Here is a 57,671-nt window from a genome sequence, read left to right as displayed (position 1 = left end):
GCCGGCTTCCGCTTCCAGGAAAGCCGCCTGACCGACCAGCAGGCCAAGGACTGGCGCACGAACGACTGGGTGGCTTTCCTCGGCGCGTCCTACTTCCGCGCCATCGGCGACCTCTATCAATATGGCCTGTCGGCACGCGGCATTGCCATCGACGTCGCACAAGCCGACCGCCCCGAGGAATTCCCCGATTTCACGCAATTCTTCTTCGAGCCACCTGTACCGGGCAGCGATACCGTCGTGGTCTATGCCCTGCTGGATGGCCCCAGCATCACCGGCGCCTATCGCTTCACTCTGCAGCGCGGTGCCGGCGTAACCATGGAGGTGGACAAGGCACTGTTCCTGCGCCGCGACGTCGCGCGCCTGGGCCTGGCACCGCTGACCTCGATGTACTGGTTCTCCGAAACCGTGAAGGGTAGCGGCGTGGACTGGCGACCTGAGGTGCATGACTCGGACGGCCTGGCGATCTGGACCGGTGCCGGCGAACACCTCTGGCGGCCCCTGAACAATCCGCCCCGCACCAGCGCCTCGGCCTTCGCCGACCAGCAGCTGCGCGGCTTCGGTCTGTTGCAGCGCGACCGCAATGTCGACCATTACCTGGACGGCGTGCATTACGAGCGCCGCCCCAGCCTGTGGGTGGAACCGCAAGGGGACTGGGGCCAGGGCGAGGTACAACTGATCGAACTGCGCACCGATGACGAAATCCACGACAACATCGTCGCCATGTGGGTGCCGAAAACTCCTGCGCGGGCCGGCGCCAGCTATCGGCTGCGTTACCGCCTCCACTGGCAGCAGGAAGAGCCCTTCCCGACGGCGCTGGCGCGCTGCGTGGCGACCCGCCTGGGACGCGGCGGCCAGCCCGGCCAGGCACGCCCGGCGCAGGTCCGCAAGTTCATGGTCGAGTTCAAGGGCAAGCCGCTGGAAGGCCTGCCCTTCGGCGTGAAACCGGAAGCCGTCATCACCGCCTCCAGAGGCAACATTTCCTATGTCTACACCGAGGCCCTGCCCAACGACGTACCCGGCCACTGGCGCGCCCAGTTCGACCTGACGGCAGCGGGCGAGGAACCGGTCGAACTGCGTCTATTCCTGCGACACGACGGACAGGCACTCAGCGAGACCTGGCTGTTCCAGTACCATCCCTTCACTTCCAGGGAAGTGTATTGAGACAGTTTTTTCCTTTCCAAGAAAAAAGATTTGTACTTTTCAGAAAAGCTCCTTATAATCTCGTTCTTTCGCGGCTGTAGCTCAGCTGGATAGAGTACTTGGCTACGAACCAAGGGGTCGTGGGTTCGATTCCTGCCAGCCGCACCATATGTAGTAAAAAAAGGGTCCATCGCAAGATGGGCCCTTTTTTGTTTCTTTTATTGTTTCTCTTTTTGTTGATCCTTCCCGGGCAGCACCTCGCTGCTGCAACCTGCTGCAACCGGTCCCAGCTCAGCCACAATCTCTCCCGCTCACCGACGAGCGTTTGCGCCATCGTCCGACATGCGCGGCCCAGCCAGCTGGAGATAATCAATGCTCCGTTCATTCTCTGGAGGAGCCGCCGTGAAAAAGACTTCCCTGTTCATGCTCGCTGCAGGTTCGCTGGCCATGCTGGCCTGCGCCAAGCCGGTAAAGCGCCAGTTCGACGAAATCAACCGACGCCGGATGGCCGAGGCCGAAGGAAAAAGCGAGACCGAATCCGGCATGCCCAGCGTCATGGGTGAGCAGGACATGCAACCCGTCGCGCAAGAAAGCAGCATGGTGGCGGATGGCACGCAACAGCATGTCCCTGCGCCCGTCAGCACCACATCGGTTCAGCCGCTGGAGCAGCCGCCACGCAAGGATGGGGATTTCGCGCCGCCGGTGGGTGCCTGAGCGTTTCCGTTTCTCGCGGCGCACCTCGCCGCCTTCCATGGATGTATCACCACGGAAGAAAGCGGCCGAACATGCTGCACGACTTCAGTGCTCTCCGCGCGCCCGCCTCTCTCTCTGAGTCTGCCCCAGCACCAGCACAAAGAACACCGGCACGAACAACACCGCCAGCACCGTGGCAGTGACCATGCCGCCGAATACGCCGGTGCCGATCGCGCGTTGGGTCTCCGCACTGGCGCCTGAGGCCAGCATCAGCGGTACCACACCCAGCGCAAAGGCCAGCGAGGTCATCAGGATGGGACGCAAACGCAGCACGGCCGCCCGGATCGCCGCGTCCGCCAGTCCCGCGCCCTCGGCCCGCAGCTGCCGCGCAAACTCCACGATGAGGATGGCATTCTTGGCAGACAGGCCGATGACGGTGATCAGACCCACCTTGAAGAAGACGTCATTGGGCATCTCCCGCAACATCACCGCCGCCACTGCACCGACCAGCCCCAGCGGCACCACCAGCATGACCGACAACGGAATACGCCAGCTCTCGTACAGGGCGGCCAGCACCAGGAACACCACCAGCATGGACAAGGCCATCAGCATCGGTGCCTGCGCCGCTGACAGACGCTCCAGCAGGGATTGGCCAGTCCACGCCACGGCGAAACCAGGCGGGAGCTGCCGGGCCAGGCGCTCCATCTCGGCCATGGCCTCGCCACTGGCCACGCCAGCTGCGGCGCTGCCGGCAATGCGTACTGCAGGAAAGCCCTGGTAGCGCTGCAGCTGCGTCGGCTGTTCTTGCCAGGATGCCTTCACGACTTCACCCAACGGCAGCATCCCGCCATTCTGGTTGCGGACGTACAGCTTCATCACGTCCTCGATCTGCATGCGCGCACCAGCCTCGGCCTGCAGGATGACCTGTTGCATGCGGCCGGCATTGGGGAAGTCATTGATGTAGAAGGAGCCCATGGCCGCCGACAGTGTATCGCTGATGCTGGCGAAGGAAACCCCGAATGCGGCCGCCTTGTGACGGTCGATATCGAGCTGCAGGCTGGCTCCCGGCGGCAATCCGTCTGAATAGACGCCGGCCAGCTTGTCGCTCCTGGCCGCCAGCGCCAGCAATTGCGCTTCGGCAGCCTTGAGGGCGGCATAACCCTGATTGGCGCGATCCTGCAGACGCATGGCGAAACCGGAGGAGTTCCCCAGCTCTTCGATGGCCGGTGGTAGCAGGCTCATCACCATGCCATCGACGCTGCGTTCCATGGCGCCCTGGGCGGCGATGGCTTCGGCGGTAGCGGTGGAACCCTTGCGTTGCTTCCAGTCCTTGAGTTCGGTAAAGGCCATGGCCGCGTTCGGGCCGGAGCCGGAAAATCCGAATCCCAGTACCGAAAGGTTGGCGCCGATATCCTCGCGGGTCTGCAGGTAACGCTCGAACTGATCGACGGCACGGCCAGTGCGCTCGCTGGTGGCATCGGCCGGCAACTGGAAGGAGGTCATGAAGTAACCCTGATCCTCTTCTGGCAGGAAAGCCGAGGGCAAGGCCCGCAAACCGAGCACCAGCAGTAGGCACAGCGCCACGTACATCAGCATCATGCGCAGCCCTCGTGCGATCAGGCGCGCCAATGCGGATTCATAGCGTGCGGTGAGACGATGGAAGGCCCGGTTGAACGCCCCAAAGAAGCCGCGCTTTTCATGATGCCCCGGTGCCACCGGCTTGAGCAGGGTGGCGCACAAGGCAGGCGTCAGGCTCAGCGCCAGCAAGGCCGAGAACAGGATGGACACGGCCATGGCCAGCGCGAACTGGCGATAGATCACGCCCACCGAGCCCCCTGCCAGCGCCATCGGAATGAAGACTGCGGTCAGTACCAGCGTGATGCCGACGATGGCCCCGGTAATCTCGCGCATGGCCTTGATGGTGGCCTCGCGTGGCGCCAGACCTTCCTGCGCCATGATGCGCTCCACATTTTCCACCACCACGATGGCGTCATCGACAATGATGCCGATGGCCAGCACCATCCCGAACATGGTGAGCACATTGACCGAATAGCCGGCCACCAGCATCACCGCCAGCGTACCCAAAAGCGCAATGGGCGCGACGATGGCCGGGATGACGGTATAGCGCACGTTCTGCAGGAACAGGTACATCACAAGGAACACCAGCACCATGGCCTCGATCAGGGTCTGCACCACCTTCTGGATGGAGACCTTGACGAAGGGCGCGGTGTTATAGGGCAGAGAGAACGCCATACCTGCCGGCAGGCTGGGGCGCAGTTCTTCCATGCGTGCCTGGATGGCGGCCGCGGTGCGCACCGCATTGGCACCCGGAGCGAGCTGCACCGCCGCCACGCCGGCAGGCTTGCCGTCTTCGCGATTGGAGAAGGCGTAGGATTGCGCCCCCAGTTCCACCCGCGCCACATCCCCCAGCAACACGCGCGAACCATCGGTCTTTGCCTTGAGCACGATGGCGGCAAACTGCGCCGGCGACTGCAATTGCCCCTGTACCGTGAGCGGCACGGCGATCTGCTGGCCCGGCACGGCAGGCGAATCCCCCAGGCGACCGGGTGCGATCTGTGCATTCTGCTGGCTCACTGCAGTACTGATGTCGGTAACGGTCAGGCCGAAGGCATTGAGCTTGAAGGGATCGATCCAGATGCGCATGGCCTGCTCGGCACCGAACAGCTGGACACGTCCGACGCCTTCCACGCGGCGCAATTCCTCCACGATATTGCGTGCCAGATAGTCGCTCAGTCGGACTTCGTCGTAGCGGCCATCGGTCGAGGTCAGGCTTACCATCAGGAGGAAGCCCGAAGCCGCAGATTCCACCGTCACGCCATTCTGGCGCACGGTCTGCGGCAGCCGCGCTTCGATGGCCTTGAGCTTGTTCTGCACATCCACCTGGGCCAGTTCCGGATCGGTACCGGGCTTGAAGGTAACGCTGATCTGGGCGCTGCCCGAGGTATCGGCGGAGGACTCGAAATAGAGCAGGTTCTTGACGCCCGACAGTTCGCGTTCGATCAGGCTGATCACGCCATCGTTCATGGTCTGAGGCGTTGCACCCGGATAGGTGGCGTTGATCGAGACCGTGGGCGGCGCCACCGAGGGATAGCGCGCAATGGGCAACTGGCTCATGGCAATCACGCCAAACAGCACGATGAACAGGGCGACCACCCAGGCGAAGATGGGACGGTCGATAAAGAAGCGGGGCATGCAAGAACTCCATCAGTCTGGCTCGGTAGCTGACGGCAGGCTTAACGACAACGGCATTTTTGCCGTGCCACGCCAGCCGACAGTACAATCGCGAGCGAAGGCGGAGTCTGGGCGATGAGCGTGAGGATTGCGCGATACAACGATGGAGTTTCGATGGAGAAGGAAAGATGCCGACAGCACCGCATAGCGTGAGCGAACCGGGCCTGGCGCCCGCGGCGCCGGCCACCGGCGCGCTGGTACTGATCGCCGAGGACGCGCCCGAGATCGCTGACATCCTGGCCGCCTACCTGGCCCGCAGCGGCATACGCAGCGTGCATGCGGGCGACGGCGTACGGGCGCTGGAGCTGCATCTCGCCCACAAACCGGATCTGGTGCTGCTGGACATCCAGATGCCGCAGCTCAATGGCTGGCAGGTGCTGGCGCAGATTCGCCAGCGTGACCAGACTCCAGTCATCATGCTCACCGCCCTGGACCAGGACGTGGACAAGCTCACCGGCCTGCGCATCGGCGCAGACGACTACGTGGTCAAGCCCTTCAATCCGGCCGAGGTGGTGGCCCGGGTCGAGGCAGTCCTGCGCCGCAGCCAGCCACGTGATGAGCGCGATGACCGGCGCATCCTGCGGGTCCCGCCCTTCGTGATCGACTTCGAGCAGCACGAGGCCGTGGCCGAGATTGACGGGACTTCGCATGCGCTGGTGCTCACGCTCACCGAATTCAAGCTGCTGGCGCAACTGGCGCGCTCGCCACGGCGCGTGTTCAGTCGCGCCGAACTGCTGGCCTCCTGCCTGCCGGAGGGCGATACGCTGGAGCGCACCGTCGACAGCCATGTCAGCAAACTGCGCAAGAAACTGGAAGACCTGGGCATCGCCGGTATCCCGGTCAGCATTCGCGGGGTGGGTTATCGTTTCCAGCAAGGTAGCTGATACCGTGGAGGCGCACTCGTGAAGCCCGGCGTCGATCTACTGGCACTATGGCGCGGCAAGGGCCTGGCACGGCAGATCATCAGTTCGGTGGCGATCCTGGCGCTGACCATCATGCTGATGGTCTTGCTGGGCTCGTATGCCTTCTATTCGACCATGTTCATCTTCCTGCCCAGCGCCCTGTCGGCGCCGGACAGCTGGTTGCCCTCGCCGGCCGAGTGGGGCTGGATCGCCGGTACCACGCTGCTGGGCCTGGGAATTGCGATCTGGGTGGCCATGCGCCTGGCGCGCCGTATTCTGACGCCGCTCAATTCAGTGGCCACCAGCCTGCGCCGCGTGGCACAGGGCGATCTGGCGGCCCGGGCGGGAGCGCAACGACAGCCGCTGGATGAAGCCTCGCAGCTGATCAGCGACTTCAATGCCATGGCCGAGCGGCTGGAGCGGGTACAGCAGGAACGCATCTTCTGGAACGCCGCGATCGCCCACGAACTGCGCACGCCGGTGACCATCCTGCGCGGTCGATTGCAGGGTCTTTCCGATGGCGTGTTCCCGCCTGAACCGGCGCTCTTTTCCAGCCTGCTGGTGCAAGTCGAGGGACTGGCGCGGTTGATCGAGGACTTGCGCATCGTCGGCCTGGCCGAAAGTGGACACCTGCGCATACAGCTGCAGCAGGTGGACCTGCAACAGGAAATCGGCACCGTGCTGACGGCCTGCGAATCGGCGCTACAGGACAAGGGATTCGCCGTCACGCTCGAAATCGCACTGCAGCGCACGGTCTGCGATCCGGTGCGCATCCGCCAGGCACTGCTGGCGTTGCTGGAGAATGTCCTGCAGCACGCCGCGCCCGGCCGCTTGCGCATCAGCACCGCGAGCAGCGCGGACCAACATTGCCTGCGCGTGGAGGACTGCGGCCCGGGCCTGGCGGCTACCGATGCGGCGATGATCTTCGACGCCTTTCAGCGTGGCCCGCGCAGCGACGACGCCCAGCACCGTGGCAGCGGCCTGGGGCTGGCAGTGGTCAGGGCTATTGCCAGCGCGCATCACGGTACCGCCGACTGCCGGCCCTCGCCACTGGGCGGCACCTGCTTTGAAGTCCGCTGGCCTCATTGAGCATTGATGTGTATATTTTCCCCAGCAGGACGCATGAAGCGAAGTTCACAATAAATTCAGCGGACCACGGGGGGACCCCATGCGCAGACCGAACTCGATGTCGATACTCGCCATCAGCTTGCTGCTTTGCTCGCTGGCGGCATCGGCGTGGTCGGAGACCCTGACGACCATCACGCTGGGCTTCACCGGCCGCCTTTCCGAACCGATTACGCAGAGCGCCCTGCAGGGTGCGCAACTGGCCATCGACGACGCCAACGCGATGGCCATTCGGCGTCGCTCGCCACTGCGCTTGCAACTGCTGCCGCAGGATGACCACGGCAACGAAAATTTCGCCATCAACATCGCCCGTTATTACATCAAGGAAAACGTGGCCGGCGTCGTCGGCCCGTGGAGCAGCGATGCTGCATTGGCCACCGCCGCAATCTACGAAAACGCAGGCATCCCGCAGATCGGATTTACCGCCACCAGCAGCCAGTGGACCAGCATGGGCCACCGCATGCCGTTCCGGGTGGTCGGTGGCACGCGGGAACTGTCCTCCGCATTGGCCGAGGTTGCCAGCCGCTCGCTGGCGGGGCAGCGGGTCTTCGTGATCCAGAACGATTCGGCCTACAGCAATGCCTTGGCCGATGCAGTGATGGAAAGGCTGGCCGCGACGGCGCCAGGCATCGCGCTGGGGCGCATCCAGGTCGCGCGTCGGACCACCGACTTCCATGTGGCGATGCAGGCGGCGATGCAGCATGACGCTGATGTGATCGTGTTCCTGGCCCTCTACCCGCAGGCGCGCGCATTCATCGATGCCGCCCGCCGTTCGGGATCAAAAGCACGCATTCTGCTCACGGGAGGTGCCAGCAACCTGGAGCTGGCATCGCAGCCCGAACCACGGCTGCATGTGCTGGAATTCGAAATCGCACGGGACTATTGTCCGCAATGGAAAAAGGTCGCCCAAGCCTATCGCAGCAAATTCGATGCCGCGCCGACCACCTACTCCTTCTATGCCTATGATGCGGCCAGCGTACTTGGTGCGGCCATCCTGCAGACCGGCAGCGGCGATGGCCGCAGGATCGCGGTGGCGTTACACCAGTTGCGTCATCCCGGACTGCATGGACTGATCAGCTTTGCCCCCAACGGAGCAAGGGCCAATCCGCGCTATACCCTGTTCCGGCATGACGGCCGCTGGCAACCGGTGGAATTCTTCCCGGCTGGCAGCGGCCGTCATGAGCCTTGCGTGTGATGCCTGCCATCACGCACCCAGCAGGCGCGACATGGTTTCCGAAGGCCGACAGCGCGTGTCAGGACGGCTGGACAAGACCTCAAAATCTAATCCGGCGCCCGATGAATGAGCCTTTCCGATGCTGCCATACGTCGCTTGAGGAAGGCCCATAACAGTAACAATAGTGACACACCTATGAGAGTCATTATCCGGGCAGGCCACAGATGTGGTGCGGTGAATTGTTCCTCCATTCGGTAATTACCCGCAGGCAGTTGCCACGCTCTAAATCCGCCCGCCTCCAGGGCCGTCAATTGAATCGGCTTATCCGCAGATTGGCAATCGATGCACTGTAGCGTGGCGGCCCAACCGTCCCAGAAAATTTCGTTTTCGACCACAAGAGCTGGCTCTGCCAGACTAAAGTGGAACTCTTCACTAGAAGTGCCGCTTTTAATGCAGGTAGCGTCGACGCGGACGGCGCTGCTCAGGTCCAGCGTTCCAGCTTGTGAAGATGGGCGGCCCGGCAATGCCATCATCGTCCACTCTTTTTGCGCAAAATTGCGGCTAACGTCCGACTTGAGTATGGCCACGTGTCGAGCGAGCTTAAGGGGTCCCGAATAGTCACGCATGAAATACTGACCGGTGTAATAGCCGTTCCACGGGAATACTTCTTCGTTATGGGAAACCTCCCTGCGCGCCGTTCGGCATTGTTCCGAACGGAGGGCAGCCATCAGCTGCGACCTCGTTTCCGAGAACTTTCCTGCATGGGCTTCGACCCATGGAACACCATCATTCGGGTGCGCCAGGAAATAACGCTGGTCCCAATGCACCCCGCTCCAATTGAACACGCTGGCTGCTGCCATCAGGACAGGTAGCAGCCAGCGCCCAGGCCCCGGCAAGAGCCACAGCGCTACCGCAGCCAAACCGAACGGCAAGGATAGTGCCACCAGAACCGGTAACTGACCGTGCGCCGGTACGGTATAGAGATACCAGACGTATCTGGCGCCTAGCAGCAGCAATCCCAGGCCCGCCAAGTGCGGAAGAAACACGCGAATGCGGGCGCTGAGAGGGGCAAGAATCAAAAGTGCGATGACGAGCAACAGCAAACTTCTTGTGGACAATAGCACCACGCCGAACAGATAGTTCAGCGCCAGAAGAAATAAGGCCCCCACCGCGACCAGGCCGGACACGAACATCCACTGTCCGGGCCAGGAGGGAATACACCTGACCAACATCAGCAAAGATATTGCAGCGATGGCACAAATCGCTTGAACGACATATTCCATATGCCATAGGGTCCAGTCGGCAATGGCAAGCTCGTCGAAGAAATAGGTCCCGCCAATCAAGAGGAGTGCCACGGGCAGCAGTGGCAGCATTCGACGTGCCTGCGCTCGGGTATCCTGCAACGCGGCGCATGCCACCAGAACGATCGCTAAACCGATGATGCCGCGATAATCGGCCATCACGAAGCGGCTGACCCCCAGCGGCGGAATCAGTCTGGCCAGCAATGGATGTAGCAAACCACTGGCGATCAGAATGGCTAGCACCATCGACACCACTGGCCACTTCATCATGGGTCGCCAGCGCAATAGACCTAGCAGAAAAAGAGTTATCGCGGGAATCCCTACAAATACCGAACGCATCGATTGATCATGGTGCAACAAGCGATCATTGGTAATTGGGAAGATCAGCGATAGCATATCGCTCGTCACCAGATAGTCGTACTGCATGCTACCGACCTCGACGGATCGCGCGATTTCCCGTGCATCCAGAAAGGCCGGGAGTAGCGTCAACCCGGAAAGCAAGGTACCAACCAGCATGGCCGACCCGATGAGAAGCCCGACAGTACCTACCTCCTTTTCAAGGAGCGTCCTGACCAGGGTGACACTACCAAGCACGAAAAAGACCGCTAGCGTCGCGCCAGGATAAGCGCCTGTCCATTGCATGAATATCCAGAGCGGCAGCAGCACTATTGCTATCCAGTTTAGCCTGGACATGGCACGCCAGTTCATGAACACAGGCATGCACAACCATGGCAGAAAAGCGAAAGAACGGATGATGTCAGGGTGCTGCGCATTGGAGTAGAAACCGCCAAATCCCTGATAGAACACACCCGCGAGGATGGCCTGCCACCACTTCATTCCGCAAGTCGGTGCACAAACGGCAGCACCTACCGCACCCAGATATACATGGGCAATCTGCAGCAGCTTCGCCACTTCGAAGCTATAGGCCACGCCTAACCAAGAGAGCAAGCGGATGGGCAGATAGTCAAACCCGCTTTGCAGGTTCATGTAAGTAGGGTAGCCCATGCCCTGGAAAGGAATCCAGGAGGTATCCTTACCCACCCTTGCGACCTCGACCAGGTAATAAGGTACTGCCTGGTAAGTCAGCAGAAAATCGTTAGGAAAAATGCCGTTAGCGGAAAAGTGACGCCAGAAGTACAAGCCATTCTGTAACGCTAGGATCACCAGCATCAGCAACCATGGCAACACCACTCTTGCCGTCCGCCCGCTACCCGCCCGCCGCAATGCCTCACGAATCCTGATAAGGTGGTGATGGGCATTGATCAGCATGAGGACGATAGAGAAGGTAGTGATTGGAACAAGCAGTCATCCCATCCGGAGCAGGCCGGGATCACCCACCGGCATTCGCCTTGTGTAACAAGATGAGCTTGGAAAGAAGATATGTCATCGGCAGCACGGCTGCGGTGACCAACAAAGGCGCCCAGTTGCTTGAGATACCCAATGATTCCACCAGTACGTGGAGAAGTAGTGCACTGGCGATGTACTGGGCACCGTATACCAGCGGAAAGGCGAGAAAACGTCGCCAGGAAAGTGGTACGCGGAATACCAGTAGCGAATTGAGAAGATAGGAAAACACCACACCGGCTACATAAGCGAGCAAATATGCTTGCTGGTACGGGAGAAGCAGCTTCAGCACGAGATAAGTCGCATAGCTGAATCCGGTATTGATCAGGCCACCGATTAAGAACTTGATCCAGTATTTGCCACGTGGGATCAAGATATCTCGTCCTTCGGTGAGACCGTCTGCAAAAAACTCTCATAATCGCGAATGTAATCCTGGGCATCGTAGCTATCGGACGCGAACACCAGCAAGACTGCATCGCTGGAATACTTGTACTGGGTTCCCCAGGTCAGGGGCGGCAAATAAATGCCCAGATCCGGCGAATCTAGCAGCACCTCGATGCGGGAGCGGCCATCGTCAGCCACCACCGAACAGCTACCTTTCACGCAGATCAGGAACTGGCGGCACTTATGATGGGCGTGCTCGCCCCGAGTCTTTTCACTCGGGACGTTGTAAACCAGAAAATAGCGGCTGGGAACGAAGGGAATGTCCACCGGGAACTCGCCCACTGACAAGTCACCACGAATGTCTGAAACCTGTTTAAGCCGGTGAAGCGTCACACCCTTGACGTCTAGCGCGACAACTCGGTCCCTCTCTGAAGGCATCTCGACCCGGTCTTCCTCGCGGGGTTGCTCGCCAGCATCGACATAGCCGGTGATACGCGCCGGGCAGCCAGTAACGACAGCATAAGGCGGGACCGACTTGGTGACTACCGCACCTGCCCCGACCAGGGCGCCACGACCGATATGCACGCCTGGCAGGATCGTGGCACCGCCACCGATGGAGGCGCCGCGTTCCAGCGTGGTTTCGACAAAGCGCTCGGGATAGACTTTGGAGCGCGGGAACTTGTCGTTGGTGAAAGTTACGTTGGGGCCGATAAACACATCGTCCTCGACCCGGATGCCGTCCCATAAGTAAACGCCAGACTTAATTGTGACGCGATCTCCAATGGTGACATCGTTTTCGATGAAACAATGGGCGTTGATGTTCACGTCCCTGCCGATCCTGGCTCCTGCAAGGATTACCACATATTGCCATATGGTGGTATCTGTACCGATTTGGCTTGTCTGTACATCGGCGCTGGGATGGATTTTCATTTGGCATCCTGGTCTTGGGAGGCGTGCGGCGAAACGAGATGGCGCGCTATGATAGCCAGGGGACGCTTCTTGGTGTTTTCATAAGCGCGCCAAGCATAGGTGCCAACAATGCCTATTCCCAGAGTATTGAGCGCGCCGAAGAACAGCACGGCGATGATAATGGTGGCGTAGCCGGGAACTGTGATGCTCCCCAGCAGGTGACCAACCATCACCATCAAGGCCAGCAACACAGAAAAAATACAGCCAGTGAGGCCGAGCCGAACCAGCAAACGCACCGGATAGTCAGTGAAGGCAAAGATGCTGTCGAGCATGTAATCGACCTTCTTCTTGAAAGTCCAGCCGGACACTCCTTCTTGCCTTTCAAGTCGTTTGTACTCGAAAAGTTTCCGACGAAAACCCAGCCAGAAAATCAGCGCCACCAAGGACGACCTCGACTCTTCCAATCGCAGCAACTGGTCGCGGAAGACGCGATTGCATCCGAAGATGTCCACGCCACCCGGCGGCATCTCCGGCAACACCAGCTTGCGATACAAAGACCAGAAAACGTGAGAGGGAATGCGCGAGGACAGGGGATCCTCACGTGCAGCCCTGTTACCGAGGGCAACGTCGCACTCATCGGTGGCCAGTGAGGCGAAGAAGGACAACAGCAACTCGGGGGGCTCTTGCAGATCGGCGGCCATAACTGCGAAGAACTCCCCTTTGGCGATGCTCAAACCACTGCGAATTGCGGCAAACGAACCAAAATTACGGGAGTGCCCCACCAGTTGCGCGCTGAAAGGTAGCTCGGGCAATCGCTGTTCCAGCAACATGAATGAGCGATCAGGACTGCCATCGACTACGAACACGACCTCGAGACTATGCTCAAGCTGAGTATCGAGATCAGCCAGTGCGGTCAGCAAACGAGGAATGGATTCCTCGTTTTTATAGACCGGAATGATGACGGAGTACTTCAGGCTACCCATGCGTTGATTCCATCAATCACGAGGTCCACCTGTTCATCGGTCATCTCCGGATAGCAGGGCAAGGTCAGGATATCGGTGGCCAATTGCTCCGTATCAGGCAAGGAAACTTCCGAATAGGTCGCACCAAAGACTGGCTGACGATGGTCCGGCAGGGGGTAGTGGATCTCGGCGGCAATGTCCAGTCCGCGCAAATGGGCGCGCAGAGCATCGCGTTCGGGGCAGCGGACGACAAAAAGGTGCGCAACGTAATCTTCGCCAGTCCACGACGGCAGGCTGACCCTGGGATGCTTGATAGCATCGGAGTAGCGCTGTGCAATGTGGCGGCGACGCGCATTGGTGGCATCTAGCAAAGGGAGGAATTCCGACAACACAGCCGCTTGCATCTCGTCAAGCCGACTATTGCGAGCGTGGGCACGGCTGACCTGATATTTCTGAGCCCAACCGTATTGACGCAGACTGCGGGCAACAGCGGCAACTTCGTCCGACGCTGTGGCGATGGCACCACCATCTCCAAGAGCACCGAGATTTTTGGTAGGGTAAAAACTGAAACTGGAGGCAGCACCGAAGCTTCCGACCTTGCGCCCGTTGATTCTGGCGCCATGCGCCTGAGCACAGTCTTCGAAGAGACGCACCCCGGCGGCGTTACACAGACGTGCGACTTCTTCAATATCGGCCACAGCACGCCCGTAGAGATGGGTGACTATTACCGCGTCTATTCCGAGCGCAATGACTCGTTCAACTTCCTCCAGGGCTACATTATGGGTATCCGGAGCGACATCCATAAAGCAAGGTTCAGCACCGATCGCCAGAATTGCCGTCGTGCTATACATGCCGGCATTGGCCACAGTTGCAATTTTGCTTCCCTTTTTCATACCGATGGCACGCAGGCCAAGTTCGATGGCGTCGGTGCCGTTGGCCACCGTAACGCAATGCGACAGCCCAAGGTAGGCAGAAAAAGCCTGCTCGAATTGCGCCACCTCAGGCCCTAGAACGAACCATCCTCGCGCGACCACGCGCTGCAAGGCCGCATTAATAAGCGCTTCATGAGCGCGAGTTCGCGCCAACAGGTCGTTGATGAGCATAGTGAGCCATGAAGAAAGACAATCCGGCAACTGAAGTCGAAATTCTTCCCCGACTGTAAAGTTTGCTTACAAATTGCCTACGAATTTAAACATTGGACTATATCACTGAGGCCTTGACAGAGAAAGTGGTCGCTAGTCCCTCCTGCAGCAATCCAGCGGCAGTCCCCGGAGTCCTCGTTGGCTGGCAGCGGCTTACGGCACCTTGACATTTGACCCGAGCATCACGCTCCGAGCAGACGCGACATGGTTTCAGCGAAAACGACGATGAGTCCGACGAGCATGGTGTTCTCCTTGTAGTAGTGGGCGATCAGCCGCCGAAGAGGCGGGACATGGTGTCAGCGAAAACGACGATCAGTCCGATGAGCATGGTGTTCTCCTTGTAGTAGTGGGCGATCAGCCGCCGAAGAGGCGGGACATGGTGTCAGCGAAGACGACGATGAGTCCGACGAGCATGGTGTTCTCCTTGTAGTAGTGGGCAATCAGCCGCCGAAGAGGCGGGACATGGTGTCAGCGAAAACGACGATGAGTCCGACGAGCATGGTGTTCTCCTTGTAGTAGCGGCCAATCAGCCGCCGAAGATGTGGGACATGGTTTCAGCGAAGGCGATGATGAGTCCGATAAGCATGGTGTTCTCCTTGATCTGGTGGGTTGGGGCCGATGCTGTTTGCTTCGGCTTGTTGTCATCATCGCGTTGAGCGGTTACCGCCACATTGCAGGTTTGCCCGTCCAGGTTTCAGTTGAAATCTGGGCCCATGAAAAAACCCCTCGCTGCGTAGGCAGACGAGGGGTTCGTCAGAAGAGCAAGGCCGCATTCGCAGCCTGCAGGAAACGGATCAGAAGGGAATATCGTCGTCCATGTCCGAGAAGTTCGGCGCCGGGCGCTGGGCCGGCTGCTGGCGCGGGGCGCCACCACCGCCACCACCCGCATTGCCGCCAGCGCTCTGGCGAGGTGCGCCGCCGCCGTAGCTGCCTGCACCGCCACCACCGCCGCCGTAGCCGCCTTCATCCATGCCACCACCACCGCCCGCGCCCTGGCGACCGCCCAGCATCTGCATGGTATCGGCGATGATTTCAGTGGTGTAGCGCTCCACGCCTTCCTTGTCCTGCCACTTGCGCGTCTGCAGGCGGCCTTCGACGTAGATCTGCGAGCCCTTCTTCAGGTACTGGCCGGCGATTTCAGCCAGCTTGCGATAGAAGGTGATGCGGTGCCACTCGGTGAGCTCCTTCTTTTCGCCGGAATTCTTGTCCTTCCAGCTCTCGGTCGTGGCGACGGCGATGTTGGTGACGGCTTCGCCGTTGGGCATGTAGCGTGTTTCCGGGTCGCGCCCCAGGTTGCCGACGATGATGACTTTATTGACCGATGCCATTGTTTCTCCTGAATACGTTTAGGCTGTTGCACCCGCCGCCGGCGCTGAACGGCGCGGCAGGTTTTTCATGTTAGCCGCGATTATAAGCCAGGTCAGGGTGAGCACAGCAGACAAGAGGAACACCGCGGAATTCCCCACATTTTGTTTAAGCCAGCCACCCAGGGCGCCGCCGCAGGACAAACCCAGCGCCTGCAGGGTGTTGTAGACGCCCAGCGCCGCGCCCTTGGCCGCTGGCGGGGCAATACGGGACACCAGCGAGGGCTGGGCGGCTTCCAGGATGTTGAAGGCGACGAAGAACAGGAACAGCAGGGTCACCAGCATCCAGAGACTTCCCAGCGGTTGGGACAACACCAGCCAGAAGCCCACCTGCACCAGCAGCATCAGGCTGATGGCGCCGACGAAGACCGGTTTCATGCACCCGTACTTCTCGGCCACGATGATCGGCGGCAGCATCAGCACGAAGGAGGCCAGAACCACCGGCAGATAGATCTTCCAGTGTTCGCCCAGTGGCAGGCCGGCCGATTGCACGAGCGCTGCCGGCACCACCAGGAACATGGCAACCTGGGTCAGGTGCAGCGTGAATACGCCCCAGTTCAGGCGCAGAAGTTCGGTCTGGCGCAGTACCTCGGCCAGCGACACCCGCCTGGCCTGTACCATCGGCGCCGCCGGTACCACCCATAGCACCACCGCGATGGCCAACAGGGAGAGCACGCCGGTCAGGCCGAAGATGCCACCCATGCCAATCGACTCGTAGAGCAGTGGTGAAGCCACCATCGAGACCGCGAAGGTTACCCCGATGGAGGCGCCCACCATGGCCATGGCCTTGGTGCGATGTTCCTCGCGGGTGGAATCGGCGATGAAGGCGGTGATGGCGGCAGAGATCGCGCCCGAACCCTGCAGCGCTCGTCCCACCAGCAGCCACATCACGCTCTGGGCACCGGCGGCCACGAAGGAGCCCAGCGCAAACAGCAACAGGCCGATGACGATGATGCGCTTGCGGCCATAGCGGTCGGAGGCAATCCCGTAGGGAATCTGTCCACAGGCCTGCGCCAGTCCATAGATGCCCAGGGCGATGCCGACCAGGGTATCGCTGTCGCCCCCGGGCAGGCTGTGGGCGTGCACGGCAAACACCGGCAACACCAGGAACAGGCCCAGCATGCGCAGGGAAAAGATCGAGGCCAGGGAAACGCTGGCACGCACCTCGGCGCGCGACATGCCGGTTTTCTCAGGCTGTGCGGATGAACTTGTGTCGTGGGACATACGTGTGACGTGTAGGGGCTGGCGTTGGCGGCTGCCCGGCCTTTCGTGAAACCGGGCTGTAGGACAAAGGCAGTATGGTAACAGCATAGTCCGGCGCCTCGGGAGCCCGCCTGACGAGCTCTGTACCGATCCAACGGGTTTAGCGCGCTTCCATGTGCTGCATCAATCCAACAATGCGCGGTCAGCAAACGGCGGAATGTAGCAAATCTTCACACCTTTCCTGACAAATACGTCATTTAGTTCAATGCTTATGCCAAAATGTCGACTTGCTCATTTTTTCTGCAGTGTCCTATAACAGCCGCCGACTTCCATTACCGGAAGATTTTCGCCAGGCAATAATCCTCGCCAAGAAAAATAAAGCAAGCACGCATCAAGGGGGGAGAAAACCCGATGCAGAGGATGGCGAAGAGCACCAGGCACTGCGCCAAGGCGCGTCGAGGATCACGTTTGTTGCCGCTCTGCTCCCAGGTTTTCTGTTTTTGAATTTTTCGCGGGCAGCGCAGGCGGCTCGCATCCGTATTCAGCATGTTCCTATTCGATTCGGTCTCTGAACGCAAGCCAGGGCCATCTCTTTCGACGACATCGGCACCGGTCTTGGGTCAGCACGCCCTGTCCTCGCGCATGGCCTGGCTGCTGCTGGTCCTGGCCGGCGCAGCCTGGCTGCTGCCGGGCATCTTCGGCCATGGGCCGTGGAAGCAGGACGAAACCTATTCCTTCGGCATGATCCATCACATGCTGACTTCGGGTGAGTATCTGGTGCCGACCAATGCCGGCCGGCCGTTCATGGAAAAGCCGCCGCTGTACTACTGGACGGCCGTGTTCCTGGCCAAGCTGCTGCATCCGCTGCTGCCGTACCACGAGGGTGCGCGCCTGGCCAGCGTGCTCTACAACCTGGTGACGCTGGTCTTCGTGGCGCGCATCGCCCAGATGGTGTGGAACCAGCGCAGCCTGATGAGCCTGCCGGTACTGGCGACGCTGGCGCTGTTCGCCGGTTCCCCCGGCATGGTCAAGCATGCCCATGACATGTTCACTGACGTGGCGCTGGTTACCGGCACCACCATGGCTACCTATGGCCTGCTGGCCATCGCCCTGAACCAGGAACGCCGTACGCCATCGTGGACCGCTGCGTTCTGGTTCGGCCTGGGTGTGGGAATCACCGAGATGAGCAAGGGCCTGTTCGTACCGCTGACCTTCGCGGCCACGGCACTGGTGCTGGGCTTGCTGGTGCAGTCGTGCCGTCACCGCACTTACTGGAAGATGGTGGGTCTGGCGGTGCTGGTATCACTGCCTTTCTTCGTGATCTGGCCGGCCCTGCTGGCGCAGCACTCGGTGCCACTGTTCATGGAATGGTTCTGGGATAACAACGTCGGCCGCTTCTTCGGCTTTTCGGTGAAGAAACTGGGCTCGGACAATGATCACACCGTGATCCTGCGGGCACTGGCCGGTTTCGCCCTGCCCGGCTCGCTACTGGCCTTGCTGGGCCTGGCCAGCGGCGACTGGCGCCAGGCCCGCAGTTCACGGGTCGCCATGCCGCTGGTCTTCGCTGCGATCAGCCTGGCCGTGCTGCAAAGCTCGGCCACGGCCCGCCAGTTGTATCTGCTGCCGGTGCTGCTGCCGCTGGCGATGCTGGGCGCGCGCGCCATCCCGCGTCTGCCGGACGCATTCAATATGGGTTGGGACTGGCTGGCGCGTGTGGCCTTCGGCCTGATGGCCGTGGGCATCTGGGCCATCTATGTCATCTCGACCTTGCCGGTCGAACATCATCACTGGATCGGGTTCATGGGCAAGTGGCTGCCGCTGGAATATGTCACTCCGATCCAGCCGCTGGCCTTGCTGGCGGCCGGCGCCATGAGCATCCTGTGGATCGCCTCGCTGGGTCTCTTGCAGCTGGCCGGCCAATGGCGTGGCGCGTTTTCCTGGTTTGGCGGCATCACGCTGATGTGGGGCCTGGCCTTCACGCTGCTGCTGCCGTGGGCCGACTACGGGAAAAGTTATGAGTTCGTCTACGCCGACCTGAATACCCGGCTCGCGCCCGCCTGGCATGCCGACGACTGCATGGCCAGCCAGAACCTGGGCGAATCGGAAGCACCGATGCTGTACTACTACACGGGCGTCCTGCACCAGCCCATCGACGCTACCGGAAGGACCGAATGCCGCTGGGTGATCCAGCAAACCCCTGGTGTCACCCACCGTCCCAAAGGTCACTGGACGCTGTTCTGGGAAGGGCGCCGCGATGGCGATGACGGACAGCTCTTCAAGGTCTGGCAGCGCGCCGGTTAAACATCGGTCGCTGTCCATCGGGCCCATCGCCCTGGGAATACGAGCCGGCCACGCGCCGGCTTTTTGCTGGCCGACGCATTCTGCAGAATGCCGGCGCCGACGATTTCCTGCGTCATTTGCGCTCCATCCGGGGCGCTTTTCCTACTGCCGCGCTTTCATTTCCCGGATGTGTTCCCACATGGGTCATCTGGCGCCGCCGGCCTGCCTGCCGGCCGTTCGCAGTCCTGTTATAGTTACATGTTGTCCCACCGCTGCTCCGCGCAAGGCGTCATTCCACGCGGCGGCAGGAAACCCCTAGCTGAAGGCATCCATGGAAGAAATTCGCATTCGCGGCGCGCGCACGCACAACCTCAAGAATATCAACCTAGACCTCCCCCGCAACAAGCTCATCGTCATCACCGGGCTGTCCGGTTCGGGCAAGTCCTCGCTGGCCTTCGATACCTTGTATGCAGAGGGCCAGCGCCGCTACGTGGAGTCGCTGTCGGCCTATGCGCGCCAGTTCCTGCAACTGATGGAAAAGCCGGACGTGGACATGATCGAGGGCCTGTCTCCCGCGATCTCCATCGAGCAGAAGGCTACTTCGCACAACCCGCGCTCCACGGTCGGCACCGTCACCGAGATTCACGACTACCTGCGCCTGCTGTACGCCCGCGTCGGCACGCCCTACTGCCCCGATCACCCCGAACATCCGCTGGAGGCCCAATCGGTCTCGCAGATGGTCGATGCGGTGCTGGCACTGCCGGAAGATACCAAGCTGATGATCATGGCGCCGGTGGTGGCCAACCGCAAGGGCGAGCATGCCGACCTGTTCGAGGAGATGCAGGCCCAGGGCTTCGTGCGCTTTCGCATCCAGAGCGGCACCGGCACGGCCAAGGTCTACGAGGTCGATGACCTGCCCAAGTTGAAGAAGACCGAGAAGCACACCATCGATGTCGTCATCGACCGCGTCAAGGTCAAGGCCGACATCAAGCAACGCCTGGCCGAGAGCTTCGAAACCGCGCTGCGCCTGGCCGATGGCCGTGCCATCGCGCTCGAAATGGATGGCGGCAAGGAACACCTGTACTCCAACAAGTTCGCCTGCCCCATCTGCGGCTATTCGCTGCAGGAGCTGGAGCCGCGGCTGTTCTCCTTCAACAACCCGATGGGGGCCTGCCCGGAATGCGATGGCCTGGGCCACATCGAATTCTTCGATCCCAAGCGCATCGTCGCCTTCCCCAACCTGTCGCTGGCTTCGGGCGCGATCAAGGGCTGGGACCGTCGCAACCAGTTCTATTTCCAGATGCTCACCAGCATCGCGGCCTTCTACGACTTCGACCTCGACGTTCCCTTTGAACAGCTCGACGACAAGGCCCAGCAGGTGGTGCTGTACGGTTCCGGCCGCCAGGCCATCCCCTTCGCCTACGTCAACGAGCGCGGCCGTACCGTGGTCAAGGAGCACACCTTCGAAGGCGTGGTCAACAACCTGCAGCGCCGCTACCGCGAAACCGATTCGATGGCAGTCAAGGAAGAGCTGGCCAAGTTCATTAACGAGAAGCAATGCCCTTCCTGCCATGGCGCGCGCCTGCGGGTGGAAGCACGCTATGTGAAGGTGGGCAGCGGCAAACAGCAACGCGCCATCTATGAAGTGGCCGCTACGCCCCTGCGCGAGACCCTGTCCTTCTTCGAGACCCTGAAGCTGACCGGCGCCAAGAAGGAAATTGCCGACCGCATCATCAAGGAAATCGTTTCGCGCCTGACCTTCCTCAACAACGTCGGGCTGGACTACCTGTCCCTGGAACGCAGCGCCGACACGCTCTCCGGCGGCGAAGCCCAGCGCATCCGCCTGGCCTCGCAGATCGGCTCGGGCCTGACCGGCGTGATGTATGTGCTGGACGAACCCTCCATCGGCCTGCACCAGCGCGACAACGACCGCTTGATCGACACCCTGCGCCACCTGCGCGACATCGGCAACACCGTGCTGGTGGTGGAACACGATGAAGACGCCATCCGCACCGCCGACTACATCGTCGACATGGGCATCGGAGCGGGCGTGCACGGCGGTGATGTGATCGCCCACGGCTCGCTGCCGGAAATCCTGAAGAACAAGAAGTCGCTGACCGCCAAGTACCTCAACGGCTCGCTGGAAATCTCGGTCCCCAAGAAGCGCACGCCCTGCGACGAGTCGCGCATGCTGACCATTACCGGCGCCTCCGGCAACAACCTCAAGAACGTTGACCTGGAGTTGCCGGTGGGCCTGCTGACCTGCGTGACCGGCGTCTCCGGTTCGGGCAAGTCGACCCTGGTCAATGACACGCTCTACCTGTCGGCAGCGCGCCACCTGTATGGCTCGCAGACCGAGCCGGCGGAGCACGAAGCCATCGGCGGCCTGGAGCATTTCGACAAGGTGATCGCGGTGGACCAGGCTCCCATCGGCCGTACCCCGCGCTCCAACCCGGCCACCTATACGGGCCTGTTCACGCCGATCCGCGACCTGTTCGCCACGGTGCCGATGGCCAAGGAGCGTGGTTACAGTGCCGGTCGTTTCTCCTTCAACGTCAAGGGCGGGCGCTGCGAAGCGTGCCAGGGCGATGGCGTGATCAAGGTGGAAATGCACTTCCTGCCGGACGTGTACGTGCCTTGCGACGTCTGCCACGGCAAGCGCTACAACCGCGAAACACTGGAAGTCCAGTACAAGGGCAAGAACATCACCGAGATCCTCGACATGACGGTGGAAGATGCCCATGAGTTCTTCAAGCCGGTACCGCTGATCGCCCGCAAGCTGCAGACGCTGCTGGACGTGGGCCTGGGCTACATCAAGCTGGGCCAGAGCGCCACCACCCTCTCGGGTGGCGAGGCGCAACGTGTGAAGCTGTCGCTGGAACTGTCCAAGCGCGATACCGGCCGCACGCTCTACATCCTGGATGAGCCGACCACCGGCCTGCACTTCCATGACATCGACCTGCTGCTCAAGGTGATCCACCGCCTGCGCGACCAGGGCAATACGGTGACCATCATCGAGCACAACCTGGACGTCATCAAGACTGCCGACTGGATCATCGATCTGGGGCCCGAAGGGGGCGCGGGCGGCGGCAAGATCGTCGCGGCCGGCACGCCGGAGGACGTGGCGAAGAACCCGGCCAGCGTCACCGGCAAGTACCTGGCACCCTTGCTGAAGAAGAAAGCGAAGTAAAAAAGAAGTGCGGACTTGCGCGCGCGCAAACGATACAGAATCCGGTCGCATCTGTATCTTGCGCGCCGCCGGCCTTGGCATACAGTCATGCTCTTGGCCGCCATCCGGCGCACAATGAAGGCAGGCATTCCCGCAGGCATGCCGCCGTGCAACCCCGAAAGACCCACATGTCGAACCCGCTGTCACCCGCCCAGGTCGCCTTTTTCCGCGAGCAAGGCTATCTGCTGTTGAAGGGCATGGTCCCTGCCGATCTGCGCGAGCGCATGCTCGCCGTCACCCGCGATCACCTGCAACGCGCGGTCGCCCCGCTCGAATATGAAGCCGAGGTCGGTTATGAAGGCGCCCCGGCCTCGCTGGACGCCGAAGGTGGCCGCACGGCGCGGCGCCTGCGCGCGGCCTGGCAGCGCGACCCCGTCTACCGCGAATGGGCCGGGCACAAGCAACTGGTGGCCATGCTGCATCAACTGTTCGAAGAACCGGTCTGCCTGACCCTGGCCCATCACAACTGCGTGATGACCAAGCATCCGGCTTTCGGGACCGCCACCGGCTGGCACCGCGACATCCGCTACTGGTCCTTCCCGCGCAACGAGCTGATTTCGGTGTGGCTGGCGCTGGGCGCTGAGACGCCTGAAAACGGCGCGCTCAAGTTCATTCCCGGCTCGCACAGGTTGACGCTGCAAGCCGAGCAGATGGATGAACTGGATTTCCTGCGCCCGGAAGTGCCGGCCAACCAGGCGCTGTTTGCGCAAGGCATTGCGCTGTCACTGGAGCCGGGCGACGTGGTGCTGTTCCACAGCGGCCTCTTCCACGCGGCTGGCCGCAACGACAGCGACCAGGTCAAGTGTTCGGCCGTGTTCGCCTATCACGGCAAGAGCAATCCCCCCCTGCCTGGCACCCGCTCGGCGGCCTCCGAGGATGTGACGCTGGACGACTGAACCGCCAGCACGGTGCTGCCGCCAACACGGAATACGCTGACCGCTTCCGACAGGCGCGCCGCCTGCTCCTGCATGGCCTGAGCGGCTGCAGCGGCCTGCTCCACCAGCGCGGCATTCTGCTGGGTGGTCTCATCCATCTGCGTGATGGCGCGGTTGACTTCTTCGATGCCCTGGCTCTGTTCCTGCCCGGCTGCACTGATCTCGCTGACCACTTCGCTGACGCGCTGCACGCTCTTGACGACCTCGTCGATGGTGGCGCCGGCCTGGGCCACCAGCGTGCTGCCGCTGCCCACCCGGGTGACAGAATCATCGATGAGCACCTTGATTTCCTTGGCCGCCGCCGCCGAGCGCTGGGCCAGCGAACGCACTTCCGACGCCACGACCGCGAAGCCGCGTCCCTGCTCGCCGGCACGTGCCGCTTCCACTGCGGCGTTCAGGGCCAGGATGTTGGTCTGGAAGGCGATGCCGTCGATCACGCTGATGATGTCCACGATCTTGCTGGAGGACTGGTTGATGGAACTCATGGTATCGACCACCTGACGCACCACTTCGCCCCCTCGTACCGCCACTTCGGAAGCCGAATGCGCCAGTTGCCGCGCCTGCTGCGCATTGTCCGCGTTGGTGCGCACGGTCGAGGTCAGCTCTTCCATGGCCGAGGCGGTCTCTTCCAAGGCACCGGCCTGCTGTTCTGTACGAGAGGAAAGATCCAGGTTGCCATGAGCGATTTCGCTGGAAGCCGTGGCGATGGTATCGGTACTCAGGCGGACCTGGCCGACGATACCCTGCAGGTTGTCGTTCATCTGCTTGAGCGCCTGCATCAGCTGGCCGGTCTCGTCCTGGCTGTGCACCTCGATACGCTGGGTCAGATCACCCGCGGCCACGGCTTGCGCCAGCGCGACGGCATGTCGCAGCGGTGCCGATATGGCTTTCACCAGCAACACCCCCATCAGGAGCGCCACTGCCAGGCCGGCGGCCATGGCCACGCTCATCACGACGAGCAGGGTCTGGTAGCGCTGCTGCGCCTGTTCATACAGGTCGCGGCCGACATTGCGCTGCAGGTCCATCAATTGCCCCAGGGTGGCATGCACATCGGCATAGAGCTTGAGCATGAGGCCACCGTAGACTTCGATGGCGCCCTGGAAGTCGCGATTGTGCAGCGCCTCGACCGCGGGCTTGATGCCATCGGTGATGAATTTCTGGCGTTGCGGCAGCAGTTTGTCCAGCAGCGCCTTTTCTTCGGTGGTCAGCACGGTTTCCTGGTACTGCTTGACGACGGCGTCGTTGGCCTTGAGGGCCTTTTCCAGCTTGTCCATGTTGGTGTCGATATCGCCGGAGTCGCCCACGATCGAGGTGGAAATGCCGTTGCGCGCAGCATCCAGCGCTGCTGACATGCGTTCGAGCTGGGACAGCGCCACCAGCCTGTCCTCGTAGAGCGAGCGCATCTGCGCATTGGTCGAGCGCAGGCTGACCAGACCGAGAACGCCCGATGCCACCAGCAGCAGGGCCAGAAAACCAATGACGAAGATCAGGCGAGCCCTGATCGTGAGTGTGCTGAACATGTTCCTCCCGGACTTGCTATTGTTTTTTCAACAAGGGACTCGTTGTGCGAAGCCCTTGTCCTGACACGGTCGACGCAGGCGAATAAGCCGCGCCGCTACCATCAGGCAACACTAGCATTTCCCGTACCAGGGGAACAAGACCTCATTGTGCGGGGGTGGTCCTCATTTGCTGAGGAGGCGTTTTTCGGCGCGCAGGATGCTCTCCGAACTGCCGCGCAAGACTACGATGTCACCGGCCATGAGCACCGGCTGATCAGGCGCATCGAGACGCTGCTTGCCACGGCGCAGCATGGCGACCTCGGCGCCGCAATACGTGGGCAGGTCGATCTCGGCGAGGGTGTGACCGACCGCACTGGCGCCGTCGATCAGGGTGACCGACTGCAGGCGTACATTCATGCCCACCCCATCGGCCTCGGCGTCGGACATGCCATGGAAATAGCCGCGCAGCGAGGCATAGCGCTCATCGCGCGCATCCTGCACGCGGTGCACCACCCGGCGCAATGGCACACCCAGCATCACCAGCGCATGCGAGGCCAGCATCAGGCTGCCTTCCAGCGCTTCGGGCACAACCTCGGTAGCCCCGGCGGCGAGCAGTTTTTCGAGGTCGGCGTCGTCATGGCTGCGCACGATCACGGGCAGCTCCGGCTCCAGTTCGGCGGCGTGATGCAAGACCTTCAGCGCCGAGGGCGTACTGGCATAGGTGACCACCAGGGCGGCGGCACGGTGGATGCCGGCGGCCACAAGGCTTTCGCGCCGGGCGGCATCGCCGTAGGAGACATTGGCGCCCCCATTGCGGGCATCCTGCACCAGTTCCGGGTCCATCTCCAACGCGTGGTAGGCGATCCCCTCCTCTTCCAGCAGGCGCGCCAGGCTCTGACCGCTGCGGCCGAAACCGGCGATGATGACGTGCTTCTGCACGCCCATGGTGCGGGTGGCCAGTTGCGTGAGGGCCAGGGATTGCAGCATCCACTCGTTGGCAGAGAATCGCATGACGATGGCGTCGGACTTGGCCAGGATCAAAGGCGTAGCCAGCATCGACAGCACCATCGCTGCCAGGATCACCTGGATCAGCAAGGGATCGACCAGCTTGAGTCCGCCGGCCTGGCTCAGCAGCACGAAGCCGAATTCCCCGGCCTGCGCCAGGCCCAGGCCGACCCGCAGCGCCACGCCGGTGGACGATCCGAACAGTCTCGCCAGCCCGGCAATGAGGGCAAACTTGAGCAGCACCGGCCCGGTCAGAAGGAGCAGCACCAGGAACCAGTGATCGACCACCGTGCGCACATTGAGCAGCATGCCGATGGTGATGAAGAACAGGCCCAGCAGGACATCGCGGAAGGACTTGATGTCTTCTTCCACCTGGTGCTTGAACTCGGTCTCGGAAATGAGCATGCCGGCGATGAAGGCGCCCAGGGCCAGGGACAAGCCGGCCTTTTCGGTGATCCAGGCCGCGCCCAGGGTGATCAGCAGCAGGTTCAGCATGAACAGTTCCTGCGAGCGCCGCTTGACCACGATGCGGAACCAGCCACGCATGAGCTTGCTGCCGAAGAACAGCAGCAGCGCCAGCACCACCATCGCCTTGCCCACGGCCCAACCCAGCGTGACCATGATGTTGCCGGAATTGTTGGCCAGCGCCGGCACCACGATCAACAGCGGCACCAGGGCCAGATCCTGGAACAGCAGCACGCCCATGATGCGGCGGCCATGCTCGGTTTCCAGTTCCAGTCGTTCGGTGAGCAGCTTGGAGACGATGGCGGTGGATGACATGGTCAGGGCGCCGCCGAGCGCGAAGGCCGCCTGCCAGCTCACGTTGATGAACTGCGGCAGCACCATGGCCGAGCCCCAGGCCATCACCATGGTAGCGGCAATGGTGGTGGCCACCTGCGCCACGCCCAGCCCGAAGACGATATGGCGCATGGCCGACAGCTTGGCCAGGGAAAACTCCAGGCCGATGGAAAACATCAGGAACACCACCCCGAACTCGGCCAGGGCATGGGTGGTTTCATTGTCTTCGGCGAAGGCCAGCCCGTGCGGGCCGATGATGATGCCCACCACCAGATAGCCCAGCATGGGCGGCAACTGCATCATGCGGAAGGCGACCACGCCCAGCACCGCCGCAGCCAGAAGGAAGAGTGTCAGTTCCAGTCCGGAAAACATGGCTTGTTTGGTTTCTTATGACAATGCAGTGAATATGAGCAATTTGACAACGCACCAGAGCAAGGCAGCGCGGGAGAGTGTTCACCGCAGCTCACCGCGGCGGATAGCGAAGGCGGGCCGCAACGGTGCATCCCGGTCGGCGGAGCCGGGCTCCCTGGTTTATGCCGGCCTGATACCGGCGCGCCCCATGCTCCGTGTTCCGTGTTCTGTGCCCCGCCTCCTGCAGTGCTGCCGGAAGCGGCATAGACTCCCCCTGGCGAGCATGTTGCGGTGCGTCGCAATCCTGCACCTTATATCAAGCTCAACAGCATTCCCTTACATCTGGCAAGTTTTTTGCTTTGCTAATTCGTTTATACTTCGGTTATGAGTGTAACCGATGACAAAACCACATCTGCATCTTTTTCCGCCGAGGCTGCCCGCCGTGCCGTCGAGCTGGCGCGCCAGACCCTGCAGATCGAAGCCGATGCCATCCTGGCGCTGAAGAGCCGCCTGCGCGACGATAGCGCCGAGCCCTTGGCACAAGCCGTGCAGGCCGTGCTGCAATGCCAGGGCCGCACCGTGGTGTCGGGCATTGGCAAATCAGGCCACATCGGCCGCAAGATCGCCGCCACGCTCGCCTCCACCGGCAGCCCCTCGCTGTTCATGCATCCGGCCGAAGCCGCCCATGGCGACCTGGGCATGGTGACCCCCAAGGACGTCTTCATCGCCATTTCCAACTCTGGCGAAACCGCCGAGCTGCTGGCGATCGTCCCCATCATCAAGCGCATGGGCGCCGTGATCATCGCCATGACCGGCCATGACGATTCCAGCCTGGCCCGGATGGCGGCGGTGCACCTCAACGTCGGAGTGGCCAAGGAAGCCTGTACCCTGAACCTGGCGCCCACCGCCAGCACCACGGCCACGCTGGCCATGGGCGATGCGCTGGCGGTATCGCTGCTGGACGCCCGCGGCTTCCTCGAAGAAGATTTCGCGCGCTCCCACCCCGGTGGCGCGCTGGGCCGCCGCCTGCTGACCCACGTGCGTGACGTGATGCGCAGTGGCGAGGCCATCCCGGCGGTGCGTCCGGATGTCTCGCTGTCGGCCGCGCTGATGGAAATCACGCGCAAGGGCATGGCCATGACGGCCGTGGTGGATGAGCAGTTCCGGCCGATCGGCGTATTCACTGACGGCGACCTGCGCCGCCTGCTGGAGCGGGGCCAGGATTTCACCAGCTTCAGCATCGCCGAAGTGATGCACGCCCAGCCGCAAAGCATCAACCAGGATCGGCTGGCGGTGGACGCCGTGCAGCTGATGGAACAATTCCGTATCAACCAGTTGCTGGTCACCGATGCCGAGGGCGTCCTCACGGGCGCGCTGCACATCCATGACCTGACCCGCGCCAAGGTAATCTGATGACCGCGTCCGCCTTCACCAGCTCCCTGCCGCCGGACGCCCTCGCCAAGGCAGCCGGCGTTCGCCTGATGATCTTCGATGTCGATGGCGTCCTGACCGACGGCGGCCTGTTCTACGGCGAAGAGGGTGAGGCCTTCAAGCGCTTCAACGCCCTCGATGGCCACGGCATCAAGATGATGCAACAGTTCGGCACGGCCGCCGCCATCATTACCGCACGCCAGTCGCCCTATGTACTGCGGCGCGCGCGTGACCTCGGCATCGCCCACGTGTTCCAGGGCGTACACGACAAACGCCAGGCCTTCGAACAACTGCTGCAGCACACCCAGCTCACGGCGGCCGCGTGTGGCTACCTGGGCGACGACATCATCGACCTGCCGGTCCTGACCCGCGTCGCCTTCAAGGCGTGCGTGGCCAACGGTCACCGCGAGGTCAAGGCGCGCTGCGATTACGTAACCCAGGCCACTGGCGGCAACGGCGCGGTGCGCGAAGTCTGCGACCTGGTCCTGGCCGCGCAGGGCAACTACGAGGCGGCGCTGGCGCCGTACCTGGCATGAGCGGGCGCAGCGGAGAACGCGCCGCCGAGCGCATCCGGCTGGCGGTGATCGTGGTGATCCTGATCGGTGCGGCCCTGGGCAGCTTCTGGGTACTGCAGGCCTTGCGCGCCTCCAGCGACCAGCACGCAGTACAGCGCCCACGTGGCAAACCCGATTACTACCTGGAAAACTTCAGCTACGTGAAACTCGGTCCCACGGGACTTCCGCGCTATGACGTTTCCGGGACCAAGATGGTCCACTTCCCGCTGGACGACTCCTTCGAAATTACCAAGCCCGTGGTGCACAGCCTGGACAAGGACAAGCCTCCGATGGAACTGTATTCCGACACGGCGCGCGTGACCGACGACCAGACCCAGATCCACATGTATGGCAATGCCAACGCCATCCGCGGCGCCGCCAACGGCCGTGCGCCGATGCATCTGGTCTCGGAATACCTGCTGCTGCTACCCGATGACGAGATCGTCAAGACCGACAAACCGGTTGCAATGACGATGGGCACCACCAGATTGAATGGAGTGGGCATGCTGGCCAACAACGCCACCCAGGTCGTGCAGTTGTTCGGCAATGTGCGCGGTTATTACGAGCCCGCGCCCAAGAAACGCTAACCCGTTTGTCTCCACGATAAAAACGCCAAGAACCGACCAGACAGGAAATCCATGAAACGCTCACTCTTACTGCCGATGCTGATGCTGGCTGCCGTGTGCGGCGTGGCCCACGCCGAAAAGGCGGACTCCACCAAGCCCACCAACATCGAGGCGGACCAGATGGTCTACGACGACGTGCGCCAGGTGAAGACCTTCACCGGCAACGTCGTCATGACCCGCGGCACCCTGATCATCAAGGCAGGCCGCGTGGTGCTCACGACCGACCAGTACGGCTATGAAAATGCGGTGCTGTACGCGGCTCCTGGTGCACTGGCGAACTTCCGCCAGAAGCGCGATGGCGGCCCCAACCTGTGGATCGAGGGCCAGGCCGAACGCATCGAGTATTCCGAGCAGACCGAAATCTCCAAGTTGTTCCAGCGGGCGCACATTCAGCGCATGGATGGCAACCGCATCACTGACGAAGTCAATGGCGAATTCATCTCTTATGACAGCCGCGCCGAGTTCTACTCCGTCAACAACACCGCCAGCGGCGAAAGCAAGCCGGGGGCAGGACGCATCACTGCCGTGATCCAGCCCAAGAACCCGCCGCCGGCGGATGCCGCCCAGCCTTCCACGCCCGCCCAGCCCGCTACGCCGGCACCGGCCCAGCGCCGTCAGAACGGAAAGGACCAGTAACGATGGCAAGCTCACTGGTCGTTCGCGGCCTGAAGAAAAGCTATGGTGCGCGCCAGGTGGTGCGTGACGTCTCCATGGAAGTGCGTAGTGGCGAAGTGGTCGGCCTGCTTGGCCCCAACGGTGCCGGCAAGACAACCTCGTTCTACATGATCGTCGGCCTGGTCCCCTCGGACGGTGGCGAAATCGATCTGGACGGTTCGCCCATCTCGCGCCTGCCGATCCACAAGCGCGCCACGCTGGGGCTGTCCTACCTGCCGCAGGAAGCCTCGGTGTTCCGCAAGCTGACGGTGGAAGACAACATCCGCGCCGTGCTGGAGCTGCGCCAGGAGGACGGCAAGCCGCTCTCGCGCGATGAAATCGAGGGCCGCCTGAACAACCTGCTGCATGAACTGCAGATCGAAAAGCTGCGCGAGAGCCAGGCACTGTCGCTCTCCGGTGGCGAACGCCGCCGCGTGGAAATCGCCCGCGCACTGGCCACCGATCCGCGCTTCGTGCTGCTGGACGAACCGTTTGCCGGTATCGACCCGATTGCCGTGATCGAAATCCAGCGCATCGTGCGCTTCCTCAAGGAACGCGGCATCGGCGTGCTCATCACCGACCACAACGTGCGGGAAACCCTGGGTATCTGCGACCGCGCCTACATCATCAACCAGGGCACGGTGCTGGCCAGCGGTAACCCGGAAGAGATCATCGCCAACGAATCGGTGCGCCGCGTATACCTGGGCGAACACTTCCGCATGTAGCACCCGCCGTCCATCGGCCACACAACGGTATTGCAACCAGCGGGCCACGCCGCTCCCAGAAAGACAGATGAAACAGTCGCTCCAGTTACGTACCTCGCAGCACCTCGCATTGACGCCGCAACTGCAGCAGTCGATCAGGCTGTTGCAACTGTCGACGCTGGAACTGCACCAGGAACTGGAACAGATCCTGTCCGACAATCCCCTGCTCGAACGCCTGGACGACGCTCTCGACAATTCGGTGCGCCTGTTGGCCGATGGCGCGGTCTCTTCCGCGCCCTCCACCGGAGTGGCCGAGCCCGCTGGCGACAGCGGCAACGAAGCAGCCCCCTCCGCTACTGATGGCGAAGCCAGTTTCGACTATCAGGACAACAGCCCCGAGAGCGGTGTCAGTGGCGAATCCGACTGGAGCTTCGACGACGTGGCACGCAGTGGCAAATCGCCCGACGACGACGATGCCCGCCCGCAACTGGAAGCGCATGAGCTGACCCTGCGCGAACACCTGCTGGAACAGATACGGGTCACCGCCCGCACACACCGCGACCGTGCGCTGCTGGAACTGCTCACCGATGCGCTGGACGAAAGCGGTTACCTGGAGGAACCGCTGGAAGACATCCTGGCGCGCCTGCCGGAAGAGCTGGGCGTTGACTTGGAAGAACTGTCGATCTCGCTGAAGCTGCTGCAGAGCCTGGACCCGGCCGGGGTGGGTGCGCGTAGTGCCGGTGAATGTCTGGCACTGCAGATCCGCCGCCTGCCCAAGGTGCCCTTCGTCACCCGCAAGCTTGCCTTGAGGATTGTCGAGGATTACCTGCCGCTATTCGCACAGCGCGATTTCAACAAGATCAAGAAGGCTCTCGATTGCGATGACGAGGACCTGCGCGAAGCACAGGCGGTGATCCGTCAGTGCCGTCCGCATCCGGGTGCCGAATTCGCGCGCGATGCTTCGGACTACGTGGTGCCGGACGTGATTGTCAAACAGACAAAGAACGGCTGGCAGGTCATGCTCAACCATGAGGTCATGCCCAAGCTGCGCGTCAATGCAATGTATGCGAGTGCGCTCAAGCAGGCCAAGGGCGAAGGATCGCTGTCGTCGCAGTTGCAGGAAGCTAAGTGGCTCATCAAGAACATGCGGCAACGTTTCGATACAATTTTGCGAGTCGCGCAGGCTATTGTCGAACGTCAAAGAAACTTCTTTTCACATGGCGCAGTGGCCATGCGGCCCCTTGTGCTGCGTGAAATTGCTGATACACTGGGTCTACACGAGAGCACAATCTCTCGCGTGACAACTCAAAAATACATGCTCACGCCGCACGGCATGTTCGAGTTGAAGTACTTCTTCGGTAGCCACGTCGCGACTGAAACCGGAGGCGAAGCCTCCTCCACCGCGATACGGGCGCTGATCAAACAGTTGATAGGAGCCGAAAACCCGCAGACCCCATTATCCGATAGCAAGATTGCGGATATGCTGGCAGAACAAGGCATGGTGGTCGCGCGACGCACAGTCGCCAAATACCGCGAAGTGTTGAAGATTCCGCCAGTCAATCTCCGCAAGTCCCTCTGAGCTTTCCTCAGTTTTTCTGTAGCAGTACCGTTGCTGTGTTCAGGCAAGCATCCCTACCTGGTGCCCATGCCATCCGACACGAAGACCGTGCCCGTGGTACAGCAGCTGTAGACGATGCATCGCACGAACCTCCAGTGACCTCACGATAGGAGTCTTGTATGAATCTGACCATCAGTGGACACCACCTCGAACTGACCCCCGCCATCCGGGAATACGTGCAAAGCAAGCTGGCCCGTATCAAGCGCCATTTCGACAACGTGATCGACGTCAGCGTGATCCTGAGCGTAGATAAACTCACAGAAAAGGAAAAGCGCCAAAAAGCGGAAATCAACGTCCACATCAAGGGGAAGGATCTACATGCGGAAAGCATTGCGCACGACCTCTATGCCGCTATTGATGCCCTGATCGACAAGCTCGACCGCCAGGTCATCAAGCACAAGGACCGCTTGCAGGAGCATCACTCCATGGCCAAGCGTCTGCCCGACGATACCCCCGCTGATGCAGTGGCTGGCGCGGCATAAGACAAGGATTCAGGACCATTCCTGCCGGCGGGTGCGCAACGACAGCGTGACGCATAAGGTGGGAATCTCATGAGGAAGGGGCGCGCAAGCGCCCTTTTTCATTTTGCGGCGCCGGGGCCGGTTTCATTTCCTGTGGCAAACAGTGATCCCGCGTCCATCATCGCCGCTGTTCTCCCGAAGCGGCTCGCAATGAGACTTGAAGAGGCTCCTCCCGCCCTCATCTTGGTGGCAAGGTCCAAAGCGGAAATCGTATAAATGATTTCCACCAAGCAATGCCGGACGACACCCCAACCACGCCGCAACCCTGCCGACTTCAACGCGAGCGGCGGCTTTTCCCTATAATGTCGGCAATCCCATTTTTAAAGGCATAGCCATGAGCGACGTCCAATCCTGGATCAAAGAAACCGTGACCCAAAACCCTGTCGTGCTGTTCATGAAGGGAACCGCCCAGTTCCCGCAATGCGGCTTCTCCGGCAAGGCCATCCAGCTGCTCAAGGCCAGCGGCGCCGAGAACATCGTCACCGTCAATGTGCTGGAAAGCGCCGATGTGCGTCAGGGCATCAAGGAATATTCGAACTGGCCAACCATTCCCCAGCTGTACGTGAAGGGTGAATTCGTCGGCGGCTCGGACATCATGAGCGAAATGTACGCCTCGGGCGAACTGCAGACCCTGATCAAGGGCTAAACCCGGCGCATCGCTGCCCCGCTCCGGTTTCTCTCGTGAGTTCCACTTCCAGTCCGCCACGCCAGCGCCTGATCGTCGCCATCACCGGTGCGACCGGCGCGATCTATGGCGTGCGCCTGCTGCAGCACCTGCGCAAGCATGGTCAGGTGGAAACCCATCTGATGATTTCCGAAGCCGGCGTGCTCAATCTGCACCAGGAACTGGACATGCGGCGCAAGGACGTCGAAGCCCTGGCCGACGTGGTGCATCATGTGCGCGACGTCGGTGCCTGCATCGCCAGCGGCTCCTTCGCCTCCACCGGCATGGTGGTGGCGCCCTGTTCGATGAAAACCCTGGCCGCCGTGGCGCATGGTCTCTCCGACAACCTCATCACCCGTGCTGCCGACGTGGTCCTGAAAGAACGTCGTCGCCTGGTACTGATGGTGCGCGAAACGCCCTTCAACCTGGCCCACCTGCGCAACATGACCGCCGTGACCGAGATGGGCGGCGTGATCTTCCCGCCGCTGCCCGGTTTCTACCAGCGCCCAGCCTCGATGGAAGAAATGGTCGATCACACCCTCGGGCGCGTGCTGGACATGTTCGGGATTTCGCTGCAGCTCACCCCTGAATGGCGGGGTATGAAGGGCGAGGCAGACTGAGCGAGTGGCAGCAGAACGGTCAATAAAAAATGCGCCGCGGGTTTCCCGACGGCGCATTCTTTCTTAAGCGCTGACCGCTCAACCCCGCCCGATATAGGGCATCTTGGTCGCCATCACCGTCATGAACTGCACATTGGCATCCAGCGGCAGGCTGTCCATGTAGAGGATGGCCTTGGCCACGTGCTCGGCGTCCATGGTCGGTTCGACCTTGGTGGAGCCGTCGGCCTGCAAGGTGCCTTTCTTCATCAGCGTGGTCATGTCGGTGGAGGCATTGCCGATGTCGATCTGGCCGCAGGCGATGTCATAGGCGCGACCATCCAGCGAAGTGGCCTTGGTCAGGCCCGTGATGGCATGCTTGGTGGCCGTATAGGAGGCCGAGAACGGACGCGGCGCATGGGCCGAGATAGAGCCGTTGTTGATGATGCGGCCACCACGCGGGGATTGCTCCTTCATGACGCGGAAGGCTTCCTGGGTACACAGGAAAACACCGGTCAGGTTGATGTCCACCGCTGCCTTCCACTGCTCCACGCTCAACTCCTCCAGCGATACCGGCGGTGCGAAGATGCCGGCATTGTTGAACAGCATGTCGAGCCGGCCAAAGCGTTGCCGGGTCTGTGCGAACAGCTGCTTGACCGAGGCCGGATCGGTCACATCGGTTGCCACCACCAGCGCATTGGCACCGTGTTCGCCAGCCAGTTTGACGGTCTCTTCCAGCGCATCCTGGCGACGTCCGGCCAGGGCCACGCCATAGCCTTCGCGCAGCAGCGCCAGGGTAATCTGCCGGCCGATGCCGGAGCCTGCGCCGGTCACCAGCGCGATACGTTTGGGTGCAGCCATCGTGTTGACTCCTCAATGATCTTATGGACGGAACCTGCATCGTCGGCGGATAAAAAAACCGCCCGTGATGCACGGGCGGTTTCCACTATAACAAACACCAGCCGCGGCCAGATGAAGGATTTTCAATCCCTGGGCCTGCCTTTCATGTGTCCCGGCACTTGCTCATCAGACCGTGCTCGACAGCGGCTTGGCGGTATCGATACCCAGCGTATGCGCCGCATCCTGCAGCCGCGCACGATCCTCTCCCCAGACCTCGCACAGCGCCGTATAGGCGATCCAGCGCGCATCGATCTCGAAGAAGTCGCGCAGGTTCACCCGCGTATCGCTGCGGCCAAAGCCATCCGTTCCCAAGGTCACATACTGCGCCGGCACGAAGGCACGGATACTCTCCGGCAGGGTACGGATGTAGTCGCTCACCGCGATGACCGGTGCAGCGCTGCCCTGCAGTTGCTGCGTCACATACGGCAGCGGGCGCGCGCCCGACAGCCGCTGGCTGCGCTGCGCCGCCACGCCATCACGCGCCAGTTCGGTATAGCTGGTCACGCTCCATACCTCGACTTCGATCTGCCAGTGCTGCTGCAGCAACGCGGCGGCCGCCACTGCTTCCTTCAGGATCGGGCCGGCACCCAACAGGCGCGCCTGCGCGTTCGCCTTGCGACCCAGGCAGTACAGGCCACGCAGGATGCCTTCCTGCACGCCCGGCGGCAGGCTGGGCTGGGCCTCGTTCTCGTTGGTGACGGTGATGTAGTAAAAGACGTCCTCGCCGCGCTCCATCATGCGGCGCATGCCGTCGTCGAGGATCACCGCCAGCTCGTAGGCATAGGCCGGGTCATAGGAAACGCAGTTGGGAATCGAAGCCGCCGTCACCAGGCTATTGCCATCCTGATGCTGCAAACCCTCACCGCCCAGGGTGGTTCGCCCCGAGGTGGCGCCGATCAGGAAGCCTCGTGCGCGCTGGTCCGCCGCTGCCCAGATCAGGTCGCCGATGCGCTGGAAACCGAACATCGAGTAGTAGATGTAGAACGGCAGCATCGGTGTGCCATGCACCGAGTAAGCGGTCGCGGCGGCCGTCCAGGAAGAGATCGCGCCGGCTTCGGTGATGCCCTCTTCCAGAATCTGGCCATCCTTGGCCTCGCGATAGTAGAGGATGGAACCGATATCCTCCGGCTCATACAACTGGCCCTGCGAGGAATAGATGCCGACCTGGCGGAAAAGGTTGGCCATGCCGAAGGTACGCGCCTCGTCGGCCACGATGGGCACCACGTAGCGGCCGAACTCCGGGTCCTTCAACAGGTTGCCGAGCTGGCGCACCAGCGCCATGGTGGACGACATCTCCTTGCCATCGGCTTCCAGCGCGAACTTGCTGTGCGCTTCCAGGGCCGGCACCGCGCGGCGCGCCTGGCCGGCATCGCGGCGCGGCAGGTAGCCGCCCAGCGCAGCGCGGCGGGCATGCAGGTGCTTCATCTCGGCGCTGTCGGGCGCGGGCTTGTAGAAGGCCAGTTCGCGGCACTGTTGATCCGACAGCGGCAACTTGAAGCGATCACGGAATTGCAGCAGACTTTCCTCATCCAGCTTCTTCTGCTGGTGGGTGGTCATCTTGCCTTCACCGGCCGCGCCCATGCCGTAGCCCTTCTTAGTCTGGGCCAGGATCACCGTCGGCTGGCCGCGATGCTGGGCCGCCGCCTGGTAGGCCGAGAAGATCTTCTTCATGTCGTGCCCGCCCCGACGCAGGCGGTTGATTTCCTCATCGGTGAGCGTGGCCCCAATAGCGCGGGTGCCCGGTGTCTGGCCGAAGAAATGCTGGCGATTGAAGGCGCCATCGTTGGCGGCGAAGGTCTGCAATTGACCGTCCACCGTGCGGTTCAGGGCATCCACCAACTCACCGTCGCGGTCGCGGGCGAACAGGCCATCCCAGTCCGAGCCCCACAGCAGCTTGATGACGTTCCAGCCGGCACCGGCAAACAGGGTCTCCAGCTCATCGACGATGTGACCGTTTCCGCGCACCGGACCATCCAGGCGCTGCAGGTTGCAGTTGACCACGAAGATCAGGTTGTCCAGCTTCTCGCGCGAGGCCAGCGAGAGCGCCGCCAGCGATTCGGGCTCGTCCATCTCGCCATCGCCGAACACTCCCCACACCTTGCGGCCCTGATCCTGCAACAGGCCGCGATGTTCCATGTAACGCAGGAAGCGCGCCTGGTAGATCGCATTGATGGGACCGATGCCCATGGAGCCGGTCGGGAATTGCCAGAACTGTGGCATCAGCCAGGGATGCGGGTAGGACGACAATCCCTGGCGTCCGACGCGCTTGGCCTCGATCTCCCGGCGGTAATAGGCCAGGTCCTCTTCGCTCAAGGCGCCTTCCAGGAAAGCGCGGGCATAGATGCCGGGCGCCGAGTGCGGCTGGAAATAGACCACGTCACCGGCGAACTTGTCATCGCGGGCACGGAAGAAATGATTGAAGCCGACCTCGAACAGGTCCGCCGCCGAGGCAAAGCTGGCAATATGCCCGCCCAGCTCGCCATAGGCACGATTGGCGCGCACCACCATGGCCAGCGCATTCCAGCGCATGATGCTGGCGATGCGTTCCTCGATGGCCTGGGCGTCCGAACCACCGGGGAAAGGCGGCTCCTGCTCGGGGCGGATGGTATTCACGTAAGGGGTATTGCGCGCATCGCGCCAGTTCACGCCCCACTGCTGGGCCGCCGCCGACAGGCGCGAGAGCAGGAAGCGCGCACGCTCCGGTCCGGCCTCGGCCAGCACGCTTTGCAGCGCCTGCAGCCACTCCTGGGTTTCCTGGGCATCGAGGTCGATATCACGGGCGATATCGCTGTCACTGGGGCGGGACATGTCCACTTCCTGATCTCCTGTCTGGTCGCACGCCGAGGCTGGCGCAGCGCGGGTCGGCATAAAACCTGCTGCCGCTGCAATCGCTGCTATGCAAAGAGACGAAAAGCCGGTAAAACACAGGCCGCGCCATCGGTCTCCCCGCGCCCGACGCCTTTTCGGTCTTGTCTTGGTGGTAAGGGCTAGCTTGCGAGATGAACTACCGGACTACGATACGCCGGATGGCCCGGCATGAGTCACTTAAAACAGGAAGTTGCCGTACAATATTCAGCATCCAGTGCTGCAAAACTGAAACCGACAGAATTTAATTTCGATAATGGAACTAGATACCACCGATTTGCGCATCCTGAACATCCTTCAGGAGAACAGTTCGATCAGCAATCTGGAGCTCGCCAGCCGTATCAACCTCTCGCCATCGCCAACCCTGGCCCGTGTGAAGCGGCTGGAAACCGAAGGCATCATCTCGCGCTACGTGGCGCTGGCCGATCCGCACCTGCTGGGCCTGAAGGTCAACGTCTTCGTCAAGGTGATCCTGGAGCGCCAGGGCGCCGAAGCGCTGGCCCAGTTCGAGACGGCCGTGAGTGCCTTCGATGAGGTCATGGAAGTGTACCTGATGACCGGCGACGAGGATTACCTGCTGCGCATCGTGGTGCCCGACCTGTTGACGCTGGAACATTTTATCGTCGATCACCTGACCAAGATTCCCGGCATCAAGAATATCCGTTCCAGCTTTGCCCTCAAGCAGATCAAGTACAAGACGGCGTTGCCCACGCCCAAGATCAAGACGCGCCGCTGAACCGCCTGCGGGGCTGACGCAGCAATGAAAAAAGGGCCGCCCGGCCCTTTCGTTTTTTCCAGCGTCAGCAGCGATCTGCCGGCACTCAATGCGAGGTCTCATCCTCCGGTCTGGCCGGATCATCACGCCGCCGTGCCGGGTGCGCCTCCGCACCTCCCAGGACCGACGCCATCACCTTGGCCGGTACCGGTTCCCTCGCCGCCAGGGCATCGCACCAGCGCTCCACCATCTCCACCACGCAACGCGCATAGTGCTCGCCGTCGACCGGCTTGGGCTGGTATTGACTGGCACCGGCCGCCAGTGCCGCCTGCTCGCCCTCCATGTCCCGCGAGGGAAACACCACCACCGGCGCCTGCGCCAGATGCTTGCTGGCGCGCAACTCGCGCAGCAGCTCCAGACCGTCGTAGCAGCCCATGTCGGACTCCAGCAGGATCAGACAAGGCGCCACGCCATCGCCGCTGCGCCGCCCCTGCAGCAGGCAACGCCGGGCGCTGGCCGCATCGGGGCAACTGCGGAAGGCGCAATGCAGACCCGAGCGCCACAGCGCGAAACGGGCCAGCTCGACGGCTTCCTGGCTGGGATCGATCATCACGATACTGGGGAAATTCATTCTTGGGACATCCTGTGAAACAACTGAAGCAAGGGCAGACTGCCAGCTACCGTTGTACAGGAGCACGGCCGTCGCCGGCATCGGGAAATTCCTGACGTCCCGGCCGAAGCTGACAGCAAGCTGTCAGGATTTCCCCTATCGGCGAATCACGATGGACTGGCTAGACTGGCAACAGTTGATCCTCCACTCCAAGGAAGCCCCTGTCCATGATGCCCTTTACCAAAGTCCGTGTCCCCGTTCCCGCCGCCCTGCTAGGCATGGTCGAGTTGTACGTCAGCGGCGGCGCCCGCCTCGTCACGGCGCGCGGCGGCGCCACCCATGACTGGGCCAGCCTCAACGCCAGCCCGTGCAAGGTACTGGATTGGTTTGCCACGGCTGGCTTCGCCGCCAGCGGGGAACGTGCTGCCCTGTCCAGCTTCCGGCCCTGCGCACAGCGCCTGGCCAGCCTGGACCAGCTCAAGAATACGGTGCGCCCACCGCTGGCAGTGCCACGCTTCTGGCAGCTCGACGGCAGCAACTACGGGTTCGATGCCAGCCCGCACCTGCCCTATTGGCTGGCCATGAACGACGCCTCCTTCATCCCTCTGCTGGTGCCGGCGCACCAGGTCGCGCATTTCTCGCAGGCCCTGGTGGCGTGAAGCTCCCTGCCCTTCCTTCAGCGTTAATTCAACGTTACGTCAACGTTACTTCAGCATTCCTCCAGCACTACTTCAGCGGCAGATAGATATCGGTCAGCAGCTCGCCCGGCGGCGTATCCGGCAGCAGATTGAGGTAGTGGAAGTACAGCGGGAAATCACGCAATTCCTCCCCACTGCCGGGCAGCCACTGACGATAGAGCGGATAGATGCTCTCGGCCAGGCGTTCGTGCGCGCCCGCATGCCGCACCCGGGCGCAGCGCCCACCCGGAATCAGCTTCTCCACCAGGCCTTGCGGATTGTCCGGCAGGGCGCTCTCGATTTCTCCGCAGATATCGAAACGGAATTGCTCCGGCGGCGTGGTATCCGGATTGTCCCAGGCCAGACCAAAGGTGCGGCAGCGCTCCACTGGCGACAGGCCTGATGACTTGCGCCATTCGATGAAACGCGCCACCGTGGCGTTGAGATTGGGCACCGGACCGCGATGCTCCAGCACGGCGATGCGAACGGGTTCTACCATGACGATATCGACTTGCACGTCCACTTTCCTTTCAGGGATACGGAACACATAACGCTCGTTCCAGGCCGGCCAGTCGGGCGCACGCCGGAACTGCGAAGGCGATTGTCCGAAGGCGCTCCTGAAAGCGCGGGTAAAGGATTCCGGATTTTCAAAACCGGCCTGCAGGGCGATCTCGATGATCCTGCTCTCGTGCCGGAACGCCAGTTGCAGGCTGGCCCGTTTCAGACGCATGAGCAGGATATAGCGAGCCACCCCGACACCGACGAAGTCGGCAAACTGCCGCTGGAAATGGAACCGCGAAAAATGGGCGACGCCGGCCAGGCGATCTACATCAAGCGCATCGTCGAGATGACGTTCGATATGGTCAAGTACCCGTTCGAAACGGGCTACATAGGATTTTCTGCGGGCGTCACTCATCTTGTCCTCGGTTCACGGGACGTACTGTGCAAGAATCGGCAGGCGAAATCCTGACCGAAATTGCGCAATGTTTTCATGAAATGATGCGCCTGCGCCACTTCAAGGTCGCCCATCATGGTAAAACACCGCTCCCATCAATCCGACATCTGTCGTAGCCGCCAATGTCCGCCTTCTCGTTGCTTTCGTTGCTTTCGTTGCCCTCACAGCCATCGCTACCATCTCTCACCGCCACCCTGCTGCTGATGCTGGCCATCTGCACCGTCTGGCTTCCTGCGCTGCCCCTGCGTGGCCCGATGCGGCTGCCGCCCTGGCTGCTCTTGCTGGTGCTGGCCGTGGTCGCGGCCCTGCTCAACGGCCAGCTCACCGTGACCGGCGTGCTCGGCTTGCTGCTGCTGGGCGTGAGCGCGTGGCGAGCCGCCCATGCACGCCATGCACAACACGCATGGCCGGCCGGCATGTGGCTGATCCCGGTCATCGTGCTGAGCCTGCTATTGGCCATGCATCGCTGGCCGGGCTTTCTCAATCCGCTGGTCCTGCCGCGCCAGGCCGTCACGCAGGACGCGCTACCCTTCATGCTGTATGCGAATCTCGACAAGGGTGCTGCCGGGCTGTTGCTGCTGGCGCTGCTGGCGCCGCGTTGCCATGCATGCAAGCAATGGCAGGCCGCACTGCGCCGCGCACTGCTGCCGGGCCTGCTTACCATCGTAGTGGTCATGCTGTCGGGCTGGCTGCTCGGCATGGTGCGGCCCGAAGCCAAGTGGCCGCCCTTTGCCGCCACCTTCCTCGCCATCAACCTGTTGTTGACGGTGGTGGCGGAAGAAGCCTTCTTCCGTGGGCTGATCCAGCAGCGCCTGCAACTGGCGCTGCACACGCTGCGCGGCGGGAAATTGCTGGCCGTCGTGGTGTCGGCCGTGCTGTTCGGCGCGGCCCATCTGGGGGGAGGGATGGTCTATGCCGCACTGGCGAGCGTGGCCGGTCTCGGCTATGCCATCGTCTTCCAGCGCAGTGGTCGCATCGAAGCCGCCATCGCGGTCCACTTCGCGCTCAATGCCGTGCACTTCCTCGGCTTTACCTATCCCGCGCTGGCCTGATACGGCGTCACCCGTTCAGGGCGCGATCCATTGTCCGCGCCACGCGCCGTCGTCGCGGCGGAACACGGCGCGGCAATGCTGACCCGGCGTCAGGTCGAGGTATTCGATGGCATCCAGCACCACCTCGACCAGGGTGAAATTGTCGAAGCCGCTGTGCGCGGGCTCTGACGGAACATGGCCGTCCTCCGGCTGGGCGATGACCGTTCCCGGTGGATGCGGGGTCTGGTAGAGGATCAGCGTATGCGGCCGCGCCCCGTCCCACATGCGTCGCACACGCGCACCGTCCTGCACCGGGCGCGCCCTGCCGTTCAGGCGCAGTTGCACATGTCGATCCAAATCCAGCGACAGCATGGCCACCCGGTCATCGGCATCGATGTCGGCCAGCTTGGGAGAACGACGGTCCGTATGGAAGGCGAGCGTGCCGGTCGACTCGTCAGCCTCGCGCAAGACGATGGAGCGCAATTGGGGCGCACCGTCCAGCCCCAGGGTCGCAAGCTGCCAGATGGTAAAAGCTGATCGGGTGGGACTGGCGCCGAGGCGCAGGGCATCCCACAGATGGGTATGGAGTTCGGGCAAGTTCATGGCGGCATTGTAGAGCCTGGTTCGACGTGCTGCTTCGATCCGCCTCTGCTGGAAAATCACCCGCCCGAAAAAAACGACATCGTTATGTCAGTTCAGCGTCAGTGCATTGTCAGAGCGCTGTGCCAACATGGATGCTCAAGCATGTCCCCCATCGAAGTCCAGATTGCAGCACGTCCCTCTCCCCGCGCCACGGCGGGAAAACACGGAGCCTGGCATGAAAATCTACTGGTCGCTCAAACAGATACCCGAACTTTCCTGCCTTGACCGCCGGCAACGCCTTGCGCGCTGGCGAGGCGTCTCGCTGCGTTTGTTTCATCACTGGCAGACCTGGCTGGGCCTGTTGGCCTGCGCCTTGCTGGCGGGGCTGGGACGCAGTATCTGCATGGGCTATCCCGGCAGCATCGCCGGAGCACTTGTCGGCGCGCAGTGCTATTGGCACGCCTGCGTCTACGTTGCCCGACGCCACTATCGCCGTTTGCTTGCGCACGGTGACGAGGACGGCGCCGACACCTTGCCAGCGCCCGACCTGCGCCAATGAAAACGCCCGCTTGCGCGGGCGTCATCGTCAATGGAAGTCTTGCCCAGGTTCAGAAGGCGCCGACATAGTTTTCCGCCAACGCCGTCGACAGCGCCCGCGAATTGACCACGTTCTCCAGTTCGGCACGCTGTATCTGCCGCTGGAAGGGCGAGGCGTCCTCGAAGGTATGCAGCATGCTGGTCATCCACCATGAGAAGTACTCGGCGCGCCAGATGCGCTTGAGCGCCAGTTCGGTATAGGAAGCCAGGCCTTCCTCGCTGGATGTGCGATAGAAATCCTCGATCCCCTCGGCCAGGCGCTTGACGTCCCCTACTGCCAGGTTCAACCCCTTGGCCCCGGTCGGTGGCACGATGTGGGCCGCATCGCCGGCCAGGAACAGGCGCCCGTGCTGCATCGGCGTGGACACGAAACTGCGCATGCCGATGATGCCTTTCTGGAAGATCTTGCCCTCCTTCAGACTCCAGCCGTCGCCATTTTCCAGGCGGCAGTGGAATTCGTTCCAGATGCGGTCATCGCTCCAGTTGTCTACGCTGTCCTTGGGGTCGCACTGGAAGTAGAGCCGCTGCACGGTAGGCGAGCGCGTGCTCACCAGCACGAAACCGCGGTCATGCTGCGCATAGATCAGCTCGTCCGAGGACGGCGGCGCTTCCACCAGCACGCCGAACCAGCCGAAGGGATAGACCCGCTGATAGTCCTGGCGCTTGCTGTCCGGAATGGCCGGGCGGGAGACGCCATGGAAGCCGTCGCAGCCGGCAATGAAATCGGCCTCCAGCGTATGCTGTTCACCCGCGTGCAGGAAGCGCACGCGGGGCTTGTCGGTGTCGACACCTTCGATCGTGGTACCGCTGACCTCGAACAGCAGTTGCCCCTGTGCAGCCAGGCGCGCAGCCACCAGGTCCTTGATCACTTCATGCTGGGCATAGACGGTAATGGCCTTGCCGGTCAACTCAGTCAGGTCGATCCGGTGACGCTGCCCGCCGAAGGCCAGTTCGATGCCATGGTGCAAGGCGCCTTCGCGCTTCATGCGTTCCCCCACGCCGGTATCGGTGAGGATGTCCATGGTGCCCTGTTCCAGCACGCCGGCGCGGATGGTGGACTCGATTTCTTCGCGGCTGCGGGTTTCCAGCACGACCGATTCGATGCCTTTGAGATGCAACAGATGGGATAACAATAAACCGGCCGGGCCGGCGCCGATGATGGCGACTTGGGTACGCATGGGGGTCTCCGTAATGAAGGTTGTTTTTTGTTCTGGTATGGAGCGAATCTTAGTCGCCAGGCGGCCATATAAAAATGGATGATCCCGGCAAAAACTTGTACTATTTTTACAGAACAGAACGACAAACCCTACCCAAAGCGCGACGGACGGAGACCCCATGCCCCTGGCACGCAACAAACCCCGCACCAGCGAGGTCCCCCAGTTTTCCTTGTACGGCGAGGCTGTGCGGCCGGATGATGCCGAATCGGTCCATATCGAACTGATCGAGACGCGCAGCCGCATCCATGACTGGCATATTGCACCGCACACACATGCCGGACTTTTTCAGGTACTTTTTTTAATGTCCGGCCATGTCAGCGCGCTGATGGAGGACGAGGTATGGGACTATGACGGCCCGGTCGTCATCACCATCCATCCATCACTGGTGCATGGCTTTGACTTTTCGGAACAGGCGGTAGGTTTCGTGCTGACGGTGGACCCGCACATCGTGTTTTCAGGCGGTGGCGGCGAGGCCCATGGCGAGCTGTTTTCTCCGCTGTTCCTGCGACCGATGGCCATCGAACTGGGGCGGGTTCCGGACTTGCATGCCCGCATGGAAACCCTGCTGCGCCTGCTGATCGCCGAATCAGCCGCGCCCCGCACCGGGCACGCATTGATGCTGGAATGGCTGGCACGCAGCGTGATGTTGCTACTGGTGCGACTGGAGGCTGACCATCGCTCGGCCGAGCTCAGCGGACGCGGGGATTTCGAACTGTTCAGTCGCTTCCGCACGCTGGTGGAGCAACATTTCCGGGAACAATGGCAAGTCGCGGTGTATGCCGACAAGCTGCGCGTCACGCCCAGCCGCCTGAACCGCCTGTGCCTGAAACTGGCGGGCCATTCCGCATTCGACCTGGCGCAGCAGCGGCTGATCCTGGAAGCCTGCCGCAAGCTGACCTATGTGCCATCCGGGGTGGCGACCATCGCCTATGAGCTGGGCTTCCAGGACCCCGCCTACTTCAGCCGTCTCTTCAAACGACACATGGGCGTGACGCCCAAGCAGTACCGTCGCACGCACGTGGAGGAATGAGCTGACGGCGCCCCCCTTTCCTGCGCCTAGAGCAGCGCGCCCAATTCCACCTGTATCTTGAGCATGGCCGGCAGGCAGCGTTCGACCATGTCCTCCAGCTTCATCCGCCCCGCATGCACGCTGATGTTCATGGCCGCCACCACCTCGCCGCGGAAGTTGCGCACCGGCACGGCCATGGTGCGCAGGCCCAGTTCCAGTTCCTGATCCACCAGCGCATAACCCTGGGCGCGGGCGCGCGCGATCTCCAGGGCCAGGCGTTCAGGATCGGTGATGGTGTTGACGGTAATGGCCTCCGGTTGAGCGCGGGCCAGGATGACCTCGAGCTGCGCCTGAGGCAGATTGGCCAGCAGGATGCGGCCATTGGCAGTGCAATAGGCCGGCACCCGCGTCCCTGGCTGCAGGGTGGTCGAGACCAGTTGCCCCGCGCTCACCGCCGCTACGCACACCAGTTGATCGTGGTCCAGCACCCCGCACGAGGCCGCCTCGCCCAGCGAATAGGCCAGCCGGTACAGCAAGGGCTGCACGATGCGCGGCAGGCGTGCCGAGTGCAGGTAGGACTGGCCCAGCCGCAGCACCGTCGGCGTCAACGAAAAGGTCTTGTTGTCGTGGCGCATGTAACCCAGATGGGTCAGCGTGATGAGATACCGCCGGGCGGCGGCGCGGGTCAGTCCGGTCAAATGCGCCACCTCGGCGATGGTCAGGCGCGAGCGCTCCTGGTCGAAGGCTTCGATGACCTGCAGGCCCTTTTCCAGGCCCGCCACCAGGTCGCGCTTCAGCGGCCCCGCCTCGTCGTCCTCGGCCATGTCCTCGTCGATTCGCTCTTGCTGCATGCGTCCCCGCCCTGTGGATAAGACAAGTTGATACCGGTCACCGCAGGCTTGCTGCAGAAAATCGGCCATTTGTGCGATTCTCGCACAAAGCGGGCGAATGGCGAATATGCTGCGCTGCGTTAGCCTTGAGGCAGTCCGGGGGCTTGCCTACTATCTCCCCATACCCAAGCACGGCGCGCAAATCGCACATTCCAGCTAGCACGGCAATGTGTGCAGGCGCAGCCGCCCCTAACGACCTGAGGAGACCTCATGCAATTCGATGCCATCGAACCCGGTGTCTATCCGGAACTGATCTACCCCCCCTACAAATCCACCGCCAAGCGCGGTCCCACCCAGGCGCCCCTGCGCGTGCGCGACGAGACCGCCACCGGCACCAACCTGTTTGCCTCGCCCAGGCTGATCCTGCCGCACGATATGGACCTGACCAAGCAGGGCAAGGGCGAACCTCTGGGCGAGAAGATCGTCGTCACCGGCCGCGTGCTGGACGAAGACGGCAAGCCGGTACGCAATTCCCTGCTGGAAGTCTGGCAATGCAATGCCGCCGGCCGCTACTTCCACAAGAAGGACCAGCACGATGCGCCGCTGGACCCCAATTTCACCGGCTTCGGCAAGATGCTCACCGACGACGACGGTCGCTATCGCTTTGTCAGCATCAAGCCCGGACCCTATCCCTGGGGCAACCACCACAAGGCCTGGCGTCCGGCGCACATCCACTTCTCACTGTTCGGCAACGTCTATGCGCAGCGCCTGGTCACGCAGATGTACTTCCCCAATGACCCGCTGTTCGACTATGACCCGATCTTCCAGAGCATCCCTGACAAGGCTGCCCGCCAGCGCCTGATCTCGCGCTTTTCGCTGGAAGAGACGGTGGACGACAAGATGCTCGGCTACGAATTCGACATCGTCCTGCGCGGCCGCAACGGCACGCCCATGGGTATCTGACATACAGACTGAGCAGGAGCAGACATGAGCAATATCACCACCTCCCAAACCATCGGCCCCTTCCCTCACGAAGCCTGGGCCTGGGCCGTGGAACTGACCGCCCGCGTGGACAGCAGCGCCGCGCAGATCAAGGTTCGCGGTGCCATCTTCGACGGCGACGGCCAGCCCATCAACGACGCCTGGGCCGAGGCCTGGCTGCCCGGCAGCGCCCCGGCCGAGAGCGCCCATGCCATCCCCGGCTATCGTCGCGTACCGAGCGGCGAAGACGGCGGCTTCGCCTTCTCCATCTCGCAACCGCAGGCAGCGGCCGGCAAGCCGGTGGCCTATGTCACCGTGTTCGCCCGTGGCCTGGTCAAACACCAGTTCAGCGCGGTGTTCCTGGAAGACGACCCGGCCCTGGCACAATCGGCACTGCTGGAACAGGTACCGCCGAACCGCCGCGACACCCTCATCGCCCGCAAGCAGGCAGATGGCAGCTATCTGTGGAATATCCACATGCAGGGCGAGCACGAGACGGTATTCTTCGACTACATCTGATCTGAACTGACCGCCACCCACGGCGCCAGCAACAGGGGATCCGCAGGCTCAGGCCTGCCGGATCCCGTTTGCGTTACGGCACCATGGCGGCGGATCAACCTGGAGATTTCATGAGCGTTTCCATATTCGACAGCTTCCTCACCACGTCCGAGATGATCGCCGTCTTCGACGACCAGGCCGTGGTGCAAGCCATGCTGCGCTTCGAACAGGCGCTGGCCGAGGCCGAAGCCGCCGAAGGCGTGATTCCCGAGACCGCTGCCCGCGCCATCGCCAGTGTCTGCCGGGCGCCGCTGTACGACATCCCGGCACTGATCGTGGCCGGCCGCCGTGCCGGTGCGCTGGCCATCCCCCTGGTCAAGGAATTACAGCGCACGGTTGCGCTCTACAGCGAAGAAGCCGCGACCCATGTGCACTGGGGCAGCACCAGCCAGGATGTACTGGACACGGCCATGGTGCTGGTCACGCGCAACGCACTCGACCTGATCGACGCCGAACTGGCGACCCTGACGCAGCGACTGCTGGAACTGGCACGCAGCCATCTGGAAACACCGGTACTGGCGCGCACCCTGATGCAGCCAGCCCAGGTCACCAGCCTGGGCTTCAAATTCTGTGGCTGGGCCGCGCCGCTGCTGCGCTCGCGGGCGCAGTTGCAGAGCTTGTCCAGTCATGCCCTGCAACTGCAACTGGGCGGTGCAGTCGGCACGCTTGCGGTACTGGGTGACAAAGGACCGGCGGTCGCCGCCCGCATGGCGGCGGCACTGGAACTGGCCACGCCCGAAGCCGCCTGGCATACCCAGCGCGACCAATGGATCAGGCTGGGTACCGAGATGGCCGTACTGGCCGGCAGCCTGGGCAAAATCGCCACCGACCTGTCGCTGATGGCGCAAGGCGAGATCGCCGAACTGGCTGAGCCCTCCGGCAACGGCCGTGGCGGTTCCTCGGCCATGCCGCACAAGCGCAACCCGGTCTCCTCCATGATCGCGCTGGCCGCCGCTGCCCGCGCCCCACAGCAAGCCGCGGCGCTGCTGGCCGCCATGGGACAGCAGCACGAACGCGGCCTGGGCAACTGGCAAGCCGAACTGGCCGAGTGGCCGGCCCTGTTCCTCGGTGTACATGGCGCCCTGCGTGCGCTCAATGAAGCCTTCGCCGGCCTGCAGATCGACCAGGAGCGCATGCTGCGCAACATCGATGCCCTGCAGGGCCTGGTATTTGCCGAGTCGGCCTCCATCGCGCTGGCCACCGTGATCGGCCGCCCGCGAGCACATGCCCTGCTGGAACAACTGACGCGCAAGACCGTGGCCGAGGGCGGGCAGCTGGTGGACCTGCTGGTCGCGGCGGTGGAGTCTGACGAATCGCTGCACAAGAGTTTGGACAGCGCGCATCTGCGCGCCCTGTTCGACCCCGTCATCGCGACCCGCCCGGCACGCCGCCTGGCCGAGCAGCAGCTTGAAAGAATGCAGGCTGCACAAGGCAGGCCACCGGCCTGAGTGCAGCGTCCCCAACAAGAACACACCAAAACAGAGAGAGAACACCATGAGCTACGATCCGCTGGACCATGACTTCGAGCGCGGCATGCGCAACCGCCGCAGTGTGCTGGGCGATCAGTGGGTGGACCGGTCGGTGGCCAACGCCACCAACTTCAATGCCGACTTCCAGAATCTCATCACCCGCTTCGCCTGGAACGAAATCTGGGGCCGCCCCGGTCTGGACCACAAGACCCGCCGCATCATCGTGCTGGCCATCACCATCGCCCTGGGCCGCTGGGAAGAATTCGAACTGCACGTCCGTGCCGGCCTCACCGCCGATCCCGCGACTCGTCTGACGCCGGACGAAATGAAGGAAGTCATGATCCAGGCAGCAGTCTATGCCGGCGTCCCGGCGGGCAATACTGCCTTCACCCACGCGCAGAAAATCCTGCGTGAAGTGGGTGAGCAGATCGGCTATGTGGTTGCGCCGCAGGCGCCTGCCAACAGCGTGCATCCCGGCATCGGCCGTGCGGGTCGTACCACCTCTTCCCCGGCGCTGCATTACACCTTACGCGAGCCCCGTAACGGCAAGTCTCCGCGCCATACGGTGGTGCTGTCACATGCGCTGGGTGCCGACCTGATGATGTGGGATGGGCTGGCCAACAGGCTGTCGGCAGATTGCCGCGTGATTGCCTATGATCATCGCGGGCATGGCAGCTCGGAGAAGCTGGATGGCCTCTACAGCATGGCCGACCTGGCCGACGATGCGGCGCGCCTGCTGCGTGAGCTCGATACCGGGCCGGTGGTATGGGTGGGTCTGTCCATGGGTGGCATGGTGGGGCAGGAGCTGGCGTTGCGGCATCCCGGACTGGTGCGGGCGCTGGTGCTGGCCAATACCACCTCGGCCTATCCGGAGGCGGCGCAGGCGGCCTGGCAGCAGCGTATTGCTACCGTGCGGGCGGACGGAATCGAGGCGATTGCCGATGCCGTGATGGGGCGCTATTTCCATGAGGGCTTCCGGGTGGCACACGGGGCGACGGTGGCGCGCTATCGTCATCGGCTGGTCACTACCGATGCAATGGGCTATGTCGGATGCTGTCATGCGGTCGGGACGGTGGATACCACTGCACGGCTTGGTGCCATCAAGGTGCCTACGCTGGTGATTGCGGGGGAGCTGGATCAGGGGACGCCGGTGGCCATGGCACAGGCCCTGGTGGATGCGATCGCTGCTGCCCGGCTGGAGGTGATTGCCGGGGCTTCTCATATCAGTGCGGTGGAGCAGCCTGTGGTGTTTGATGGGCTGGTTGCCGGGTTTATTGAAGGGTTGTGAATTTTTTGCTGGACTTGAGTAGTCTGCACGGAAATCTTTCCTGCGCCCTGGCTTAATGTCTATCTTTCTCCGGGCGGGACGGAGCGCCGGGGGCGGCCCGGCAGCCGCTCACTTTTCTTGCTTCGCCAAGAAAAGTAAGCAAAAGAAGGCGACCGCTACTGCCCCGCCCTCCTTCGGAGGGTCCCCACGTTGGCACCCACGAGAACGGGAAAAATAGAGTCGCTTCGCTCCCACTATTTTCCTGATCCGTTCTCGTGGGCGCCAACGCGGCGGGTCAGAAGCGGACAGCCGATCCGGCTCGCCTTCGGCTTCGCTGAGGGCTCGCTGACGCTTCGGCTCTCTTCGATCCAACAAACTCCTTGGACCAGCCATTCCAACTTCAGATTCACCGACATCACATCACCCCCCTCCGACAAAGCCGAAGGCGAGTCGGCCCATGGCGAGGCCGAAGGCGAGCCCGTATGGCTATTCCCCTTAGAGCCAGCCACCGCAGCGGAGCGAAAAGTGGACAAGAAAAATAGTGGGAGCGAAGCGACTCTATTTTTCCCACTTTTTGCTCCGCTGCGGTGGGGACCCTCCGCAGGAGGGCTGGCTCTCAGGGGTCGCCTTCTTTTGCTTACTTTTCTTGGCGAAGCAAGAAAAGTGAGCGGCTGCCGGGCCGCCCCCGGCGCTCCGTCCCGCCCGGAGAAAGATAGAGATTAAGCCAGGGCGCAGGAAGAACTTCCGTGCAAACTACCCCAGCCCAACTACACAACAACCCAACGACCAAGCTGCGAAACCACTCAAACCCCAGGATCCCGCACCTTCTCCACCTTATCGAACTCAACGTTGTAGAACTCATTCCCCTTAGCCTCGGCCTTGCGCATATACACGGTCTGCACAATATCCCGCGTCCCCGCATCGATGCTCACCGGCCCCCTCACACTCTCCCAGCTCATCCCCTTCATCGCCGCCAGCAACTTCTCACCATCGGCATCCCCCCCCGTCTTCTTCAGCGATTCATACAGAAGATGCATACCGTCATAAGCCCCCACAGAATGGAAGTTGGCCCGCATCCCCTTATTGGCCTGCGCGATCCCCTCCACATACTCCTTGTTGGCCGCAGAAGCATGCGCCGCCGAATAATGATGACTGCTCACCACATCCTTGGCCGCCGCACCAATCCCGGCCATCAGATCATCATCCAGCACATCTCCGGTACAGATCAGCCGTATCCCCGCCGCGCCCAGCCCACGCTCGGTGAACTGCTTGAGCACCGCCGCCCCCTCACCCGAGGGCACGAAGACGAACAACGCCTCCGGCCGGGCATCCTTCACCCGCTGCAGGAAGGGCGCATAGTCAGGATTGCGCAACGGCACCCGCACACTCTCCACCACCTTGCCGCCTGCCTCGCCGAAGGTCTTCACGAACACCTTCTCCGCATCCAGCCCCGGCCCATAATCCGACACGAAGGTCACCACGCTCTTGATCCCATTCTTCGCTGCCCATGACGCCAGCGGCGACGTCACCTGCGCCAGCGTGAAACCAGTACGCACGATATAGGGCGAACGCTGCACGATGATGGAGGTAGCCGCAGCCGTCACGATCATCGGCACCTTGGCCTGGGTCGCGATGGGAGCTGCCGCCAGCGCCAGCGGCGTCAGGCCGAAGCCCATCAGGACTTGTGCCTTGTCACGCGCCACCAGCTCCTGCGCCAGTCGCTTCGTGACGTCAGGTGAAACACCACCATCATCCTTGAGCAGGATGTCCACCTTGCGCCCGGCCACGCTGTCGCCGTTCTTCTGCTGGTACAGCTTCACCGCCGCTTCGATCTGCCGCCCCGTCGAGGCAAACGGCCCCGACATCGGCACGATCAGGCCGACCTTCAGCGGGTCGGCGGCGCGTGCCAGCAGGGGCAGGCCAGTCGCGGTCAGTGCTGCGCCGGCCAGCATCAATTGGCGACGCCTTGCATCGATCATTTCGCTCATCGTGTCTCCTCTCTTTAGTTATTCAAAGATCCAGCACCAGCAATGCGCTCTTTGCGCGGGAACAACAAGGGGTGAACTGATCATTGGCGGCGCGCTCCTCATCGGTCAGGTACTGATCGCGATGATCGGGCTCACCCTCCAGCACGCGGGTGAGGCAGGTGCCACAGATGCCCTGCTCGCACGACACCGGCACATCCACGCCATGCTCGGACAGCACCTGGATCACCGTGCGCCCGGGCGGGATGGCATAGACCTGGCCGCTGCTGGCCAGCTTCACGTCGAAGGCGGCGTTGCCGTCGGCCTGCGCCGGTGCTGCGCCGAAATACTCGAAGTGCAGCTGCGACTCCGGCCAGCCGCGTCTGCGGGCCGTCTCCAGCACGTGTGCAATAAAGCCGGTTGGGCCGCAGACATAGATACGGGTGGAGGGATCGGTCCTGGACAGCAAGGCGTCGAGGTCGAGTTTCTGATCGGCCTCGCCATCGTCGTAGTGATGCACGATACGATCGGCGAAGGTCGAAGCGGCAATGCGCTCGCGAAATGCCTGGCGCATTGGCGAGCGCGCACAATAGTGCAGCTCGAACGAATCCCCAGCGGTGGCCAATGCCTCGGCCATGCAGAGGATGGGGGTGACACCGATGCCGCCGGCCAGCAGCAGGCTGTGCGGCGCCGGCTGCAATGCGAACTGGTTGCGCGGCGCGCTGATGGTGATGAGGTCGCCCACCTTCAGCGCATCATGCACGGCCAGCGAACCGCCACGCGACTGCGGATCGCGCAGAACACCGATCTGGTAGCGATGCCGTTCATGGGGCGCATTGCACAACGAATACTGGCGCAGCAAGCCGCCCGGCAGATGCACATCGATATGCGCCCCGGCTGCAAACTCCGGCAAAGGCCCGCCATCGACGGCCACCAGCTCCAGGCCGATGATGCCCTCGGCCTCTTCGCGACGTGCGGCGACCTTGACCTGCAATGTCGTCATGCTGCCCCCTTATGCCGCTGCGGACTTGCCGGCCTCGGCGTCGCGGGCCAGCCACTTGTCGAGGATCTTGCGCGACTGCACGCCGCCGGCATCGATGTTCAGTGCCAGCAGGCGCCGCTCGGGATACTTCAGCAGGTTGGCCTGCTGCAGTTCCAGCATTTCACGGTCCTCGCCGAAGATCTTGCCCTGGCCGTCACGAATGGTGGCCGTCAGCTCCTGATCGTCGGGACGGAAATGACGTGCCATGCCCCAGAAGTACCAGTGCGAGGTCTCGGTCTCGGGCGTGATGAAGTCGACCACGATGCTGGATGCCTTGTGCTGCGCGGGCGCCTCGTAGCCGCCATGGCCGGCATGGGCCACGCCGACTTCGATCATGACGTGGCTGGGTGGGGTGAAGCGACAGACCTGCCAGCGATCCACCGGGACATCATCGGCCAGGCCATTGCCGCGCAAGGCCATGCGCCAGAACGGCGGCGCCATGATGTTTTCCATGTAGCGACTGGTGATGACCTGCTCACCTTCGACGCGGGTGTTCACGGGGGCCTCGTCGATTTCCTTCTGGCCGATGCTGGAGGCATGCACATAGGTCTCATGCGTGAGATCCATCAGGTTGTCGATCATCAGCCGGTAATCGCAGTTGATGTGATAGAGACCGCCACCATACGCCCACTCGGGGTTGTCCGCCCATTCGAGATGATGGATCAGGGCCGGATCGGCCAGCTCCTTCTCGCCCGGCCAGATCCAGATGAAACCGTAGCGCTCCACCACCGCAAAACTGCGGATGCACGGGAAGCCGCGCACCCGCTGGCCAGGCATGCTGACGGGCTTGCCGTCGCATCCCATTTCCAGTCCGTGGTAGCCACACACCAGCTGGCCGTCGCGCACGAAACCCAGTGACAGCGGCGCACCACGATGCGGGCAGAAATCCTCTACCGCCGCGACCTTGCCTTCGGCGCCACGATAGAACACGATCTTCTCGCCGCAGATCTGGCGGCCCAGCGGCTTGCTGGCAATTTCGTCGGGGGTACAGGCAACGTACCAGGCATTCTTGGGGAACATGACAGTCTCCTCTCGGGTGAATTCCTCAATCGGCGCGCAGCACGGACGGCCGGCGCCATGATCAGTCTTGGGTCTCTTGCTTGTTTGTTGATCCGCAGGTCTGTCGATTCTGTTGATCCAGATCCTGTCGGGTCTCCTGCTTTTTTGTTTTAATATTCAGTACACTGAATGTATGAGAAAAGTATCCGCTAATCCGCTGCGCAAGTAAACTCACTGGCGGAGTTTTTTCGTTGCGCGTTGCATCAATTGATTGAGGGAAAGCGCGGGCCTGCCCTACACTGCCGCTCACCTCGTCGCCCTGCCGATCCGAACTGCGAGCCACGGCTCATCGACTGACCACACCATGTCCACCACACCGCACCCCGACCAAGAAAGCCAGCTGATCGACCTGTACGAACATCCCGGTCACCTGTTGCGGCGCGCCCAGCAGATTTCGGTCTCGATCTTCCATGACGAGACCGGCGGCGTGGTCACGCCGGTGCAATACGCCATCCTGCGCATGCTCTCCAACCACCCCGGCATCGATCAGGTGACGCTGTCCGGGCTGGTGGCCATCGACACGTCCACCGGTGCCACCGTTTGTGCGCGGCTGGAAGAAAAAGGTCTGCTGGTGCGCGAAGTGATTCCGCACAACCGCCGCCAGCGCGCCCTGCGCATCACGCCGGCCGGCGAGGCCCTGCTGCAGGAACTGATTCCCGGATTGCAGCGGCTGCGCAAGCGCATCCTGGCACCGCTGGATGACGCCGAAAAAGCGCAATTCATGCTGCTGCTGGACAAGCTGGTGCACGAAAACAACCCGCATAGCCGCGCCCCGCTGGCCAGGTTGCGCAACGAAAGCTGCGATGAGGACTGAGGACGGTCCCACTTGCTACATACCCGTCGGAAACAGCGCCGTCGTCAGGCTACGCAGCCAGGCATTGCCGCCATCCTTGTGATACTTGCGATGCCAGTGCTGCTTGAGGTCCAGGGATGGCATCTCAAACCCGGGCTCCACCAGCCGGATATTGGAAAAGCGTGCCACGAACTCGCCGAAGGCACGCGGGACAGTGGCGATCAGGTCAGAGGTGGCGATCAACAGCGGGATAGACATGAAATGGGAAGTCGACAGGACTACCCGACGCCTGATCTTGCGACGTAGCAGGAAACGCTCGCACATGGGTTCGTCACGGCCTTCGGCATTGATGACGATATGCCCCATGGCAAGGAACTGATCCAGACTGATCTCCTGCGCCAGCAGCGGATGTTCGGCGCGCAGCAGGCAGACGAAATCATGTGAGAACAGCCGTTGCTGGAAGAAGTTACGGTTCTTCAAGTCGGGGAAATAGCCGATGGCCAGGTCCACCTCACCGCTTTCCAGCGCCACGACCAGTGCCTCGGGCGACATCGTCACCGTCTCCACGGAGGCATGCGGAGCCTCGTCACGAACCCGCTGCAGCAACCTCGGCAACAACATCAGCTCACCGATATCCGACAGCGCCAGCACGAAGCGCTTGGTGGTCGTGGCCGGCGTGAATTGTTCGCTGGCCAGCACTTCGGCATGAACCCGCTGCAGGATTTCGCGGGTGGGGTCGATCAGGGTGCAGGCGCGCGGTGTCGGCTGCATGCCGCGCCCGGTCTTCACGAATAGCGGATCACCCAGTGCGCTGCGCAGTTTGTTGAGCGCCATGCTCACCGCAGGCTGGCTCATGTCGAGCTTCCTTGCAGCCGCGCTGACACTGCGCTCCTCGAAGATTGCCAAGGCGATCGGCAATAGATTCAGATCGAAATTGGCCATTCTCCCCTCCCATTTCCCACATGAAAGATGCCGAACATACAGCGCCTGAAAATAGTTACCAATTCCAATGTCGAATAAACGTTATTCGTGATTAACGGATTCTCAAATAAAGTCAGAACGGTATGATTACGCGACGATAGTTTCCGCACGGACATACCCCGTCCACAACATGCTCAAGAAGATCAATGTCGCGGAGCTGGTCCTCGGGATGTACTTTTGCGGCTTCGACGCCGGCTGGCTCAATCATCCGTTCTGGAAGACCCGCTTCCTGCTCAAGCACGAGAACGACCTGGAACAGGCACGCGCCAGCGGCATCGCCTATTGCTGGATCGATATTTCGCGTGGTCGGGATGTGATGGCGGCGGTCGAAGATGATCGAATGACGGTGCCGTCAGGAGCCCCTCGGGACGGCGGTGATGATGACGCAGCACTTGCTGTCGAGGTCATCGTTACGAGGACGGCCGATGACCCGGCCCTGGAACAGGCCATCGCCCTGCGCGAACATGCAAGGGAGCTCACCCGCAGTATGTTCACCGCGGCCCGCATGGGCAGGGTGGTGGCCCTACCGCAATGCGTGGACCTGGTGAAAGAGATCGCCTGCTCGGTGCTGCGCGATCCGACCGGCTTGCTCAGCGTACTGCGCCTCAAGCTCAATGACGAATATACCTACCTGCACTCGGTAGCGGTATGCGCGCTGATGGTGGCCCTGGGCAGGACGCTGGGATTGAGCGAGTCGGCCTGTCGCGAGGCAGGACTGTGCGGTTATCTGCATGATGTGGGCAAGGCCTTCATCGACGACGACATCCTCAACAAGCCCGGCAGGCTCAGCGACGAGGAATTCGCCCTGATCAAGCGGCATCCGGAACTGGGGTACCAATACCTGATCCAGAACCCGGACATGCCAGCCTATGCCTGCGAGGTCTGCCTGCATCACCATGAAAGGCTGGACGGGCGCGGCTATCCCGATGCCCTGGCAGCCGAAGCAATCACCCAGTACACCCGGATGACGGCGATCTGCGACGTCTATGACGCGCTGACCTCGGAGCGTCCCTACAAACAGGGTTGGGACCCGGCCGATGCGCTCTACCAGATGGCCAGCTGGGAAGGACATTTCGATCGCCACCTATTGCTGGCTTTCGTCAAGACCCTGGGCATCTACCCGGTAGGCTCGTTAGGGCCTGTTCACATTTAATCTGCGAGATGCGTTGGCGCCAGAAGGCGTGGTGGCAAGGCGCGCGTCAGGGTTGG

Annotated in this window: 50 protein-coding genes and 1 tRNA gene (1 of these 51 running past the window's edge); 29 read left to right on the top strand and 22 right to left on the bottom strand. The window is 62.2% G+C overall.

What is annotated here, in order from left to right; translation table 11 throughout:
• The 3 genes from HWE04_RS18085 to HWE04_RS18075 form a co-directional block, all read left to right on the top strand.
• Window positions 1-1,161, top strand: partial view of a glucan biosynthesis protein gene (locus HWE04_RS18085; protein ID WP_241813281.1) — the 3' portion only. Its footprint begins 486 nt before the window's first position; the window shows 1,161 of its 1,647 coding nt (coding positions 487-1,647); the start codon falls outside the window, past its left edge; the stop codon is at window positions 1,159-1,161.
• A gap of 70 nt (window positions 1,162-1,231) precedes the next feature.
• A tRNA-Arg gene (locus HWE04_RS18080) sits at window positions 1,232-1,308 on the top strand.
• Window positions 1,309-1,542: 234 nt separating this feature from the next.
• Entirely contained in the window at window positions 1,543-1,854 is a 312-nt protein-coding gene (locus HWE04_RS18075) for a hypothetical protein (protein ID WP_241813280.1), read from the top strand.
• An 84-nt stretch (window positions 1,855-1,938) separates the two neighbouring features.
• Here the strand turns inward: HWE04_RS18075 and HWE04_RS18070 are convergent, their stop codons facing one another.
• Window positions 1,939-5,046 carry a multidrug efflux RND transporter permease subunit gene (locus HWE04_RS18070; RefSeq protein ID WP_241813279.1) on the bottom strand — a complete coding sequence of 1,036 codons (3,108 nt, stop codon included), beginning with the start codon at window positions 5,044-5,046 and terminating at the stop codon, window positions 1,939-1,941.
• A 167-nt stretch (window positions 5,047-5,213) separates the two neighbouring features.
• Here HWE04_RS18070 and HWE04_RS18065 point away from each other — a divergent pair, with 167 nt between their 5' ends.
• The 3 genes from HWE04_RS18065 (at window position 5,214) to HWE04_RS18055 (ending at window position 8,307) form a co-directional block, all read left to right on the top strand.
• Window positions 5,214-5,969, top strand: coding sequence for a response regulator (locus HWE04_RS18065; protein ID WP_241813278.1), 756 nt, complete (start codon window positions 5,214-5,216; stop codon window positions 5,967-5,969).
• An 18-nt stretch (window positions 5,970-5,987) separates the two neighbouring features.
• Window positions 5,988-7,076: an ATP-binding protein gene (locus HWE04_RS18060; protein ID WP_241813277.1), complete on the top strand. Its 1,089-nt coding sequence runs from the start codon at window positions 5,988-5,990 to the stop codon at window positions 7,074-7,076.
• A 79-nt stretch (window positions 7,077-7,155) separates the two neighbouring features.
• A complete protein-coding gene (locus tag HWE04_RS18055; RefSeq protein WP_241813276.1) occupies window positions 7,156-8,307 on the top strand; it encodes a branched-chain amino acid ABC transporter substrate-binding protein in 1,152 nt (383 codons plus the stop codon).
• 86 nt (window positions 8,308-8,393) lie between these two features.
• Here HWE04_RS18055 and HWE04_RS18050 read toward each other — a convergent pair whose 3' ends face one another.
• From HWE04_RS18050 to HWE04_RS18015, 8 genes are all read right to left on the bottom strand, one after another.
• Window positions 8,394-10,856: a hypothetical protein gene (locus tag HWE04_RS18050; protein WP_241813275.1), complete on the bottom strand. Its 2,463-nt coding sequence runs from the start codon at window positions 10,854-10,856 to the stop codon at window positions 8,394-8,396.
• Window positions 10,857-10,917: 61 nt separating this feature from the next.
• Window positions 10,918-11,304, bottom strand: coding sequence for a GtrA family protein (locus tag HWE04_RS18045; RefSeq protein WP_006465576.1), 387 nt, complete (start codon window positions 11,302-11,304; stop codon window positions 10,918-10,920).
• On the bottom strand, window positions 11,301-12,245 hold the full coding sequence (locus HWE04_RS18040; protein ID WP_006465577.1) for a WxcM-like domain-containing protein: 945 nt from the start codon (window positions 12,243-12,245) through the stop codon (window positions 11,301-11,303). Before HWE04_RS18040 ends, HWE04_RS18045 begins: the two co-directional genes overlap by 4 nt.
• Complete coding sequence (locus tag HWE04_RS18035) at window positions 12,242-13,207, bottom strand: glycosyltransferase family 2 protein (RefSeq protein ID WP_006465578.1); 966 nt, start codon at window positions 13,205-13,207, stop codon at window positions 12,242-12,244. Before HWE04_RS18035 ends, HWE04_RS18040 begins: the two co-directional genes overlap by 4 nt.
• Window positions 13,195-14,289 (bottom strand): DegT/DnrJ/EryC1/StrS family aminotransferase, encoded by a 1,095-nt coding sequence (locus HWE04_RS18030; RefSeq protein WP_241813274.1) that lies wholly within the window; start codon window positions 14,287-14,289, stop codon window positions 13,195-13,197. The genes HWE04_RS18035 and HWE04_RS18030 overlap by 13 nt, the downstream gene beginning before the upstream one ends.
• 833 nt (window positions 14,290-15,122) lie before the next feature.
• Entirely contained in the window at window positions 15,123-15,656 is a 534-nt protein-coding gene (ssb, locus tag HWE04_RS18025; protein ID WP_241813273.1) for a single-stranded DNA-binding protein, read from the bottom strand.
• A gap of 18 nt (window positions 15,657-15,674) precedes the next feature.
• The gene (locus HWE04_RS18020) at window positions 15,675-16,871 is read right to left on the bottom strand and encodes an MFS transporter (protein WP_241813272.1); all 1,197 of its coding nucleotides are present in this window, start codon (window positions 16,869-16,871) and stop codon (window positions 15,675-15,677) included.
• A 356-nt stretch (window positions 16,872-17,227) separates the two neighbouring features.
• Window positions 17,228-17,443, bottom strand: coding sequence for a hypothetical protein (locus tag HWE04_RS18015; RefSeq protein WP_241813271.1), 216 nt, complete (start codon window positions 17,441-17,443; stop codon window positions 17,228-17,230).
• Between the two features lie 67 nt (window positions 17,444-17,510).
• Here HWE04_RS18015 and HWE04_RS18010 point away from each other — a divergent pair, with 67 nt between their 5' ends.
• The 3 genes from HWE04_RS18010 to HWE04_RS18000 all read left to right on the top strand — a co-directional run bounded on the left by HWE04_RS18010 (window position 17,511) and on the right by HWE04_RS18000 (window position 23,300).
• Complete coding sequence (locus HWE04_RS18010; RefSeq protein ID WP_241813270.1) at window positions 17,511-19,196, top strand: ArnT family glycosyltransferase; 1,686 nt, start codon at window positions 17,511-17,513, stop codon at window positions 19,194-19,196.
• Window positions 19,197-19,506: 310 nt separating this feature from the next.
• Window positions 19,507-22,365 (top strand): excinuclease ABC subunit UvrA, encoded by a 2,859-nt coding sequence (gene uvrA / locus HWE04_RS18005; protein ID WP_241813269.1) that lies wholly within the window; start codon window positions 19,507-19,509, stop codon window positions 22,363-22,365.
• Between the two features lie 167 nt (window positions 22,366-22,532).
• A complete protein-coding gene (locus HWE04_RS18000; RefSeq protein WP_241813268.1) occupies window positions 22,533-23,300 on the top strand; it encodes a phytanoyl-CoA dioxygenase family protein in 768 nt (255 codons plus the stop codon).
• Here HWE04_RS18000 and HWE04_RS17995 read toward each other — a convergent pair.
• Window positions 23,228-24,859 (bottom strand): methyl-accepting chemotaxis protein, encoded by a 1,632-nt coding sequence (locus HWE04_RS17995; protein ID WP_077235971.1) that lies wholly within the window; start codon window positions 24,857-24,859, stop codon window positions 23,228-23,230. The two genes, HWE04_RS18000 and HWE04_RS17995, sit on opposite strands and share 73 nt — an antisense overlap.
• Before the next feature lie 162 nt (window positions 24,860-25,021).
• Window positions 25,022-27,013 (bottom strand): cation:proton antiporter domain-containing protein, encoded by a 1,992-nt coding sequence (locus HWE04_RS17990; protein WP_241813267.1) that lies wholly within the window; start codon window positions 27,011-27,013, stop codon window positions 25,022-25,024.
• Between the two features lie 363 nt (window positions 27,014-27,376).
• Here HWE04_RS17990 and HWE04_RS17985 point away from each other — a divergent pair, with 363 nt between their 5' ends.
• From HWE04_RS17985 to HWE04_RS17945, 9 genes are all read left to right on the top strand, one after another.
• The gene (locus HWE04_RS17985; RefSeq protein WP_241813266.1) at window positions 27,377-28,405 is read left to right on the top strand and encodes a KpsF/GutQ family sugar-phosphate isomerase; all 1,029 of its coding nucleotides are present in this window, start codon (window positions 27,377-27,379) and stop codon (window positions 28,403-28,405) included.
• Window positions 28,405-28,959 (top strand): KdsC family phosphatase, encoded by a 555-nt coding sequence (locus HWE04_RS17980; protein ID WP_006461689.1) that lies wholly within the window; start codon window positions 28,405-28,407, stop codon window positions 28,957-28,959. Before HWE04_RS17985 ends, HWE04_RS17980 begins: the two co-directional genes overlap by 1 nt.
• Window positions 28,956-29,564, top strand: coding sequence for an LPS export ABC transporter periplasmic protein LptC (gene lptC, locus HWE04_RS17975; protein WP_241813265.1), 609 nt, complete (start codon window positions 28,956-28,958; stop codon window positions 29,562-29,564). Before HWE04_RS17980 ends, lptC begins: the two co-directional genes overlap by 4 nt.
• 51 nt (window positions 29,565-29,615) lie before the next feature.
• Entirely contained in the window at window positions 29,616-30,239 is a 624-nt protein-coding gene (lptA, locus tag HWE04_RS17970; RefSeq protein ID WP_039874062.1) for a lipopolysaccharide transport periplasmic protein LptA, read from the top strand.
• A 2-nt stretch (window positions 30,240-30,241) separates the two neighbouring features.
• Window positions 30,242-30,982, top strand: a complete 741-nt coding sequence (gene lptB / locus HWE04_RS17965) for an LPS export ABC transporter ATP-binding protein (RefSeq protein WP_006461686.1) — start codon at window positions 30,242-30,244, stop codon at window positions 30,980-30,982.
• 67 nt (window positions 30,983-31,049) lie between these two features.
• Window positions 31,050-32,540 carry an RNA polymerase factor sigma-54 gene (locus tag HWE04_RS17960; protein ID WP_006461685.1) on the top strand — a complete coding sequence of 497 codons (1,491 nt, stop codon included), beginning with the start codon at window positions 31,050-31,052 and terminating at the stop codon, window positions 32,538-32,540.
• A gap of 158 nt (window positions 32,541-32,698) precedes the next feature.
• Complete coding sequence (gene hpf, locus HWE04_RS17955) at window positions 32,699-33,061, top strand: ribosome hibernation-promoting factor, HPF/YfiA family (RefSeq protein ID WP_077235974.1); 363 nt, start codon at window positions 32,699-32,701, stop codon at window positions 33,059-33,061.
• Between the two features lie 373 nt (window positions 33,062-33,434).
• On the top strand, window positions 33,435-33,746 hold the full coding sequence (grxD, locus tag HWE04_RS17950; RefSeq protein WP_006461683.1) for a Grx4 family monothiol glutaredoxin: 312 nt from the start codon (window positions 33,435-33,437) through the stop codon (window positions 33,744-33,746).
• A 35-nt stretch (window positions 33,747-33,781) separates the two neighbouring features.
• On the top strand, window positions 33,782-34,384 hold the full coding sequence (locus tag HWE04_RS17945; RefSeq protein ID WP_006461682.1) for a UbiX family flavin prenyltransferase: 603 nt from the start codon (window positions 33,782-33,784) through the stop codon (window positions 34,382-34,384).
• Between the two features lie 78 nt (window positions 34,385-34,462).
• Here the strand turns inward: HWE04_RS17945 and HWE04_RS17940 are convergent, their stop codons facing one another.
• Both HWE04_RS17940 and mdeB read right to left on the bottom strand, forming a co-directional pair.
• Window positions 34,463-35,221, bottom strand: a complete 759-nt coding sequence (locus HWE04_RS17940) for an SDR family oxidoreductase (RefSeq protein WP_077235977.1) — start codon at window positions 35,219-35,221, stop codon at window positions 34,463-34,465.
• A 165-nt stretch (window positions 35,222-35,386) separates the two neighbouring features.
• Window positions 35,387-38,068, bottom strand: a complete 2,682-nt coding sequence (gene mdeB, locus HWE04_RS17935) for an alpha-ketoglutarate dehydrogenase (protein ID WP_241813264.1) — start codon at window positions 38,066-38,068, stop codon at window positions 35,387-35,389.
• 313 nt (window positions 38,069-38,381) lie between these two features.
• Between mdeB and HWE04_RS17930 the strand changes: the two genes are divergently transcribed.
• Window positions 38,382-38,861, top strand: coding sequence for an Lrp/AsnC family transcriptional regulator (locus tag HWE04_RS17930; RefSeq protein WP_006461679.1), 480 nt, complete (start codon window positions 38,382-38,384; stop codon window positions 38,859-38,861).
• Window positions 38,862-38,946: 85 nt separating this feature from the next.
• Here the strand turns inward: HWE04_RS17930 and HWE04_RS17925 are convergent, their stop codons facing one another.
• Window positions 38,947-39,471, bottom strand: coding sequence for a response regulator (locus HWE04_RS17925; RefSeq protein ID WP_006461678.1), 525 nt, complete (start codon window positions 39,469-39,471; stop codon window positions 38,947-38,949).
• A 206-nt stretch (window positions 39,472-39,677) separates the two neighbouring features.
• Here HWE04_RS17925 and HWE04_RS17920 point away from each other — a divergent pair, with 206 nt between their 5' ends.
• A complete protein-coding gene (locus HWE04_RS17920; RefSeq protein ID WP_077235979.1) occupies window positions 39,678-40,109 on the top strand; it encodes a hypothetical protein in 432 nt (143 codons plus the stop codon).
• A gap of 67 nt (window positions 40,110-40,176) precedes the next feature.
• Here HWE04_RS17920 and HWE04_RS17915 read toward each other — a convergent pair whose 3' ends face one another.
• Window positions 40,177-41,043 (bottom strand): AraC family transcriptional regulator, encoded by an 867-nt coding sequence (locus HWE04_RS17915; RefSeq protein ID WP_234294613.1) that lies wholly within the window; start codon window positions 41,041-41,043, stop codon window positions 40,177-40,179.
• A gap of 161 nt (window positions 41,044-41,204) precedes the next feature.
• On the opposite strand from HWE04_RS17915, the gene HWE04_RS17910 reads away from it, so the two are divergent.
• Window positions 41,205-42,134: a CPBP family intramembrane glutamic endopeptidase gene (locus HWE04_RS17910; protein ID WP_241813263.1), complete on the top strand. Its 930-nt coding sequence runs from the start codon at window positions 41,205-41,207 to the stop codon at window positions 42,132-42,134.
• Window positions 42,135-42,149: 15 nt separating this feature from the next.
• Here HWE04_RS17910 and HWE04_RS17905 read toward each other — a convergent pair whose 3' ends face one another.
• Window positions 42,150-42,716 (bottom strand): pyridoxamine 5'-phosphate oxidase family protein, encoded by a 567-nt coding sequence (locus HWE04_RS17905; protein ID WP_241813262.1) that lies wholly within the window; start codon window positions 42,714-42,716, stop codon window positions 42,150-42,152.
• Window positions 42,717-42,930: 214 nt separating this feature from the next.
• Here HWE04_RS17905 and HWE04_RS17900 point away from each other — a divergent pair, with 214 nt between their 5' ends.
• Window positions 42,931-43,254, top strand: coding sequence for a hypothetical protein (locus tag HWE04_RS17900; protein WP_241813261.1), 324 nt, complete (start codon window positions 42,931-42,933; stop codon window positions 43,252-43,254).
• Between the two features lie 49 nt (window positions 43,255-43,303).
• On the opposite strand, the gene HWE04_RS17895 is transcribed toward HWE04_RS17900, so the two are convergent.
• A complete protein-coding gene (locus HWE04_RS17895) occupies window positions 43,304-44,470 on the bottom strand; it encodes a 4-hydroxybenzoate 3-monooxygenase (protein ID WP_241813260.1) in 1,167 nt (388 codons plus the stop codon).
• Window positions 44,471-44,627: 157 nt separating this feature from the next.
• On the opposite strand from HWE04_RS17895, the gene HWE04_RS17890 reads away from it, so the two are divergent.
• Entirely contained in the window at window positions 44,628-45,539 is a 912-nt protein-coding gene (locus HWE04_RS17890) for a helix-turn-helix domain-containing protein (protein ID WP_241813259.1), read from the top strand.
• Window positions 45,540-45,565: 26 nt separating this feature from the next.
• Here HWE04_RS17890 and HWE04_RS17885 read toward each other — a convergent pair whose 3' ends face one another.
• Window positions 45,566-46,369 (bottom strand): IclR family transcriptional regulator domain-containing protein, encoded by an 804-nt coding sequence (locus HWE04_RS17885; protein WP_241813258.1) that lies wholly within the window; start codon window positions 46,367-46,369, stop codon window positions 45,566-45,568.
• Between the two features lie 249 nt (window positions 46,370-46,618).
• Between HWE04_RS17885 and pcaH the strand changes: the two genes are divergently transcribed.
• The 4 genes from pcaH (at window position 46,619) to pcaCD (ending at window position 50,644) form a co-directional block, all read left to right on the top strand.
• Window positions 46,619-47,311, top strand: coding sequence for a protocatechuate 3,4-dioxygenase subunit beta (pcaH, locus tag HWE04_RS17880; RefSeq protein WP_006461669.1), 693 nt, complete (start codon window positions 46,619-46,621; stop codon window positions 47,309-47,311).
• A gap of 24 nt (window positions 47,312-47,335) precedes the next feature.
• Window positions 47,336-47,848: a protocatechuate 3,4-dioxygenase gene (locus HWE04_RS17875; protein WP_102663457.1), complete on the top strand. Its 513-nt coding sequence runs from the start codon at window positions 47,336-47,338 to the stop codon at window positions 47,846-47,848.
• 110 nt (window positions 47,849-47,958) lie between these two features.
• Window positions 47,959-49,335 carry a 3-carboxy-cis,cis-muconate cycloisomerase gene (gene pcaB / locus HWE04_RS17870; RefSeq protein ID WP_241813257.1) on the top strand — a complete coding sequence of 459 codons (1,377 nt, stop codon included), beginning with the start codon at window positions 47,959-47,961 and terminating at the stop codon, window positions 49,333-49,335.
• A 46-nt stretch (window positions 49,336-49,381) separates the two neighbouring features.
• Entirely contained in the window at window positions 49,382-50,644 is a 1,263-nt protein-coding gene (pcaCD, locus tag HWE04_RS17865; protein ID WP_241813256.1) for a bifunctional 4-carboxymuconolactone decarboxylase/3-oxoadipate enol-lactonase PcaCD, read from the top strand.
• Window positions 50,645-51,426: 782 nt separating this feature from the next.
• On the opposite strand, the gene HWE04_RS17860 is transcribed toward pcaCD, so the two are convergent.
• From HWE04_RS17860 to HWE04_RS17850, 3 genes are read right to left on the bottom strand one after another with little or no spacing between them, the layout of a single operon-like run.
• Window positions 51,427-52,611, bottom strand: a complete 1,185-nt coding sequence (locus HWE04_RS17860; RefSeq protein ID WP_241813255.1) for an ABC transporter substrate-binding protein — start codon at window positions 52,609-52,611, stop codon at window positions 51,427-51,429.
• A 22-nt stretch (window positions 52,612-52,633) separates the two neighbouring features.
• Window positions 52,634-53,590, bottom strand: a complete 957-nt coding sequence (locus HWE04_RS17855; RefSeq protein ID WP_241813254.1) for a PDR/VanB family oxidoreductase — start codon at window positions 53,588-53,590, stop codon at window positions 52,634-52,636.
• A gap of 9 nt (window positions 53,591-53,599) precedes the next feature.
• Window positions 53,600-54,649 (bottom strand): aromatic ring-hydroxylating dioxygenase subunit alpha, encoded by a 1,050-nt coding sequence (locus HWE04_RS17850; RefSeq protein ID WP_241813253.1) that lies wholly within the window; start codon window positions 54,647-54,649, stop codon window positions 53,600-53,602.
• 343 nt (window positions 54,650-54,992) lie between these two features.
• On the opposite strand from HWE04_RS17850, the gene HWE04_RS17845 reads away from it, so the two are divergent.
• Complete coding sequence (locus HWE04_RS17845; protein ID WP_077235993.1) at window positions 54,993-55,502, top strand: MarR family winged helix-turn-helix transcriptional regulator; 510 nt, start codon at window positions 54,993-54,995, stop codon at window positions 55,500-55,502.
• Window positions 55,503-55,517: 15 nt separating this feature from the next.
• On the opposite strand, the gene HWE04_RS17840 is transcribed toward HWE04_RS17845, so the two are convergent.
• The gene (locus tag HWE04_RS17840; RefSeq protein WP_039874051.1) at window positions 55,518-56,423 is read right to left on the bottom strand and encodes a LysR family transcriptional regulator; all 906 of its coding nucleotides are present in this window, start codon (window positions 56,421-56,423) and stop codon (window positions 55,518-55,520) included.
• A 169-nt stretch (window positions 56,424-56,592) separates the two neighbouring features.
• Between HWE04_RS17840 and HWE04_RS17835 the strand changes: the two genes are divergently transcribed.
• The gene (locus tag HWE04_RS17835; protein WP_446719240.1) at window positions 56,593-57,615 is read left to right on the top strand and encodes an HD-GYP domain-containing protein; all 1,023 of its coding nucleotides are present in this window, start codon (window positions 56,593-56,595) and stop codon (window positions 57,613-57,615) included.
• The last annotated feature ends 56 nt before the right edge of the window (window positions 57,616-57,671 follow it).

The sequence above is a fragment of the Herbaspirillum sp. C7C2 genome (genome assembly GCF_022627865.1).
In the GTDB taxonomy this organism is placed as follows: domain Bacteria; phylum Pseudomonadota; class Gammaproteobacteria; order Burkholderiales; family Burkholderiaceae_D; genus Herbaspirillum; species Herbaspirillum frisingense.
Note: the sequence above shows the minus strand (reverse complement) of the source record. Positions and strands in the feature narration are given on the sequence as shown.

Bases quoted from the DNA above. Each gene is read 5' to 3' on its own strand.
- HWE04_RS17990 (WP_241813267.1), bottom strand. From the start codon at position 27,013: ATGTTTTCCGGACTGGAACTGACACTCTTCCTTCTGGCTGCGGCGGTG.
- HWE04_RS17985 (WP_241813266.1), top strand. From the start codon at position 27,377: ATGAGTGTAACCGATGACAAAACCACATCTGCATCTTTTTCCGCCGAG.
- lptB (WP_006461686.1), top strand. From the start codon at position 30,242: ATGGCAAGCTCACTGGTCGTTCGCGGCCTGAAGAAAAGCTATGGTGCG.
- pcaCD (WP_241813256.1), top strand. From the start codon at position 49,382: ATGAGCTACGATCCGCTGGACCATGACTTCGAGCGCGGCATGCGCAAC.
- HWE04_RS18020 (WP_241813272.1), bottom strand. From the start codon at position 16,871: ATGTCGCGCGCCGAGGTGCGTGCCAGCGTTTCCCTGGCCTCGATCTTT.
- pcaB (WP_241813257.1), top strand. From the start codon at position 47,959: ATGAGCGTTTCCATATTCGACAGCTTCCTCACCACGTCCGAGATGATC.
- pcaH (WP_006461669.1), top strand. From the start codon at position 46,619: ATGCAATTCGATGCCATCGAACCCGGTGTCTATCCGGAACTGATCTAC.
- HWE04_RS18055 (WP_241813276.1), top strand. From the start codon at position 7,156: ATGCGCAGACCGAACTCGATGTCGATACTCGCCATCAGCTTGCTGCTT.
- HWE04_RS17895 (WP_241813260.1), bottom strand. From the start codon at position 44,470: ATGCGTACCCAAGTCGCCATCATCGGCGCCGGCCCGGCCGGTTTATTG.
- HWE04_RS17875 (WP_102663457.1), top strand. From the start codon at position 47,336: ATGAGCAATATCACCACCTCCCAAACCATCGGCCCCTTCCCTCACGAA.
- HWE04_RS17915 (WP_234294613.1), bottom strand. From the start codon at position 41,043: ATGAGTGACGCCCGCAGAAAATCCTATGTAGCCCGTTTCGAACGGGTA.
- HWE04_RS17960 (WP_006461685.1), top strand. From the start codon at position 31,050: ATGAAACAGTCGCTCCAGTTACGTACCTCGCAGCACCTCGCATTGACG.
- HWE04_RS18050 (WP_241813275.1), bottom strand. From the start codon at position 10,856: ATGCTGATCAATGCCCATCACCACCTTATCAGGATTCGTGAGGCATTG.
- lptA (WP_039874062.1), top strand. From the start codon at position 29,616: ATGAAACGCTCACTCTTACTGCCGATGCTGATGCTGGCTGCCGTGTGC.
- HWE04_RS17890 (WP_241813259.1), top strand. From the start codon at position 44,628: ATGCCCCTGGCACGCAACAAACCCCGCACCAGCGAGGTCCCCCAGTTT.
- HWE04_RS17860 (WP_241813255.1), bottom strand. From the start codon at position 52,611: ATGAGCGAAATGATCGATGCAAGGCGTCGCCAATTGATGCTGGCCGGC.
- HWE04_RS17910 (WP_241813263.1), top strand. From the start codon at position 41,205: ATGTCCGCCTTCTCGTTGCTTTCGTTGCTTTCGTTGCCCTCACAGCCA.
- HWE04_RS18070 (WP_241813279.1), bottom strand. From the start codon at position 5,046: ATGCCCCGCTTCTTTATCGACCGTCCCATCTTCGCCTGGGTGGTCGCC.
- HWE04_RS17905 (WP_241813262.1), bottom strand. From the start codon at position 42,716: ATGAACTTGCCCGAACTCCATACCCATCTGTGGGATGCCCTGCGCCTC.
- uvrA (WP_241813269.1), top strand. From the start codon at position 19,507: ATGGAAGAAATTCGCATTCGCGGCGCGCGCACGCACAACCTCAAGAAT.
- HWE04_RS18030 (WP_241813274.1), bottom strand. From the start codon at position 14,289: ATGCTCATCAACGACCTGTTGGCGCGAACTCGCGCTCATGAAGCGCTT.
- HWE04_RS17930 (WP_006461679.1), top strand. From the start codon at position 38,382: ATGGAACTAGATACCACCGATTTGCGCATCCTGAACATCCTTCAGGAG.
- HWE04_RS17845 (WP_077235993.1), top strand. From the start codon at position 54,993: ATGTCCACCACACCGCACCCCGACCAAGAAAGCCAGCTGATCGACCTG.
- mdeB (WP_241813264.1), bottom strand. From the start codon at position 38,068: ATGTCCCGCCCCAGTGACAGCGATATCGCCCGTGATATCGACCTCGAT.
- HWE04_RS18040 (WP_006465577.1), bottom strand. From the start codon at position 12,245: ATGAAAATCCATCCCAGCGCCGATGTACAGACAAGCCAAATCGGTACA.
- HWE04_RS17995 (WP_077235971.1), bottom strand. From the start codon at position 24,859: ATGTTCAGCACACTCACGATCAGGGCTCGCCTGATCTTCGTCATTGGT.
- HWE04_RS18000 (WP_241813268.1), top strand. From the start codon at position 22,533: ATGTCGAACCCGCTGTCACCCGCCCAGGTCGCCTTTTTCCGCGAGCAA.
- lptC (WP_241813265.1), top strand. From the start codon at position 28,956: ATGAGCGGGCGCAGCGGAGAACGCGCCGCCGAGCGCATCCGGCTGGCG.
- HWE04_RS17835 (WP_446719240.1), top strand. From the start codon at position 56,593: ATGCTCAAGAAGATCAATGTCGCGGAGCTGGTCCTCGGGATGTACTTT.
- HWE04_RS18035 (WP_006465578.1), bottom strand. From the start codon at position 13,207: ATGGGTAGCCTGAAGTACTCCGTCATCATTCCGGTCTATAAAAACGAG.
- HWE04_RS17840 (WP_039874051.1), bottom strand. From the start codon at position 56,423: ATGGCCAATTTCGATCTGAATCTATTGCCGATCGCCTTGGCAATCTTC.
- HWE04_RS17850 (WP_241813253.1), bottom strand. From the start codon at position 54,649: ATGTTCCCCAAGAATGCCTGGTACGTTGCCTGTACCCCCGACGAAATT.
- HWE04_RS17920 (WP_077235979.1), top strand. From the start codon at position 39,678: ATGATGCCCTTTACCAAAGTCCGTGTCCCCGTTCCCGCCGCCCTGCTA.
- ssb (WP_241813273.1), bottom strand. From the start codon at position 15,656: ATGGCATCGGTCAATAAAGTCATCATCGTCGGCAACCTGGGGCGCGAC.
- hpf (WP_077235974.1), top strand. From the start codon at position 32,699: ATGAATCTGACCATCAGTGGACACCACCTCGAACTGACCCCCGCCATC.
- HWE04_RS18015 (WP_241813271.1), bottom strand. From the start codon at position 17,443: ATGCTGAATACGGATGCGAGCCGCCTGCGCTGCCCGCGAAAAATTCAA.
- grxD (WP_006461683.1), top strand. From the start codon at position 33,435: ATGAGCGACGTCCAATCCTGGATCAAAGAAACCGTGACCCAAAACCCT.
- HWE04_RS17855 (WP_241813254.1), bottom strand. From the start codon at position 53,590: ATGACGACATTGCAGGTCAAGGTCGCCGCACGTCGCGAAGAGGCCGAG.
- HWE04_RS17925 (WP_006461678.1), bottom strand. From the start codon at position 39,471: ATGAATTTCCCCAGTATCGTGATGATCGATCCCAGCCAGGAAGCCGTC.
- HWE04_RS17980 (WP_006461689.1), top strand. From the start codon at position 28,405: ATGACCGCGTCCGCCTTCACCAGCTCCCTGCCGCCGGACGCCCTCGCC.
- HWE04_RS17885 (WP_241813258.1), bottom strand. From the start codon at position 46,369: ATGCAGCAAGAGCGAATCGACGAGGACATGGCCGAGGACGACGAGGCG.
- HWE04_RS18065 (WP_241813278.1), top strand. From the start codon at position 5,214: ATGCCGACAGCACCGCATAGCGTGAGCGAACCGGGCCTGGCGCCCGCG.
- HWE04_RS17940 (WP_077235977.1), bottom strand. From the start codon at position 35,221: ATGGCTGCACCCAAACGTATCGCGCTGGTGACCGGCGCAGGCTCCGGC.
- HWE04_RS17900 (WP_241813261.1), top strand. From the start codon at position 42,931: ATGAAAATCTACTGGTCGCTCAAACAGATACCCGAACTTTCCTGCCTT.